This window comes from Paenibacillus sp. FSL M7-0134, from assembly GCF_038007865.1.
Lineage (GTDB): Bacteria > Bacillota > Bacilli > Paenibacillales > Paenibacillaceae > Paenibacillus > Paenibacillus polymyxa_B.
In genome coordinates this window covers 1,473,530-1,531,200 of sequence record NZ_JBBOXV010000001.1, presented here as the reverse complement: position 1 = coordinate 1,531,200, position 57,671 = coordinate 1,473,530, and the positions used below count along the sequence as shown (strand labels likewise).

The following is a 57,671-nucleotide window of genomic DNA, read 5'->3' as shown; positions in this document are numbered from 1 at the left end:
GGGACATTGTACAGCCTCTCCAGCTGCACCTATCAGCTCATGCTTGGCAAAAGCGGTAAAATCGATACCACTTGAGAATGCTTTCTCAGCATCATATGTATATTGCCCTGCTGTGAGTATACCGCTATGATCGCAGCGCACACCAATCACATTAGCAAAAGAGGCCGGATAAGTAATAAGTCCTCCGTTTTGTGCAGCACATACCATAACTAATCCTGCCATAGCTGCATCATTTACAGCTTCCCGCAGCATGCTTCGATCTCGATAATTTATACTCCCCAGGCTGATATTGGCTACCTGCACATCATGCTTTACACACCAATCCAGCGCGGCACAAAGCTGAGTTGCATTTCCTTTTCTATCGTTCATTATTTTCACACTGCTAATGATCGCATCTGGAAAATACGTTTGTACAATAGCAGCACATAGCGTACCGTGATTTAAGGTACGTCCATCTTCTACGTCTCCATGAGCTATTTCGACGTTATATAATAATTGGGTGTTTAAAAAGCCAGCATTAACCCCGTCGTCAATAATGGCTACATGGATCTTGCCATTCATTTTTTCTCCCCCTGTCTCTTCGGATTGTGAAATGAATCTCACGGCTCTGTTCCGTTCCATTAGAGTAAGCGGAGGGTGCCTCTGCGAACGATAGCGTTCGTCTGAAAGCACCCTCCTAATTTAGCGAACCATGTACATGATAGCCGGATCAGACTGCAATATTTACCTTCGTGCCTGCAGTCTTCGCCCCGTCTTTAGCCGAGTCTAGATAGGCATTGAGCTCTTGTTCAGTCCACACCCTGTCTGCCTCTGCATTCGCCTCCTGCTCATCCTTAGGTTCAACCCGATCTGTAATCATCGGTTCGTTATTCACCGCTTCGCTGATACGCTCATTAATATTCGCAGCGATTTCCATGATCTTTCCATTAAGTCCTTCTGCCTTTTCACGCAAAGCCGCTGATTTTGCAGGGTTAGCGTTTTCCCACCCCTTAGCCTCGCTTCCCAATGTGATTTGTGCCGTTTTGGCTATTTTGGCACTCTTCAACTCATTGTTTGCAGATACAACACTATGCATTGTATAGGTGATCAATCTTTGCTGCTGCTCCTCAGCAGTCTTAGGCGTATATTCTTCCTTTTTGCCTTTCTGAGCTTCTTTTTTACTTTCCTCATCCATGCCTAAAGCCTTTTTTTGCTCTTCCAGTGACTGCTTTTGAATGTTCTCGTCAATTTGCTGAATCTGCTTATCTATCTCTTCCATTTCAGCTTTTACAGCTTCCGGACCGAGACCACGCTTGAGAGCATTACTTAAATAGTCCGAACGCCTCTCCATCAAACTTTGCTTTTGCTCTGTCAATTGTTGAATAACCTTGTTTTGTGGCTTGCCTATACCCTTCCTTTCAGCCTGAGCGGAAAGGGAATGCCGTAGTTCAAGTCGGTTGTTATCTGCGGTGCGGAACGGCGATTGGTGAGATGATGTAAATGATACATTCATCCTAAAACCTCCAATTCTCTTCTAAATGAGGATTTTTCAAAAATCCTGAAATAAGTGATTCTAGAGGTATATCGGATTTTTTTGTATGTTTTTGTATGTTTTATCATCATTTTCACAAATCCTTCATCCCTTTTCCACTGTTAAGCAGTCCTTTATCGTCTCATACAAGCTGTTATATGTAAGCAACCCCCCTCCCACTATACGCTCTTCCGGAATTAGGATAGCAAAGCTTTTTTCCACTTCAAATAATAGATATACCAGATCTCTGGGGAACAACCCCATATCAGGACCCAGTAATGTAGCCTCTTTATTTATCTCACCCGCTTTTATTTTAAAAAGCTTCCAAAATATATTTTCCAGTTTCATTCCTGTTCCCGTTACATCCTGAGTAAAGTTCATGTTCTTCCCTCCATTACAACTGAACTACGTGATGATCAACCGAAAAATAATGTAAAATATCCTTCGTCAGCCTATTCATATCTTCATCGTTGGACAGATGGAGTACAGGCACGGAATAATTGGAAAACTCCTGCTTTTTCTCTTCCACGAAACGATGATCAACAGATGCATATTGCATATTGACTGTGGAAGAAGAGTAACTGTCGAATACATTGTTACATATGGCATATCCTAATAATGAAGAGGAAAAACGGTTTTCCATGTACTGTTTCACATGCTCCAAATATTTTATATTGTATTCATCATAGTGAAGACAACAGATTAGGCCATCCGCTCTAACAGCGCGGGATACCAAAAATGAGGTTACTCCAAAATAATTCGTGAACGTATTGTTAAAGGGAACAATCCCACCTGGAATGCCCACGAGTATTAGATCAGGCTTTTCGCTCTGCTCTATTTTTTTCAAATACCGATTAAACATGATAATCTTCTGGGTTTCCGTCATACCGCTCTCAAACATAAACTGTGGAAAAGAATGTGCACCAATCAGCTCCCCGCATCCATTAGATGTGATTTGCGACACCCGATATCCTTGTGCTTCAAGCTTCTGCCGAAGGTTAAGCTGCAAATTAAGCTTATGCGTTCGCTCGTTCAGCCCTAATACAAACAGAACCGGTGTAAAAAAATCATGAATAACAGAGCCCGGGTCAGGCGGTAAAATATCTTTCGTGCGTACATCAAATGTATTTTTTAAAATCAGCTTGTCATCTTGCTCCTCACAGGGTTCGATGAATTCCATACATGAGTCTGGCAAAGTGAAATTACACATGACTTTTTTGCCAAGTTGTCCAGCCTTCTTGATCACGGGAAGATACACCTCAGCTACATCCAGCTTGAAATTGGATTTCACCAGTAATATGGCATCACAACGCTCCATTTCTTGCTCCAAACAAGACTCTGGCTTCACTATGAAGCCTGTCACTTCCCCCTTGTCCGTTACACAGGCATCTTTCCCGATCATACCCGACCCTTGAAAAGAAATAAGTACAACTTCCTCATAACTTCCTAATAGATTCAAGTTCCTAACCAGGGCTATCGTTTCATAATCAAACGGAAAAATGATTAATTTATTGGTCATGGAGACACCCCTCATGCTTTTTCAAAATCGAGAATCGTATCCTCGGAGAAATCATAGCCCAGCTCATTCATCATGCAATAATCAAGTAAGGTGTGCCTAATATCATTTTTGACTACCGAACAATGACTCAGCTTCTTTTCTTTGGACAAGGTATGCAAATCATCTGCTACAGCAACACACAGCGTACAAAAACGGAAATTCCAACAGTTTTTACATGCATCCTCCGTGATTGTCCCTACATTCAAAATCTGGCTGATTTTATCCACTTCAAAGCCTGTGTCCACTTTTCCAATCTGCACCACCTCCGACTGCTCACTGACCCGTTCACATGGATACAGATTTCCATGCACATCCGCAAACAATCGCTGTACACCAGGCACACAGGGTCCACCATGATGCGCTTCTATCGGCATTCCCGCAGAAGGCTTTCTATAATGAAACATTCGGAAATACATCTGAATATAATAGTCCTTAATCAGCTTGGAGACATGATTTTCATCTACTCTTCCAAACTTGGAAAGCATCATTTTAACTACCTCATAGCCTCTCTGCTCAATAAATTCATTTCTGTACAAAATTTCATCCTTCACATAAGCATCGTTAATGTAGGACGACCGTACACTGTACAGACTTTCGAAGGTTTCATAATTCGTATAAAAATCATTGATACATCCAAAATCATTACGGGTATCCAGCACCACATTAAAATTAATCCATTCAAAGAGGTCCGGGTAATTTCTCTTAATTTTATCCACATTGGCAATAATCGTATCGAAGGTCCCCCGCCCGTTAACAGCAAATCGTCTGTTTCTGTCATGATTCTCTTGATCTCCGTCCAGACTGATCGTAAGCACAAAACGATGTTCATCCAGAAAGGCCAAAATATCGTCATTAAGCAGCGTACCATTGGTCGTCAAATGAAAGCCTACATCTCTATACGCTACCTGCTCCTTGATATATTCCACACACTTCTTGACCAACGGAAAATTAATAAGCGGCTCTCCCCCATAAAAACCAAAATCCAAACGGTCACTGTCTACTGACCTATCAATGACAAAATCAATACACTTGCGCGCCGTCTCAAAATCCATCATCAGACTCGTATGACCTCGATTGTCATATCCTCCTGAATAAACGCAGTAAGAGCATCTAAGATTGCAATTTTGAGTTACCTGTAAGGTGAGGGTCTTCAGCTGATGCTGAAGCATATGCTCCAGGTGCTTTGTCTTGGGATGATTCATAATCTGCGGACGCTGTGAAGATAAAAATCCGTTATCCAACAAGTCACGGATATACTGCTGCAATTCCGGTGTAGCCTCCATCTGATCCAGGTCGAAGCTGGAATGCGAATTCAGGAAATGGTAAGCCTCCTCTTTAATCCGCAAGATCAAGTTGGTATTTACATCATATGCATAATGGTGGAGTCTCGTCTGAAATGTGTATATAAAGGGTTGGCACATGTTCATGATTCACACCTACTCTGTTTTGATGTGGACAGAAGCCTGGAATGCCCAGGCTCCTCCATACAGATACAAGCTTAATAATTACCAATTCCAGTTCCGTTATCTCTGCGATAAGAACCGTCACTTTCACGCTGAGTATTGGAGCTTCGAGTCAAACTGCCTGCGCAATAACAGGAGCAAGGACAATAACAGGAACAACCACAGCCAAATGCCTCAATCGTGTCGCCTACATTCGTGCTTCTTTTCACAAGCTTACGCATGTTAAACTACTCCTCCCATTCATGATATGATTTAAAAAGGTGTTCACCTATACTAATTCCGTACATGGTGTTAAATCACACTATGAAAGCGTTTGTTTTTTTCATCATTTTATGGAGACCTCTTCTTCCCCTAATACCCATCCTCTGTATTCTGCATGACAGGTCATAAAATGGGAGTGTGATCCTATTTGGGCTGGTTCGCCGTTCTCCAACAAAATAACTCTATCGACATGCGCTAATATCTCGCTGCGATGTGTAACGATGATTACGGTCTTGTCACGCAACCGGGTCTTCAACAATTGCTGAACATTTAGCCTAGCTGCTGTGTCTAGATTGGAGGTCACCTCATCGAGAATAAACAAGGGCGCTTCCCTGATCAATGCCCGGGCCATAGCAATTTTCTGTCTTTGCCCACCCGACAATCTGGAGCCATTCGAGCCTATGGGGAAGTCATCTGCCGAGTTCCGAACCAATTCTTCCAGACCAACCTCCGCGATAATGGCCTCTATTGCATCATTAGTGACTTCTGTGCCTATGCGGATATTGCCAAAAATAGTAGTATCAAATAAATACACCTGCTGACTGACCAAAGCTATTTGACTTCGATACTCATCTATTTCATAGCTTTGAATGTCAATGCCGTCATAAGTGATTATCCCTTGATCAGGCTGGCTGAATCTCATAATCAGATCCAGCAACGTAGACTTCCCTGCCCCATTTGCTCCAATGATAGCTACTTTTTCCCCTCGGGCAATCCTAAAGCTCACGTGGGGCAGTACGGGTTCGTCCTTGGTATAGGAAAAAGAAACATTATGAAATGCAATGTGATCTTCGAATGGCGGCTCAGTTAGTAAAGACGCTGGAGTGAATGAATTAGATGTTTCTTCCTCTGCCCAATCCAAGAACTGATAATATCGAATGGCGGAGGGAACGACTTCAGCCAGCATATAGCCAATGTTTAAAATAGCGAATACAGGAGTGGTAACATAAGCACTGTAAGAAACAAAGGCAAAAATCCCACCTACAGTAAGCTGTAAACGAAAGATAAGATTAGCACCCACAACGTACAAAAGCATCATTAGAAGCTGAATTAGAATAGATTCCGAAGCGATATTCCAGGCGTCCAGAAGTGATAATTTTCGTTCTGATTCTACAATTCGACGCTGCTTGGATGAGAACTGCTGATGCTTATGTGGAATAAGACCAAACATTCGCTGCTCCTTCATGCCCCCGACAGATTCCCCAAACCACTGAGCAAAATCACTACTGCCTTCAATTAAATCCCCCACCAGTTTTTTTCTACGCTTCACAAAATACTTCACCACAACATATTTGATGGGTAAAAAGCACAGTACGATTACAGTCATTTTCCAGTTAATGAGCAGCAAACCACATAAACCACCAATCATGCTGAACGCCTGCATAATGACAAAAAATACTCCACTATCTGTGATCCTCGATACATTGCCTACATCCGTGCCAATTTGGTTCAGCAGCTCCGCTTCATTGGTTCGGTTAAAATAACTCATTCGTACTCTTGTCAGATGCAGATACGCCTTTTCAAATAATGAAAAGGTAACCTGTGCGCTTAAGCCTGCCCGAAAGGTTTCTTTACACACATTCAGCAGCTTATCCAAGCAAACGATTAAAAACGCAGCAGAAGTGTACAGGATTACAGCCTGCATATTCCCTTTCAGGAGACCTTGATCCACAATAATCTTGCTTGTTAAAGGCAATAATATATTCAAGCCCGCTGATAGGATGAGACATATCAAAATGATAGTGACCGTCTTCAGATAAGGTCTAAATGTTGCTGCCAAACGTTTATATACTATGGATTCTTTCATCCTTTCCCCCCTTTCACCAGGTGCACCCTCTCCCCCTATTAACTAATTCCGTATCAGAATCAAAATCACCCTAAAATATCTTTTAACTGTTCTAGTAATTCCACATTTACGAGATTAAATATGATTTATGTCATTCTTGAAAATTGGAATTAATGTATATGATTGGCACATACAAAAATCATTTATTTTTTTATCCGTCCAAAGGGGGCTTGAACAAATGCCGACTACGATGGTTATCGACTGTTGCAAAGAGGATCAGTGCAGAGGTAGTTCCAGATGCTTTTACAGAAAAATTTGTGAACTTTATCTGAGTGAGGTATATCGTTTCTGTATGCATTTAATCAAGAATCAGTCTTGCTTTACATTTATGGCAGAAGAATGTACACAAGATACTTTTGTAGCGGCAAGACAGCAATTGGTCAAGCTCAAACATCACCCCAATGTAAAGGGTTGGCTATACCTTACGGCTAAAAATCTTATATATAAATCATTTAGGTGCTACTATACACAAAAAAAGCATGAAACTACGCTTGAATGTGAGAAGATCTGTAGTTTTTCAAATTCGGTAGAGGAGGAGTGGGAAAATCGTAGATTGGGAGATGTGGATACGGTTATCGTTAATATTCTAATGCAGCTTTCCAACATTGAATATACACTCTATGAAGACTACTTTTGTCGACAACTGGCTGTGCCCCTGCTCGCTACCAAATATAATATTTCGGTTACGGCTACAACGACTCGAATCTACAGACTGAAAAGAAAACTTCGTACATTATCCCATCAATATTGTCTAACTCATATATAAATATATCTATGTAAAGTAAAAACAGCGGAGCCCCTCTCCCAAAGAGAAGCTCCGCTGTTCGTTCTTGTGACTATGACTTGTATTCATACTACACTATTACTTAATCCCCGAAATCGTGTAGTTCTCAATAATATACTTTTGGAAAACAATGAAGATAATCATGATCGGAACGACCATGAAGGTCGAGCCTGCCATTTGAAGAGCAAATTGACTTTCGTTCTGCCCCTTGAGCAGTGACAGCCCGACGGACAAGGTGTACAGCTTCTCATCGTTCGCAATAATGAGCGGCCACAGGAAGCTATTCCATCCACCAATAAAGGTTAAAATGGCCTGTACTGCCAGAATTGGTGTCGAGATAGGCAATACGATTTGCAGAAAAGTACGGAACTCCCCTGCTCCATCGAGACGTGTCGCCTCCAGCAGTTCTTCCGGGATATCGGACATGAACTGCCGGAACAGGAAGATCGCGAACGCACCTACCAATCCAGGAAGGACAATCCCTAGCATGGAATTGGTCAATCCCATCTGGTTCAGGATCAAGTAGACGGGAATCATCGTCACTTGACCTGGAATCATCATCGTTGCCAGTACCAGGTAGAATAGAAACCCTTTGCCTTTAAATTGGAATTTGGCAAAGCCATAACCTGCCATGGCATTCAGGAATAATCCGAAGAAGGAAGCTAAAACAATGATCAGCGTATTCGTCAGATAGGTTCCAAAAGCCATGCTATCGAATAGTAATTTAAAATTATCCAGTGTAAAATGCTGCGGCCAGATGGTCGGAGGAATTTTGGTTACCTCACTCTCTGTCTTAAAGGAGGATAAAATCATCCACGCAAAAGGCAGCACCATCAACAGACCTCCCACGGTCAGGAGAATCGCCACGAACCATTGAAATGTTTTTTCACCACTGCGCGTATTGGCGCGGGCTTGCTGAACAGCTGTTTTCACGTTCATCACCTCTCTCTATCAGGACTCCGCTTTATTTTGCAAACGGAACTGAATCAGCGTCACCGCGATGATCGCGAAGAACAGAATGAACGATCCCGCCGCGGCATACCCGAATTTACTAAATTGGAAGCCGTTATTGTAAATGAACAGGGATGCTGTCAGCGTGCCATCGAGCGGTTTCCCTTTAGTCATGACAAACGGTTCCTCGAAAAATTGCAGCCAGCCAATCATCGTCGTGATGGACACGAAGAAAATAGCGTAACGAAGCTGCGGAAGCGTAATATAACGAATTTGCTGCCATGTATTGGCACCGTCAAGCTGAGCCGCTTCATAATAAGAACCCGGAATCCCTTTAATAGCCGCAATAAAAATAATCATGTTTAAGCCGATGCCCCGCCAAACTGCCAACACAATCAACGAAACCTTCGCTACTGTTGGATCGGTCAGCCATGGGACGGGACCTAAATTCATCAGACCAAGTACGTAGTTGAATAATCCAAGCGTCGGATTATACAGATAACTCCAAACCACTGCGACCGCAACCACATTCGTTACGGACGGCAGATAGAACACGACGCGGAATACTTTGAAAGCACGTGATTTCCCCATGTTAATCAGAATCGCGATGCTAAGCGAAAATATCAGCACCAACGGAACACCGATGATGACGAAGAACAGGGTATTACCAAGGGACTTTATAAAGGAAGGGTCCATTAGTACGTTTGTATAATTTTCCAGACCTATAAAGCGAATACTATCATAATTAACGAGTCCTGACAGATCCATATCCGTGAAGCTGATTACGAGCGCCAGTAGAATCGGCAACAGCGAAAACAGCGTCAACAGGATGATGGAGGGACCGATAAACAAGTATGGCGCAAGCTTCTGCGAGCTTCCTTTCATGCCTTCACTCCCTTTGACAATGGCGGATATGGATCATTATTTTTTCATAATACTTGCAGCCTGCTGATTAAAGTCATCCATTTCCTTCTGTACGTCCGCTTGACCACGGTAAACACGCTCAAAGCTCTTGATGAATTGTTGAGAAACCTCTTCCCATGCTGCCAGTTGCGGCAATGCTGCGGAATGGTCCAGCTGTTTACGAATCGTTTGAAGCATCGGATCACTCTTAAGCTTGGCATCTTCCCACGATTTAGTAGCCGCAGGCAAGTTGCTGGACAGTTCCATCCATTTTAGCTGCGTTTCTGGTTTGCTCATGTAAGCCATGAATTTGGCCGACTCCTCTGGGTGCTTGCTGAATTGCATAATTGAAAGGTTCGCTCCACCCAAAACGGACAGGTTGTTTACTTTGCCAGGAAGCTCTGCTATATTCCATTTACCTTCCAGTTCTGGTGCCTTGCTCTTGATTTCTTTAATCATAAAAGGACCACTGATAAACATTGGAACGATACCATCACCTTGTAAACCTTGAACAGAGTCAATTCCAATATCCACTGCGTTAGAGCCGTTTTGGAAAAAAGTATTCAAATACTTCACAGCATCTACAAACGGTGGTTGGTTGAACAACGGATTGCCCTGCTCGTCAACCAGTTTGGAACCGTTCTGGAGAGCAAACATAAAGCCCATAGACTGCTCCTTTGCACTAAAGGAGATACCATATTTGCCTTTGCCCCGAGCCGCCAGCTTTTGGGCAGCATCGGAAAGCTCTTCCCACGTTTTAGGTGCTTCATTATATCCGACTTGTTTCAGTAGGTCGGAACGATAGAACAAAACTCTCGTTTCAGTGTACCAAGGCACACCGACCGGTTTCCCTTCAAATTTTGTCGTACCTACAGCACCCTCGAAGAAATTCTTCGATTCCAGTTCAGGATACTTGCTGATATAAGGGGTAATATCCGTCAATGCACCCGCAGACGCAAGTTCGGGAACCCATGATGTACCTAACTGAACCACGTCAGGACCGGATTTTGAAGCAACTGCTGTCAGCAGCTTATCGTGAGCGTTATCCCAAGGCAATGCCTGTACATCAACGTGAATATCTGGATTTTCTTTCTCAAAATCTTTTACAATTTCAGGAAGCAGTTTTCCTTCTGCTCCCATGCCCCACATGGTGATGGTCGTCTTGCCGTTCGCATCTTTGCCAGACGAATCATCCTTGGACGAGCAGCCTGCCAGCGCGCCCCCCAGTAATAAGGTACTTGCCAAAATGATCCCCAACGTTCTTTTCATCATACGAATTCCTCCCGAGATGATCGGTTTACCGATCATGCAATATGATAACGGATTCAAATACGAGGATTTTGCAAAAATACAATTAGCGACTTTCATTGAACAATATATAAAACGAAATGGTCTAGTTCATCTATATATTGCACTTTGGAGCGACTGGAATCGAATTTTGCAAAATCCTGATGCATGTAAATACATAGCGATTAAAGCATACCGCTATAACACTTATGTTCAAAGCACAAGGACCATACCCGTCAATAGAAACGTTTCGATAGTCATTATAGAACAAATTGAAACCGTATTCAATAGCAATATTATTTTTTATTTGCTCGGAATCCTGACTTTTTTTCGTTTTTATCATCTTTATTACGCTATTTAGCCTATAAGAACCCGCTGAATTGGATTTGACTCTCCATTTGAAAGCGTATATAATCCAACTGAGTTCAACAATAGAAACGTTTCGATTAATAATACGACAGAATATTATGCTTCTATACTAGCTATTAGCCTGTTCAGCACTTTTTTGAATCATCTTTATCCAAAAAATCTCATGAATCTGAAAAAGAGAGCTGTCCACCAACAATACAGCTTATGGAGGATTATGATGGAACAACACCTGAATTCCTATTTAGAAAACATGACGCTTGAAGAAAAAGTCGATCAACTGCTACAGCTTGTAGGTGCCTTCTTTGAAGAAGCGGGAACAGATAGTCAAATTACCGGTCCTATGGCTTCTCTCGGCATCACAGAAGAAAATGTCCATAACGTCGGTTCCGTGCTTGGCCTCGCAGGGGCTAAAGAAGCGATTCGTGTTCAGCAGGCTCATTTGAGTAAAAACCGTCTGGGTATTCCGCTTTTAATTATGGCAGATATTGTACACGGCTTCAAAACGATTTTCCCTATACCGCTGGCTATTGGTTGCTCATGGGATATGCAGCTGGCAGAAGAGAGCGCTACCATTGCCGCCCGAGAAGCGGCTGTATCCGGTGTTCACGTCACATTCGCCCCTATGGTCGATTTGGTGCGTGACCCGCGCTGGGGCCGTGTGATGGAATCTACAGGGGAAGACCCTTACCTCAACAGCGAATTTGCTCGTGCGTTTGTGCGCGGATTTCAGGGTAAAGATCTGACGAATGATACCGAGCGGGTAGCCGCATGCGTGAAGCACTTTGCTGCATATGGAGCCGGTGAAGGCGGACGTGATTACAATACCGTAGATGTATCCGCATGGCAGCTGCGAGAGTATTATCTCCCCTCCTACAAAGCTGCTTTAGATGAAGGCTGCGAAATGGTGATGACGTCCTTCAATACCGTAGAAGGCGTAGCCGCAACGGGCAATAAGCGCCTGATGCGTGATCTGCTTCGTGATGAATGGGGCTTTGATGGTGTACTCATCTCGGATTGGGCCGCCATCAAGGAGCTTATCCCTCACGGCATCGCCGAGGATGAGCGCGAGGCCGCGAAGAAAGCACTGCTGGCTGGCGTAGATATCGAAATGATGACCTCCTGCTATAACGGGCATCTGCCTGAGCTGGTTCGCAGCGGACAGCTGGATGAAGCGCTCATTGATGAAGCAGTGATGCGTATATTGAAACTCAAGCAAAAGCTGGGCTTGTTCGAAAATCCGCTACGCGGCGCAGACCCTGAGCGTGAACGTAAAGTTGTGTTCTGCGACGCTCATCGCACAGTTGCCAAAGAATTAGCTATTAAATCTTGCGTGTTGCTCAAAAATGATTCCGTTCTTCCATTGAATCGCAATCAGCATATTGCGTTGATCGGACCTTTTGCAGAGAGCGGTGATATCCTAGGCTCTTGGTCGTGGAGCGGTTCACAGGAGGAAGCTATTCGCGTTGTCGACGGGTTCCAATCGAAAATATCCTCCTCGCTGCTCACGGTTGCGGCAGGTTGCTCTATCGACGATATAACTGAGGAGCAATATGCGGAAGCTCTGCAAGCAGCCAGCCAAGCAGAGGTTATCGTGTTGGCGCTTGGTGAGCGCTCCGATATGAGTGGTGAAGCAGGCAGCCGTTCCAATATTCGCCTGCCACAAGCCCAGTTGGAACTGGTGAAGCGCCTGAAGACGCTGAACAAGCCTATGGTAGCCGTATTATTTAATGGTCGTCCGTTGGATCTGCACGGTGTTATTGAAGAAGCAGACGCCGTATTGGAAGCCTGGTTCCCTGGTGGTGAAGGCGGCGCGGCGATTGCCGATTTGTTGTACGGTGATGCCGAACCTACGGGTCGTCTGACCATGTCCTTCCCGCAATCGGTGGGACAGGTGCCCGTGTATTACAATCATTTTAATACGGGACGCCCGCAGTTAGATCCGAATACAAAAGAACGCTACGTGTCCCAATATCTAGACGTACCAAACGAACCTTTATTCCCGTTCGGCTATGGACTGAGCTACACCGATGTAGCCTATGACAGCGTACAGCTTTCCGGCGATACCCTTATACCTGGTCAGGAACTGACCATTAAAGTGCAGGTAACGAACACAGGAACACGTCCGGTCGAGGAAACCGTCCAGTTCTATGTTCGTGATATCAGCGGCGATACGGTTCGTCCAATGAAAGAACTGAAAGATTTCTGCAAAGTCCTTCTTGCCCCAGGCGAAAGCCGGGAGGTGGAATTTGCATTGACCGAGCCTCAGCTGCGCTATCATCATGCAGATTTGAGCTTCAGCAGTGATAGCGGTGAATTTGCCGTCTTTACAGGACCTAACAGCCGAGATACTAGTGAAATCCGTTTTCGGTTAGTGAAATAAACAGGAAAGTGAGGCGTTCCCTTTGATGAATACAAGTCTGGATCAAAATATTTTGCTGCGGGCCGGCGACCTGTCTTTTACCTTCTTAAGCAGTGGTGATGTGTATAAGATCGCCCACGGCTCAACGATGATCAACCAGCTGTTGACCAATTCAGTCGACGGTTCCTTGAACAATCTGTACTTAAGATTGTACCGTCCGTCCGGTGTAAGTATCACTCCCCTGCTTGGAGTTCGCTCACCGGGAGTCATCCGACAAACGGATCAGCAGATTATTTGGGAGGGTTTCACCGCTGGTGTAGGCTATCAGGTGACCTTCACGCTAAGCCGCCTGGGAGTATGGTTCTGGGATGTAACCCTACAGGGCGATGACGTGGAAGCAGATATCGTGTACGGTCAGGATATCGGCATTGCCGATACCGCCGCTGTGCGCAGTAATGAAGCTTATTTGTCTCAATATATTGACCACACCGTCTACCATGATGAACAAAGAGGCTACACCGTTTGCTCACGTCAAAACCAGCCTCAAAGTCAGGCGTTCCCATACATCCAACAAGGCTCGTTAACCCGCACTGTTGGTTACTCGACTGACGGATTTCAGTTCTTTGGACTTTCGTACAAAGAAACGAATGAGCCGGAAGCACTCCATCGTGACTCGCTCGCCAATGAAGTGTACCAATACGAATTCGCCTATACCGCGTTGCAATCTGAGCGGGTGAAACTTGCAGGGGAAGCTCGCTTTACTTTTTACGGTCTGTTCCAGCCCAATCATCCAGCCGCAGTGACAAAGCTGGAGTATCAGGAGCTGGTGACAAAGGCACGTGACGAAGTAGCTGCCGTTCTAGCGGACACTTCCGAGACCAGCATACCGGCACACGCGACAAGTGATCTTCAGGCAGGGCGTGTGGCTCCAGCTCAAACCATCGGTGAGCCGCTGCGCACGCTGGACTTAACCGCTGCCGAAGTGAATCAACTTTTCCCGAAACGGCAGGAAGAAGAACGGGATGGAGATGAACTACTTTCCTTTTTCACGGACAGCTATGAGCATGTCGTACTCAAATCCAAAGAGCTTCGTGTAGAGCGTCCCCATGGGCACATTTTAATGGGCGGGCATTACGCAGGAGGCAAGGAAGAAACCATTACAACCACCTCCTATATGTACGGGGTGTTCAACTCCCAGCTCGTGATCGGCAATACAAACTTCAACAAAATGATCACCAACGCGCGTAATGCGCTCAATATTCCCAAGACATCCGGCCAGCGTATCTATGTCGGAGTCCAAGGGAAATACCGCCTGCTCACGATGCCTTCCCTGTTCGAGATTGGCTTTAATTATGTGCGCTGGTACTACAAAACGGCTGACGATACATTCATTATTACAAACCATACAAATGCCGATAGCCCAGAAGTACGGCTTCATATGCGTGCGGTAAGCGGCAAAACCTATCCGTTCCTCATCACTCAGCAAATGTCTATGCATGTGAACGAATATGAGCTTCCGTTTCATATGGAACATGAAGGTGACGCCCTGCTCTTCCGGGCAGACTCTGCTTCCCTGAGTGCCGAAGCCTATCCAGACCTGCTGTACCGAATGCACGTCGAGGGCGCTCCATTACAGCAGGTGAGCGACGCTCACGTACTGCTACAGGGTACAGCTTCCGCTGATGCGTCCCTAGTCGTGCTGGAGCTGGGTGACAGCAGCGAATGGACCTGCACCGTGCAGGGTTGGCTGAATGGGCTTTCAGCCGGGCAAGAATCAGCGCACAAAGAGCGTCACGCTTCCTTTGAAGATGAGCGCGAGCGCTATCGGGAATATTTTGCCGAGCTTATGAACGGTTTCCATCTGTCGCTGGGTCAACATGAAACGAGTGAGCTATTCCGTGTGAACGCAGTGGCTTGGTGGTACACCCACAATATGCTCGTTCACTACTCTGTGCCTCACGGTCTGGAGCAATACGGCGGTGCAGCCTGGGGAACACGTGATGTGTGTCAGGGGCCTGTGGAATATTTCTCAGCTACGCAAAAGTTCGACGAGGTTCGTTCCATTCTGCTGACTGTTTTCAGCCATCAGTACGAGGACAGCGGAAACTGGCCGCAATGGTTTATGTTTGACAACTATACTCACGTGCAGCAAGAAGAAAGCCATGGGGATATTATCGTCTGGCCGCTCAAGGTACTGGGCGACTATTTGACCGCTACCCGTGATTACAGTATTCTGGGAGAAAATGTACCTTACACCCATCGGCATACTTTCGATTATACCAAGCAGACCGCGACTCTCATGGAACATGCCCTGAAGGAAATCGAATATATTCGGGAGAATTTCCTTCATGATACGTACTTGTCGGCCTATGGCGACGGCGATTGGGATGATACCCTCCAGCCAGCCAATGCTCAGCTGAAGCAATACATGGCGAGCAGCTGGACGGTTGCACTCACCTACCAAGTTATTAGTAACTTTGCTGCTGCTTTGGAGCAGGCCCCCGCGGGTGTAGTAAGCGAAGCCGACAAGATTGCACAAGATCTACATCAAATGGCCAATGGCATCCGTAAAGACTTTAACCGCTACATGCTGGAGAGCGGAATTATTCCGGGCTTCGTGTATATGGAAGAGCCCGGTCAACCTAAGCTGATGCTCCATCCGTCTGACACCGAGACAGGAATCCATTATCGGTTGCTGCCAATGACACGCAGCATGATCAGTCAGCTGCTCACGCCTGAGCAAGCATTGGCTCATGAGCAGCTCATCCGTGAGCAGTTCCTCTGCCCGGATGGTGTGCGTCTGATGAACCGCCCTGCACAGTATGATGGCGGTGTGAGCTCGCACTTCAAGCGTGCAGAGCAAGCGGCCAACTTTGGACGTGAGGTCGGGCTGCAATATGTGCATGCCCATATCCGCTTTGCGGAAGCGATGGCCAAGTTGGGACGCAAGGATGACGCTTGGCACAGCTTGAAGCTCATCAATCCGGTCGGCATCCGTGCGTCCGTACCGAATGCCGAATGGCGTCAAAGCAACGCCTATTTCAGTAGCTCGGACGGTAAATTTAACACCCGCTATGAAGCCCAGGAACGGTTTGGTGAACTGCGTGAAGGAGCCATACCCGTCAAAGGCGGCTGGAGAATCTATTCCAGCGGTCCGGGAATCTACATGAATCAGCTCATATCGAATGTCCTTGGTATTCGTCAATCGGGCGAAGACCTGATCCTGGACCCTGTGCTGCCGGATCATCTCGACGGATTGGAATTTGAATTTTCCTTTGCAGGAAAACCAATTACCTTCGTCTACCGCATGCTGCAAGAGCGTACTGGTAGTGAGCAAGGCCGTGCAGTATTGAACGGGACACCACTGGAAAGCGTGCCAGCCGATGATAATCGCTACCGCTCTGGTGCCTTGCGCATCAAACGTGAGATTTTCGAGCAGGCCTTAGCAGAACATGACGGTGTACACCGTCTGGAGATTATTTTATAAAGAGTTTTTGATGCTAAATCTGGTATAGGCAACAAAGGGATGGCGATCTTGCGGGATCGCCCTTTGCTGCTTATGTGTAGAACTACGACATTTGGAATAGATATGTGGTTAATAATGAATATACAATAGCAATTATAAGACGGACGACAAGGAGGTGACGATGTGGTCAGCATTAAAGATATCGCCAAACAGGCGGGCGTTTCCATATCTACCGTTTCATATGCCTTGAATGGTAGCGATAAGGTAACAGAAGAAACTTGCGCACGTATTTTAGCGATTGCCAAAGAGCTTAACTATGTGCCCAATGCCGCCGCACGTAATCTCAAGAAAAGGCAGACCAAAATTATTGGCGTTTTCCTGACTGATTTTCGTGGAGACGTTTATGGAGATTTACTGTACGGCATCAAGGAAATTTTGAACCGCAAGGGTTATGATCTCATCGTATGCAGCGGTAAGCAATCTCACCGAATGCTGCCGGAACGCATGATCGACGGCGCCATTGTGCTGGATCAGACGTTTGAAAGTCAGGAGCTACTGAACTATGCCGAGCGAGGACATAAAATTGTCGTATTGGACCGTGAACTGAATCATCCTAACATTAACCAGGTGCTGCTGGATAACAAAGCGGGCGCCGCTCTCGCAATCGAACATTTATTGGAATTGGGACACCGTAAGCTATATGTGGTTACCGGACCAGAAGGTTCTTACGATTCATGGCAACGGATGCAGGCGGTCAAGCAGACCATTGAGCGTAGCGGCGTCGCTGAAATGATCGAAATTGACGGCGATTTTGAGAAATCGGGTGGCGAACAGGCGGCTGAAATCATTTTGCGGCAACAAGATGGCCCGGGTTCGGAACCTGTAGCCGTATTTTGTCTCAATGATGAAATGGCAGTGGGCTTTTACAATCGAATGGCTCAATCAGAACTGACAATTGGCAAGGATATTCATATCGTCGGCTTTGATAATATCGAGCTGGCGCAATATATTCAGCCCCGTCTGACAACGATTGACTATTCCAAACGTAAATGGGGCGCTGTAGCTGCCGAACAAGTTCTCAAAATCATTGCGGGGGAAGACGTGGAGCATGAACGTTTATACGTTACGCTTGTCCAAAGAGAATCGGCAGGCGCAGCATTCATCACCCCAGATCAACAGAATCTGTGATGAACAACGCAGAAGTAACCCGCTCGCCAGCCTCAAAAAAAGAACTTCCATAGTCCCAGAACACGGGTTGGAAGTTCTTTTAGTTATACTTTTTTAACCTAACAAATCCTCAATTAAATTCGTCAACGACCGTAAGGGATTGTCAATCATTTCCCCCGTCTCCAGTTCCACCTGTAACGCAGCATCAACCATAGACAACTGTGCTACAGCCAGACCTCTGCTTGGATCAGCCTTCCTCAGCTCATACAGCGAACGGACCAGCAATTCCTTATACTCGTCTTCACGTCCCTGCATAATCAGTTGAAAAGCGTCCTCCACCACCTTAACCTCTATCCAAGAAGAGATATCTGGTTTGCCTAACAGAGCAGCCGTATGATAAAGACGCTTCATCGTTCCCTCTACAGTAGCCGGATTCGTGAATACCAAGGTCCGTGGCAGCAAATCATCGCATATCTCATGAAAAAAGGGCTCATCCAGCGCAATTACTGGTGTAGACATGGTCAATTGAGCCTTTTCTGCCAAAACGATATAATTCGTGCACGTTATCAAAATAACGTCTATGTCGCTTGGGGCAATCCAGCTTAGTTGCTCTTCTACCTTGCGACTGGCATCGTCCGCAGAAAAATGCGGGTCTGACGAGATCCGGCGCATAAGCCCAGGGTCCACAAAATGTATCAGCTCCACCTCATAAGAAGCAAAAGCTCGTTCCACATAGGCTATGTTCGAGTGATGTGCATGCAGGCAGCCCACACGCCGCTTCAAGCCTTCCATCGTTCAACCCCCTGTTATATGTTTGCATCATTTTAACAGGAACAGGACGGTTGGGAAAGCGTGCCAATCAGGCCATACCCCAAACTCACTTTTTTTAAAACTTGCCGTTTGTATTTTTCCACTCTGTTTTAGCTGGAACCTCCTGAACTACGTCCCAATGTTCTGCTACCTTACCGTTCTCTACCCGGAACAGATCATAGACAGCGGCTGAAGTTCCCTTAGATGATGTCAATTCACTCACAACCAGCACGAAGTTGCCTTCTCCAATAACCATGTGAACCTGACCATATCCAAAAGAAGCTCCTTGGCTTCCCGCTGCGGAAAATGCTTGCTTCAAATTGGATACACCGTCACCAAAAAGAGGATTATGCTGGATGTAATGATCACCGTTATAGTAGCTTTCCAATGCAGCACGATTTTTGCCAACCAGGACATCATCCACAAACTTGCGGATCAGTGTTTTGTTCGTCTCAGTTTGGTTGAGATCCGTGATCTGTGTTGTTCCGTCAATCATTGTACGTCCGCTTGGATTAGCTGGAGCCGAGTCCTGAATATTGTCCCAATGCTCAACGATTTTACCATTGCTATCGAAGCGGAAAATATCAAAGACAATGCTTGATTTACCTGCAATTGTCGTTTTATAATGAACAGCTACAAAATTCCCATCCTGAAGCACACGATGGATTTCAACCTTTGTACCAGCTTGCTTCAATTGGCTAATTCCTTGCAGCAAGGCATCTCTTCCGCTGGCAAAGCTCAGATTGTGCTGAATGTACTGATCCTTGCTGATCCAGGTCTCGGCCGCTTTCGTATCTCCGGTTTCAAAGCTTTTCACGATTTCAACGACCTTATCCTTATTACTCACCCCGATTTGCACCGTTTGGCTGGCCGGGTCCCAAATCACTTGCTTGCCCCATGCTTCTTTGACGACATCAACCGGTACATAAGTTACCCCTTGTTTGGTCAATAGGGTCGAGGTGGATAGCGGTACCTTAATCCCGTTGATTTGCGCTTCCGGACTGCCTGACACCAGTACAACCGTCGCCTGATCATATCGGATAGTCGTGCTTTGTCGCGCCGTATTGAACGTAATATGCTTGGCATCCATTGGAATTCCCAAACTGGAGGCCAATTGTCTCAAGGGAATTAAGACCTGCTTATTTCTCACGATAGGCGCAATTTTGTAAGCCTCCTTCTTGCCATCTACCCAAACCTGAATACCCGTAGTAGGTTTTACCTCGGCTGCTAAAGCCGGTACAGCAGAAGACAGAACAAGCAAACCAGCGAGTGCAGCAGTAACCGTATGTTTTTTCATGAATGTGAACCCCTCTCAACCTATAAAATAGAATATGGAAGACAATTTCCTTTTATGTAACTTATATAGTTACACCTAATCGCAAAAAGCAACTTTTCCCCGCCTATCTAACTTTAAACCCCATTTAAATCTTTTGAAACCTCAATAACCCTCCTTTCAAAAATTTATACTTATACTGCTACAATGCAAGCCACAAGCCTTAGAATAAAGGATATGGGGAGCAATAACAATGTGTGATAAATTGCTAATGCCGAAACTCAAAAAAAGCGGCTCCTATCGCCAAGCGAATGAACGCTTTTTGAATAGTAAGCCGCTGTTAACCCCATTGCTATTGTTATACGGATAACGTTCTCCGAAACTTGATAAAGCTTCCAATTCGCCAGATTGAGATATACACCAGCGCCATCGTAATCGCCAGCATACTAACTTCAGACGTACCCAGACTACTGAGGTACTGGGTCAAAACAACGCGAATCAAGATAATAGCGATAATAATATATTTAAAATATTGGTTTGGCTTCGGATAAATACGACCGTCATCCCGTCTTTCATACGCCGTATGCAGCAAAATAACATAGCCAAACAGAGCCCCTAATAGCCCGGCAACCAGCAGTTCCCAAAAGGCAGGGGGCGCATACGTTTGACCAGGAATATGCATTAATTGGTACACAGATATCATCATAAGCGGGAACGCGATAAACAAGGGGAGCAGAATCCGGATTCCGTTTCCTTTTACTGGCCCCCCTCGTCTTTTGGTTCTCAACCAGATCATCAGCCCCACCAAAACAGCCAACAATGCATATATAAATATCGTCGTCATGGTGAAACTCCTTCCTCATAGATCCTATAGATACGCTAGCCTAAATCGACAGTTTTTTCTCCAGTAGATAAGCGCTCAAGCGGATTAATACATATGCAGCAACCCAACTGATCAACACCGCAATCGGGAAATGCCAGGTAAAAGAAAACCATTGTCCTGTTTGAACATGGTCAAACTGCTCATAAAGCCCCTGATCGCCTGACCAATAAAAGACACTCCCGCCACCCATCAAAAGAATCCAGAGTATCGGGCTAATCGGCCGCAAGGTGCTGTATTTGGTACTGGCCGTCAGCAGACCCAGCGCAATAACCAACGGTGTGAAAGCGATAATCATCACAAACCAGTTCAATCCAGCTATAATAAAAGACGCTGCATCCGCAAACGTATAAGGCTGGATGGTTGATGAGATGAACAGCGCGTACAGAGAACCTACCACAAACAGGGACAAGGTCACGACCACGGCTTGTAAAATAGCAGCAATCCATTTGGCGCTAATCAGCCACATGCGCGGATAGGGCAGAGTCAGCCACCATCCGTAGGTGTCATTCTCCCATTCTCTTCTCAGACTTCCCACACCCATGAAAATGATCATGTAGGGCAAGCCCAAGGTGACATACCACAGCCTTGTCAATTCGAGTTGGTTGTGAAGCGCGAAATACAAGGAAATAACGAACGCCACAATTAGAAATAGTGAGAAATATACAAGTCTCCACGATCTGGGCAGTCGATTGCGGCTCTGCTTTCTCCAGCTTCCTTTATTTCGAAATTCATGGCGTATCAAATCTTTGAACAGCCCTGATGAATTCACGCCTTCCACTCCTTTTTGTACAAATTGCGGAACACCTGATTCAGCGAGCCATGCTCTGCACGCAGATCGTCCGAATCACCAGACCATATAACCCGTCCGCGGTCCATCATGACCGTGTAGTCAAACAAGCCTTCCACTTCCTGAATATCATGCGTGCTAATGAGTATAGACTGCTGGCGACCCTCCAAATAATCAATAATCCCAGCCACAATCGCCTCTCTGGAGAGGACATCAATGCCCGCAAACGGTTCATCCAGGATCATGAGCGGAACCTCACGCGCCAGACATAAAATCAGTAGCACACGTGCCTCCTGTCCGCGACTCAACCCGGCCATTTTCAACTCCAACTCCACGTCCATATGATCAGCAAGTTTATAAGCATCTTTTATATTGAAGCCAGGCAAAAAGGATTCCCCCCACTCCAGTGTCTGCTGCACCGTATGATTGGGGTACCAGCGAGCCCGGTCAGGCAGGTAGGATATACCACGATTGGTTTCCCAACCCGGCTTTTGCCCCAACACCTGAAGCTCGCCCCCATCTGGCCGAATTAATCCGGTGATTGCTCGAAAAAAGCTGGACTTCCCACAGCCATTGGGTCCAAGCACCCCTACAATGCGTCCCGCCGGAATGACGACATCCAAGTGGTCCAGCGCTTTTTTACTTTCATATTGCTTCGTCAGATGACTCGCAACCACAATAGATTCCGTCATGCCCCTTCGCCTCCTCCCTCGTCATTTCCGTCCTGTTTGCTTCGTATATACTGCTGTACATCTTCCCACGATAACCCCAGGCTGCTCATCTGTCCGAGAAACTGATCTATATACGTTATAGCCAATTGTTCCCTAAAGCTGGCAATCCGTTCACTGGACGAAGTAACATAAGTGCCTAACCCGCGCCGCTTCTCAGTCAATCCGTCCCGCTCCAGCTCCTGATACGCCCGCATCACAGTATTCGGATTCATGCGTAGTTCCTGCGCCAGATCACGAACAGATGGCATTTTGCTTCCCATTTCGATCTCCCCTTTAGCAATGGAGCTTCGTACTTGATTTAATATTTGCTCATATAATGGCTGGCTGAAGTCAATTAAAAATCGGAACGAGCCAACCCGTTGTTCTTCCATGGGTGTTTCCCCCTAATCGGCTGTATCTATCGTGCCTGTAGTGTATTATATCACTTAATACACATAATACAAGTACCATCTTACTAAAATGTTAGTCATGCTCTCCAAATTTCATTCAGTAAATGCTCAGCTTGCGCTCAGATAGCATTCAAGTTGATCCCTTATGATGTATCACGTACCAAACAAACCATAACCGAAAGGTGGAAAATGAAGATGAAGAGCACCAAGAAAGCAATTTTGGCCGGAACGATGGCCTTGGCATTTTTAGGAGGCGGGGCACTGTACTCCACAAGCGCAGCCCATGCTGCTTCAACTACACCTGAGAAGGCTCCCATTGCAGACAAAGCACAGGCACCTAAGGGTAACCCCGGAGATGCTAACGGCCCTAAAATCGCAGGAGGAAACTATGCTGAGAACAAAGCTCTCCTGAAATTATTGAAATTGTCCTCCAGTCAGTTGGATACACAATTGAAAGCAGGTAAATCCCTTGCTACAATCGCCAAAGCACAAGGTGTGAGCGTAAATTCCGTTATTGATGTGATGGTTTCAGATATGAAAGCGAAACTGGCTACGGAAAAACAAAACGGCAAGATTACGGCAACTGAATATAACCAACGTGTCTCTAATCTAAAAAAAATGATGACAGATATGGTGAATGGCGTAAAACCCTCCAAACCACCAGTAGATGGCGGTAAAGCGGATGCAGGTAAAGCTCCTGCTCAAGGTGATGCAGCCAAGGCTCCTGCTAAAACCAATGCAGCTAAAGCCTCTGCTAAGCAGAAATAGCTAAAGCCACCCATGTATAATAAATCTCTATCCGGCTTCCCTGTACGGATAGAGAAATCAATAAGCCTGTCCCCTGCTGCGATACAACATAAGGAGACAGGCTTATTTGTCATGTAAACAAGATAATATGTGGTAGACTAACATGATCCAGAGGTCATTTTTCACTAAAATTCATAATAAGGAGAATGTAATGAAAATAAATAAACAGGAATTTGATATACGAGGAATGAGCTATACGATCAGATCTGCCATGATTCAAGATGCGAAGAATTTGTCTGAAATCCGTTTGCTGATTGATGGAGAGACTGAAAATTTAGACAGAGAGAAGGGAGAAGCGTTTATAAGTACATCCGGTTTTGAACAGCTCATTGAATCAGATACAGAGAATAACAGAAACCTATTTTTAGTTGCGGTAGTTCATGATAAAATCGTCGGCTTTTCAAGATGTGAGGGCCATGTTCTGAGCAGATTCTCTCATAAAGTTGAATTTGGCGTATGCGTACTAAAGGATTTTTGGGGTTATGGGATCGGGACGAATCTTTTAAAAAAATCTATTTCTTGGGCTGACTCCAATGGCATCAAGAAAATAACTCTACAAGTTTTGGAAACGAATGATAAAGCCATTGAGCTCTATAAAAAACATGGATTTGAGATCGAAGGGTTATTAAAAAACGATAAGGTTCTTTCAGATGGCAAATACTACAACACCATAATCATGGGGAGATTTCATAAATAAAAAAAGACCCTGTTCAACAGGATCTTTCATCTTTGTATCGCCACACATCCCCTAGTAGCGATAATCATCATAAGGATTGCGATTACGATACTGATCACGCGGCTGCTGGGCTGCGGTAATCATCAAAAATATGCCTGAGATCAAATGCATCAACCAGCCCACAATCGGAATCCATCCAATAACCGAGGTCACGATCCCTAAAATAGATCCATAATAAGACTCTCTATTCGTCACCGATAGCACCAACGTAACAATGTGGAAAATCAGCATAAAGAACAATATAGTATACGCGGAATTTACGACGAGCAGCCCGCCCAAAACGGGAATAGCTAAAAACAGCTCCAATCCGCCTGTAATCCATTTTAATGTTTTTGATGGTGTCATTGTTCCACTCTCCCGATGCTGTTTCATTCCATAATTATATCCCATCCCTATCTAGGATGACATACATTTTTTAACATAATATATGCTTATATCGTGACAGTCTCATCCCTTTTTCGAATGAGCTAAGCCCTGGCTACATATATGTGAGAGAGAATGAAATTTCGTGATTTCTAAAGGGGTGAACACGATGGGATATTATATTGAGGTGGAACGCGGCGTGAAGCTGTATGTCGAGGATATTGGAGAAGGCATCCCTGTTCTGATGGTTCACGGCTGGCCGCTGGATCACCGAATGTACGAATATCAGGCCGCCTTGTTGCCTGCTTGCGGGTATCGCTGTATTCAGGTTGATCTTAGGGGGTTCGGCAAGTCTGATCGACCATGGCATGGATACAATTATGATCGATTGGCGGACGATCTGCTGGCTGTTATGCAGGCGCTTCAGTTAAACCAGGTACGGCTGATCGGTTTTTCGATGGGGGGAGCTGTGGTCACACGCTACATGAGCAGGCACCGGGGATTTGGCGTCAATCAGTTGATCTTGATCGGAGCAGCTACGCCCCGATTCACCCCAACCAGCGACTTCCCTTACGGTACTCCTGTCACAGAGGTAGATAAACTCATCAAACAAGCCTATACAGATCGTCCACAACTGGTAACTTCTTTTGGCGAGATGTTGTTTGCCAATCCCGTTAGCCAGAGCTTACGCGATTGGTTACGTGATCAGGGTTTCGCGGCTACAGTTCATAGCATGGCTTGTACTTTGTATTCACTGCGTGACTCTGATTTGCGCGCTGACCTACCATGTATACACGTGCCTACTTGGATTCTACACGGCAAGCTGGATCGGGTCTGTCCTTTCCCCCTGGCTGTCCAAACTCAAAAAGGAATTGCCGGATCAAAGCTTATTCCTTTCGAACGAAGCGGGCACGGTGTATTTTACGAAGCGCTACCCGAATTTAATTCTATCTTACTGAGCATACTAGCCCCATCCTCCACACCATAATTGAAAACCTGTTCATTCTTATGTATAATTCATATTTATAAAAAACAAAAAAGACGCCTCAGCGCCGTTAATGGCTATGGGGCATCTTTCACTACAAACATTTATCCGTTTAGGATTGTTTGGTATGATTAAAGCTCGTATTATTTAAAACAGCCAGCTTTTTCTCGCCCTTCACCATGGCAGAACCGCAAATGGGGCATGTCGGCTCGACAGAAAAAGCGAAGTTATCCCGCATCCAGCCGTTACATGTATCGCTGGCGCAATTCCAGACAGTTGTAATTTCCTCAGGAATCTCATCCATTGGCTTTTTCCGTGAATTGTACATAAACATCCCTCTTTCTTCATGATTTATAAAGCGATAAGATGTAATCAGTTCAAAAACGGTCTTGTGAACAGATAAAAACAAATGCCCCAAACGCTATGTTCGGGGCATCTGAAGTAGGCTGTAATTTTAAATTACAGTTTTACAACGTTCTCAGCTTGTGGTCCACGGTTTCCTTCAACTACGTTGAATTCTACGCGTTGGCCTTCGTCCAAAGATTTGAAACCTTCGCCTTGGATTGCGGAGAAATGTACGAATACGTCGCTTCCACCTTCAACCTCGATGAAACCGAAACCTTTTTCTGCGTTAAACCATTTAACTGTACCTGTTTGCATGGAATTACCTCCAAAATGTATTTATATGACCTTTATTTTTGACAAATAAAAATTCACATATTGCACAAGGTTATTTCAACCTAAAACAATAACCCTCTACAATATGTGAATCTCAGGTCACAATTTCAATATACTCATATTACCATAAGTGTATTGAAAACGCAAGCACTGGTGAATTTAATTTATGCAGAGTGCTTATGTTCTCTATTGCTGCTTCAAAGCTGTGTTCATTCGGCGGGAGTGAGTCATTAACGCCTACTTAAAACATTATATCCGCAGTTGCTTCCTATTATACCAGCAATCAAGAAATAAATATACAAAACATTGTGCAGGAGACGAACTTCTTACTAAAAGCTCATCTCCTGCGTTTATTTGCTCATTTTGAATTACAATTCTGCCAGTGCTTTAATTTCCTCTGCTGTCAGCGCTTTGTTATACAATTGAACTTCATCCAGGCTGCCATTGAAGTAAGCATCGGCGGCAAAACGGCTTTTGCCAAGATAAGCTTCGCTCGTCAGCAACTCATTGGGATTAAAGGTAATGCTGTCATTAACGGCTACTTCCTCACCATTTACATACAGCTTTCCTGTATTCCCTTCCAGTGTAACCGCTACATGCGTCCACTGGTTTAGAGGTAATGATGATTTGGAAAGCAAGCTTTGATCCGTACCCTCATGGATTGTAAACTGGAGCACACCGTTTCCTTGGGAAGGGGTAAGAAACATATGCCGGGCTTGGCCGTTGCCGAAGTCAAAAATCCGTTGCCAAGCTGCACCGCCCTTCCAGTTCACCCAAGCGGAAAAGGTAAAATCCTTCGCATCTGTTACTGTATTTGGTAGTTGCACGTAACCATCCTTACCGTTTAGGACAAGCGCACCGCCAAGCTTCCCGTCTTTATCCCATGCAGCACCACCATAGGTCTTACCATCGAATTGATTGTATGTGCTGTCGACAACCGAAGTTCCTTGATCTTCACTCCACGAATAGCGTGCGAGCTGAGGACCTCGGGCCTGCCCGGGAACAATGACTGTAAAGTTTTTCTTAGCTGTGGCTTTGTCCTTTTTGATGGTCGCTGTCAATGTAACTGTTACAGGCTGAGAGCCGGCTTCTGGACGGTATACTTCACCTGTCACAGAAATATTCTCCGGGTGGGTGGATTCCCATGAAATAGTGGTATCTTGTGCTGCTTGAGTAGGTAGCGTCAGATTATAAAGAACATTGCTCGTATCGCCCAGGCTCAGATCCTTCTGCACAGCAGCTACAATTTTGCTGGCCTTCAGGTCAGGCTTTAGCGAACCCCATACCGCAACACCCTTGGAGGACAACGCGGTAAAAGCAAGCGTCTTGGCACCTGTGTCTGGATCACGGTGCCGCAGGAATACACCTTTGTACTTCGTGCCCTCTGCTGTAATTTCCAGCTGATTGCCTGCCCCCAACTTCCATGTACCGTTCACTCCACCAGACAGCTTGCCGCCACTATCCAGACTGACGTTAACGGCTTGCTTAATATTTGCCGAAATTTCCTTCCCGTGATTTACATACGAATATTGACCGAGGACATCCTTTTCTGACAGCTTTTTCAGTGAATCTTCATCTCCCGAATAACGATAAGGAGCAACCACAGGCCAACCGTCAGCGTTCATGAACATTTCATGTACCCGCACTTCAAACTGTTCGCCTCTCCCCGGGAAACGGGAATGGAAAATGACAAAATGCTTTTTCATCTTGGGATCATAATAAGCCGAGTTGTGTCCGGGTGACACATAACCTGCACCCAGTCCAGTACCCGGATCACCAATTTCTCTTGGAATCAGGTAATTACCTATCAGTTTGACACCGTATGGTTCAATGGAAGCGTCATCAAAAAGTGGTTTATCAGGATTCGCCTTGACCTTGATCATATCATTGCCTTCAGCATCGTAGAAAGGACCATCCGGTGTTTTGGACCGAGCCACCCGCAGGTTGTATCCGCCATCCGCTGACAATCCACCATAGGACAGGAACAAGTAATAGTAGTCCGTTTGCGGACTGTATTGTATGTACGGCCCTTCCATACGAGCATGATTACCGCCTGTCAGCTTTTTACCGTAGCCTTGACCAGGGAGCGGCTTCCCTGTCTTTTCATCCATCTGCATAATGAAGATGCCTCCTGAGTAGGAGCCATATACCATCCACAGTTTGCCGTTCTTATCATAAAAGGTGTCCGGGTCTACGGCATTTGGATGCTTGGTTGCGTCATAGATCGTCCCATCCTCACTCGGTTGGTCCCACATGCCGGATTTTAGAAAAATGCCTTTATTCTTATAAGGCCCTTCAATTTTATCAGCAACTGCTAGGCCCATTGCTGAACGCGGTGAGTCACCCTTGCAAGCGTTATAATACATATAGAACTTGCCATCTGCCAGTTGAATGACATCAGCTGCCCACAGGGTGTCTGTCTGTGCCCAATCCAGTGCTTCCTTTAATTCTTCTTTGACGTTGGGAATCAATGTATTACCATTCGCCACTCCTGTAGCAATCGTATCCCAATTCATGAGGTCTTTGGACTTGGCAGCCGCCAGATGTGAGCCGAAAATGTAAAATGTGTCTTTCACTTTCAGGATGGATGGATCATGTACGGAAGTCTCCTTGAAAGAGACAGCCTTTTTACTTTGAATTGAAAAGTTTTCTAGGTCTTGAGCTTGAAGGGAAGTTTGCCCCACATTTTGAATTCCATCTGTATCTGAATTGAGTGTTTGCTCGGCGCCTACCAAAGAAGCAGGCAACAACAGCGCACCTGCCAGTGAAGCTGCCGTTACTTTACGAACAAATGATTGCTTCATAAATCAATCTCCTCTCGTTTTGAACATCCCTGATAACATAAAAAATATTGAGAAAGCGGTCAGGATTATGTTTGTATTAACTTCTTCAGCCTCGAATTTAATGTTGCTCATCCCTCCTTTTCATTATTAAAGCGCTTTCACTTGATTTGAAAATAAAAGCACCTTCTGTTAAGAAGGACGTTTCAAACCTGGCGGTTAACCGTACCTCTATATTATTCAATGGATATGGAAAATTCAATATGTAATTTTATATTTTTATAAATTATTCATCGAATTATTAACATTAATAAATGTATTGCGTAAATTTCTAGTTTAAAGTTATAATTTTACAAGTAAAATTTTATATGTTTCCTGCCGATATACCTAAAAGGACAATTTTACGGATACTGTAAAGAACCGTTTAGATTTTATAAGGAGGTGAAAAATATATGCAATGGTATTTAAATGCATTAAAAAACTATGTAGGATTTCAAGGTAGAGCAAGACGTACAGAGTATTGGATGTTTATCCTATTTAGTGTAATCGTTAGCTTTGTAATCAGTCTGATCGATAGTCTTGTTGGCTTATCACCGATATTGACTTACATTTATTCTTTGGCTGTCCTGCTGCCATCCTTGGCCGTCCTGGCCCGTAGACTGCATGATACAGGCAGAAGCGGATGGTGGATTCTAATCGCTCTGATTCCTCTGGTAGGGTCAATTATTTTGATTGTATTCACATGCCAAGACAGTCAGCCTGGCGACAATAAGTATGGGAAAAACCCTAAATTGTAATGGTTGTAGATGTCTAAAACCTCTTTCACTTTTGTGAAGGAGGTTTTTTTCATATCTGTATCTCCCCCATCGAAATTTCAGCAGTAAGTTTATCTGGAGACCCCTGCGTCCATACTGGATTAAAAAGTATCCTCAAAGAGAGGGAGAACGTTCATGCGTTTTCGGAAAAGAACCCCCCCTAACAAAGTTAAAAAGCCGCCAGTCCAGCACAGCGAAAGTAAGTCTGAGCATTCAGGAGAGCAGCTCAGTGCGAATATCGGAAGCAATCTTCAGCAAATCAGACAAGCACTCGGTAACAGCACTGACATCATCATAAGAGAAGTTCGTATCGGCAAAGATGGTGACCAGCTCATTGCAATTCTCTATACGGACGGTTTGGCGGACAAAAATATAGTCTCCGACTTCATTATGGAATCGATGATGCTGGATAGTAGCTTGTCCAGAGACGTAGAGTGCAGGCTCCAGAACTCCTCTAGTGTCATGCAAGTATTGAAAGATTATGCCCTAACCATTGGAAGCATCCGGGAGATTATCGACTTTGAAACCTTATATAACGCGCTGTTGTCCGGGGATGCTGTCATTTTGATTGACGGTGAGACACAGGGAATAGTAGCCAGCGCACGTGGATGGAAGGATCGCGGTGTCACCGAGCCTGCCTCGGAAAATGTCGTCCGTGGGCCGCGGGAAGGATTTTCTGAGACACTGCGCACGAATACGGCATTGATTCGGCGTAAGATTAAAGATCCGAATTTGTGGCTGGAAACCAAACAAATCGGTCGTGTAACCCAGACCGAAGTCGCTGTCATGTATATCAAAGGGATCGTGAACCCTAAATTGGTCGAGGAAGTGCATGAGCGATTGAATCGCATTGATGTAGACGGCATTCTCGAAAGCGGTTATATCGAAGAGTTAATCCAGGACGAAACTTTCACCCCTTTTCCAACAGTATATAACTCCGAACGTCCAGACGTCATCGCCGCCGAGCTGTTGGAAGGAAAAATCGCGATCCTGGTGGATGGGACCCCGTTTGTGCTTGTCGTACCTGCGCTGTTTGTTTCCTTCCTGCATGCGGCGGAGGATTATTATCAGCGTGCGGACATCAGCAGCTTCATCCGGGTTCTTCGTTACACCGGAGTTTTTATCTCCCTGTTAGGTCCGTCCCTATATATTGCCATCACTACGTTTCATCAGGAAATGCTGCCGACCTCACTGCTGATCGGTCTGGCAGCACAGCGGGAGGCCGTTCCCTTCCCCGCCTTTATCGAAGCACTCATGATGGAATTAACTTTTGAAATATTGCGGGAAGCTGGAGTTCGTATGCCGAAGTACATCGGGGCAGCCGTCTCTATCGTAGGCACACTCGTCATCGGGCAAGCTGCCGTCGAGGCGGGCATCATATCTGCAGCAATGGTTATTGTCGTATCGATTACGGCGATTTCAAGCTTTGTTCTCCCTGCCTATAATATGTCCATCGCTTTTCGTATGCTGCGGTTCCCCTTGATGGGACTTGCCGCTTCCTTTGGGCTGTTCGGGATTATCGTTGGAGGCATTGCCCTGGTCCTGCATATGTGCAGCCTTCGTTCGTTCGGTGTTCCCTATATGACTCCTTTTGCACCTCTAATACCGACGGACACCAAAGACACCATATTTCGGTTTCCTCACTGGATGATGACTTCACGTCCACGGTTAGTCGATCAGAAGAATGTCAAACGTCGAAACAGCGCTCCACCTCGCAAATCAAGGGAATAAAAGAAAAGAGAAACAGTCGGAAAGGAGTGGATAATCATGAAGCGGAAGATAGCGATTCTGTGCCTGATTCTTGCACTCGTTTTACTTCTGACGGGCTGTTGGAATCGCAGGGAGTTGAATGAACTTGCCATCGCCGTTGGTATGGGGATTGATAAACAAGGAGATCAATTCCGGGTCTCTCTCCAAGTGGTGGACCCTGGAAAAGCATCGGCCAAAAAAGGAGCAGGCGGTGGTGCTCCAGCCACCTTGTATACAGAAGAAGCGGATACCATATTTGAAGCGATCCGAAAAATAACAACGATTAGCCCCCGGAGAATGTATTTTTCTCATCTGCGTATATGTGTAATCGGTGAATCGATGGCCACCGAAGGAATGGCGAAATCTTTAGATTTACTCTCCAGATATCATCAGTTCCGAACCGATTTTTATATTGTAGTGTCCAAGGGCACTAGTGCGGAGGATACGTTAAAAATTATGACACCTTTAGATCCGATTCCCGCAAACGACCTTTTCTCCTCTCTGGAAACATCACAAAAAAACTGGTCACCCAGTACGACAGTAACTTTGGATGAATTGGTATCAGCACTCACCAGTGAAGGAATGCAGCCTGTCTTGACAGGACTCCGAATCGTTGGCAATAAAGAAACGGGAGAAACAAGCGGCAATGTGCAAGAGATCGCCCCATCCGCCCGATTACAGTATTCCGGACTTGCTGTATTTAGAAAAGATCGATTAATCGGGTGGTTAAATGAAACTGAAAGTAGAGGCTACAATTTCATCCGCGGCAAAGTGCAGAGCTCTGTCGGCTTTGTAGCTTGCCCCAGAGGCGGCAAAGTCGTTTCGGAAATCATTCGTACCCAAACAACTATAAAAGGGAACGTTTATAGGGGGGAGCCCCAGGTCAATATAAAAATGCAGGTTGAGGCCAACGTGGGAGAAGTCGAGTGTAATGACCTGGATCTGACCCAGGTGGGGACGATTTATGACATTGAGAAGAAAGAGGAAGAAAAGATAGAAGAGATTATGAAAATGGCTGTCAGAAAAGCTCAAAAATCATACAAAGCTGACATTTTCGGATTCGGTGAAGCCATTCACCGCGCTGACCCGAGAACCTGGAAATCCATTAAAAAAAATTGGGATTATGAGCACTTTGCAGAATTACCCGTAAATATCAAGGTCAATTTCAAGATTCGGCGCTTGGGCACGATTGGCAGCTCATTTTTGAATGATATTAAGGAGTAAATCCCTTGTCAGATACGGCGGGGGATCTGGCTCCTGTATAGAACCTTACCCTACAAAAGAAGGTGTTTCCCAAGATGCTATCTCATATGGTGAAAGTTCTGGGCATATTACTAACCGCTGCTGCAATCAGCTTGATCGAGGTCCCCTACATGTGGAAAAAGGGGTTAAAAAAAGAGCTTTGGTTATTCTCCATCCTTCTCCTTTTTGCCGTCGGAATTTGCTGCGCCAAGGCATTAAACTGGCTTATTCCAACTCCTCTGGATTGGATAACAGCGGTATATAGACCTTTCAGTGATTTCCTGACCCATATCGGTCTAATAAAATAAGACGAGGTGAAATAGGTGCCCGCACAGATCAAAATCTCAGCACGCCAAATTATGATATTAACGGCTCTATTTACGATCGGGAGTGCAATCCTCATCATTCCTTCAGGCATGGCGTTGGTAGCCAAACAAGATGCGTGGATTGCCGCGCTCGTCGGGGTCGGGGCCGGGCTCCTTGTCTTGTATTTGTACAGCAAGATTGCAGCTCTGTATCCAGAGATGACTCTGATTGGGATTATGGAAACCCTGCTCGGAAAATGGTTAGGCAAAGCCGTCGGTCTTCTGTTTTTCACCACACTTTTCATCAATGCTCCCGCTCCCGTTTTATTTTATTTAGGGAATTTTATGACTACTCAAATGATACCAGAAACACCAATTCTAGCGGTAAATATCCTTTTTGCGCTTATTATATTGTTGGCTGTTCGGCTGGGCCTGGAAGTGCTGGTCCGTTCTGCCGAACTGATGTTTCCGTTATTTACTCTTCTTTATATTTCTTTTACAGGTTTAGTGGTGTCCAATATTAAATTAGAAAACATTCAACCTGTATTAGAGGCGGGATTGGGACCTATTTGGCCTGCTGCCCTGTCCTTTGTTAGCACTGTGTTTATACCTCATATTATTCTGCTCATGATCTTCCCGGCTTCTGTAAATCGTTCCGATCAAACCCGTAAAGCTTTTTTCATAGGCAGCCTAATTGGCGGATTAATGTTGGTCGTGGTGGTTGCACTGGCAGTTTTTGTATTAGGTCCTGATTTAACGGCAAGAAATATTTATCCTAGCTATGCGTTAGCCAAAAAAATTAACATCGGCAATTTTTTACAGCGTATCGAAGCAATTATGGCTACCATGTGGTTTATTTCACTCTTTTTCAGAATCACGCTGTACATGCACACTACTGTGACAGCAATAGCCCAAATCTTTCGTTTGAAAAACGACCGGCAACTGGTGCTTCCTCTCGGGATGATTTTAGTCATCATGTCCGTCATCGTGTATCCCAATGTCCCATATCAACAAATCTATGATACAAAGACGTGGGTTCCTTATTCACTATCAATCGGGTTGTTTCTTCCCTTACTGCTGCTCAGTATACATGCCCTGAAAAGGTTGGGGACAAAGAAGAATAACAAGCCGGATGATAAACGTGAAGATAGAGGTGAAGATGGTGCCTAAGCAAGTTAAAATCTCCACACGGCAATTGTTGATCTTAACGATATTATTTACAATCGGCACTGCAATCCTCGTCATCCCTTCCGTTATGGCCGCCACTGCTAAACAGGATGCATGGATCGCAGCACTCGTCGGAGTGGGCTCCGGGCTGCTGTTGATATGGCTGTACAACACGATTACCATCCTGTATCCACAGATGACCCTGATTGAAATCATGGAGACCCTTTTGGGCAAGTGGTTGGGGAAGTCTGTTGCTCTGCTGTTTATGGTTATGTTTTTTCTGGGGGGTCCTGCTGCGGTGTTGTATGATTCGGGGAATTTTTTGACTACTCAAATGATGCCGGAAACGCCGATGCAAGCGGTCAACATCCTCTTTGCGCTCATTGTATTGATGGGCGTGCGCCTGGGACTGGAAACGGTAGCCCGTTCTGCTGAACTATTGTTTCCCTTGTTCATTTTGCTGTATACAGCTTTTGTCATTTTAGTCGTATCCAATATCAAACTGGAGAACGCCCAACCGATGCTGGAGAAGGGAGGCGGACCCGTTTGGTCTGCCGCCTTGTCCTTTATTAGTATTGCGTTTCTGACCCATATTGTTTTTCTAATGATTTTTCCGTTTGTCGATCAGCCCGATCAAGCGCGCAGGGCTTTTTTAACAGGGGGACTGATTGGCGGGTTGATTCTGGTTGTGGTCATTGTATTGGCCGTTTTGGTTTTCGGCCATGAATTAACAGCAAGAAGTATGTATCCGAGCTATTCATTAGCCCAAAAAATAAACATTGGAAATTTTCTTCAGCGTATTGAAGCGATCATGGCCGCTATGTGGTTTATTTCGCTCTTTTTCAGGCTGGCTCTGTATATGCAATCGATTATGATAGCCATTAGCCAAATCTTTAATCTAAAAGATGATCGTCCGCTGATCTTCCCTATCGGAATGATCCTGATCGTCATGTCGGTGATCATATACCCAAATGTCCCATACCAGCAATCCTGGGATGCAAAAATATGGACACCTTTTTCCTTATCTATGGGCCTTTTTCTGCCTCTGCTGCTGCTCTGTATGCATGGGATACGAAAAATCTGGTCAAAGAAAAAAATAGGGACCGAAGGATAGATCACATCCATCGTACGAGCCCTCCTACGAGCATCGATGAAATTTTTTTGCTGTTACCTGTTTACATCCTCCTCTTTTAGTTTATTTTAAACGAGTATTAAGCTGGCGCTAAGATTGGGTGTGTATGATGTATATTAGAATCTGGTAATTACATAAAGCCGGATCGGCTAAAGGCATAAACATTACTCCCGTTGGATATCCATATAAGGCTCCACCCTGGCAGAAATTGAATGAAACACAAAGGAGATTTACACTTATGAATCGAAAACGAATTATGGTCATTTGTACACTGTTGCTGGCGTTATCTATTGGGCAGTCTTCTACTTGGGGAAGTCGGGCTAATGCTGCTACACTGGCTCCAGAGAGAGCCCCTCAGGTACAGGATAATGAAGCTTCCAAGGATGATGAACTTTTGAAAACACTGGGCGCATCCTCGGATGAGCAATTGTATGATGCGTTATATAACGGTCAAACCTTGGCAGATATTGCACAATCCAATAAACAGGACGCACAGGCTGTTGTTGATTTACAGGTAGCTCAGTTAACGGAGCAGTTGGATCAACGACTGGCCAATAAGAGCATTACGCCTGAGCAATACGAAGCCCATAAGGCAGAATTGACACAGGTCGTTGCTAAAAGTGTGTTCGGGCTGTAAGCAGTGACACACTTGGCCCGCTTTACGCCGTAGTCCATGACCCCTCAGAGGTGCTTCCGAATTCATGTCAAAAAGGCGCTCCCCGATGGGATGAGCGCCTTTTGGCTTGTCTATATTTTGTTTTAACTTACACTTGATATACTCGGATCAAGTTCGTAGTACCTGCCTCAGCGACTGGAACACCTGCCGACAGAACTACAGTATCCCCTTTATGGATATAACCTGCATTCAGCGCGTTACGGATGGAGGATTCGAACATTTCATCCGTTGTAGCTACTTTATCCCCTTTGATCGGGAACACACCGGATAACAGGCAAATTTTAGCGAATACCGTGTTATTCGGAGTAACCGCAATAATAGGTGCCTTCGGACGATATTTGGATACCATACGTGCCGTGAATCCGCTGGCAGTCGACGTAATAATCGCTTTCGCATCCAGTTCCAGGGACGAACTCACCGCTCCCTGACTAATCACTTCCGTAATGTTGGTGCTTTGACGTGCTCTGCGCTTATCGAACTGCTCCTGATAATCGAATTGTGATTCTGCTCTGGCAGCTACAGCGGCCATGGTCCGTACAGACTCGACAGGATATTTACCTGCAGCAGATTCGCCCGACAGCATAACAACATCGGCTCCTTGCATAACAGCATTAAACACGTCACTAACTTCGGCTCTCGTCGGACGTGGGTTCACCTGCATGGATTCCAGCATGTGGGTAGCTACGATAACGGGCTTGCCGACCAGATTACACTTGTCTATCATTTCTTTTTGCATCACAGGCACATCTTGAATCGGCACTTCGACGCCCAGATCGCCACGGGCTACCATAATGCCATCGGAAGCTTCGATAATATCATCCAGGTTTTCCATGCCTTCAGCATTTTCGATTTTGGAATAAATTTGTACATGCTCAGCATGATGTCCCTTCAAAATCTCACGGATTTCACGGATATCGTCGCCTTTACGCACAAAAGAAGCCGCAATAAGCTCAACGCGCTGCTCCACCCCAAATTGGATGTGCCTCACATCTCGCTCCGTCACGCCTGGAAGGGTTGTATGAATCCCTGGCAGGTTTACACCTTTTCTCGGCTTCAAAATACCGCCGCTTACAATATTACAAATCATTTCCGTACCCTCGATGGAGGTTACAGTCAGATCAACCAAACCGTCGTCAATGAGAATGCGGTCGCCTGGTTTGATGTCCTTCGGCATATCCGGGTAATTCACTGAAATACGATGCTCGTCCCCTAGAATCTCTTCTGTGGTCAGAATGAGCTGGCTACCTGGTTTCAACAGACAAGATGCCTCTCTCAGCTTGCCAATCCGTATTTCTGGTCCTTTAATATCCATCATGACAGGTATAAAGGTATTCATTTCCTTCGCAGCCTGCCGCACATTTTCGATACGTTTAACGTGATCTTCCAGTTCACCGTGAGCCATATTCAAGCGGGCTACAGTCATACCAGCCTGAATCATTTCTTTTAACAAATGAATGGAGTCACAGGCAGGTCCCATAGTACAAATAATTTTCGTTTTAAGCATAGTAATGTCATCCTCCTGAATGTCTTTACTGTATGGTTTTCTATTCCACTTTGCTTCTCTATCTACATTAAACTTATATGGCTCTATTCTACCTGTACCCGTGCACCAAGACTATGAACTATAGTATGATGAATGTACTACAGTATAATGAATATTGAAGACATCGGGGAGTGAGTTTCGTGATTACATTGGTGGATATACGGCAGGACAACGGTGTGGACTGGTATGAAAAGGCTAGTGCAAATAGCGACAACGATGACTTACTGTTCATTTTGGTCACCTTTGGCAAATGTGTATATTGGGTGAACGATTGCAAATTCATTCTCGGTAAGGGTGAAACACTGCTTTTACCCGGTCATCTGGATTACTATGGCAAGAGCATTCCTACGCTTTTTCATACCAAGTATGTGATACATTGCCGCAAAACATGTACGAACAGCACACTTCCTATACTGAATACTGACAAGCCGTTGTTGATCAAACCTGGATGCTACGATATGCTGCATGAACGGATCAAGTCGATGTACTATCAATGGACTGAACACCCAAGCTACTACACCATGATGGCTGACTGTCTGCTGACCGAGGCCATGATATATATGAATCAGGAATGGGACAAAGGCGCCATTTCTTGCGATCGAGAGCGACATGTAGAACATATGAAACAGTATATCCAGAACCATTACCGGGAAAAGGTAACCAAGGAGGAGCTTGGCGACGCCATCCGTAAAACCCCCAATTATGCCGCGACGCTGCTGCGTGAGGTAACACGCCAAACGATCAGTGAGCATGTACATACACAACGTATTAAAACCGCCATCTACATGCTGACCGAGTCCCGGCTAACGATTCGTGAAATTTCGGAGTATGTGGGATATAGTGATGTTTCCTATTTTCATCGAATCTTCAAACGGTTGACAGGCTGCTCGCCGTCCGAATTTCTGGATGAACGTTCCTCAATCGTTTAGAACTACAGAAATAGGATTATGGGAAGATGATACGAAGCAATTTTAAATTTGAAGCTAGAAAAAAGAACGCTCATTTTTTCGAGCGTTCTCTGGGAAAATTAGTTTTCTTCCTCTTTTTTTTCGTAGGTGAAATTTCTTAAAATGACCTGCTTTGTTTTAGTAGTTATTTCTTCCCCCTTATTATCCAAATTTGCAACCTGATCGCTTTGAAACTTGTTTGGGACCTTAACGGGATAAAAATCTCCGTGCTCAGTTAACAGGACATGGGGGTGTTTAGATTGAGCTAGATGCGTTAGTTCTTTCTTTCTCTCTGGTGAGAGCCAGTTAGAATCATCGGTTGCCTTAGTCTCAGTTTTGGTTACACTGGTTTTAGAATCGCCGGTTACTTTAACCTCAGTTTTGGTTACACTGGTTTTAGAATCGCCGGTTACTTTAACCTCAGTTTTAATTTCATTAGCAAAAGTTTGGCTTTGAATGACGGTTATAACCCCTCCGATAAGAACAGTTAGACCTAAGACAACAACACTTGTTCTTAGTCGCTTGTTCACACGCACACACCTCCCTTCCCAAAAGATGTATTACGTATTTTAAAAAATATTAGTATTACAACGAGTTCATAAAAAAACATAATAATCGTTAAATAAAATAGTATTAAAACGTAACGTATCCATTTCCTGAAATCGTATAATCATTGAGGTTAAGTACCATTACCTGATATTGTCCAAAACCTGGAGCTTTAATTTGAAAATCCCTATTTTCATCTGTATATCTTCCATAAACGGCAAAAACCTCTCCCAGATAATTTTTGTTCACGAGCAGGTAACCTACTTCAGGGCTAGACCAAGAACTACCATCTGCCCATTGTACTACATGGAAATTCAGGATAGCTGCGTTATTAACCGAAAACTTATTAGAGTAAATAGCCCCATCGTCTCGAGAATGGTGACTAAATGACCATGCTCCCAATGACATAGGAGAAATCTTTTGATCGAGTTGAGTCTTTTCTTTTTCAACAGCAATTGATTCTATGGGTTTCGCATTTTTGATAACTTCATTATATTCTTCAAGCGTCAAACCGCTCAATAGTGAATCCGAATTAGCAATTGAAGAATATGCTGGAAAAAAAGACTGTGGGGAAGATTCTTTAGCCGATGAAGAGGAATCTGCATAGGAGCTTGCTGGGGTCAATCCGATGGCTACCAGCATGACAACTAATCATAGTTACAAGAAATTTTTTTCACGAATAATTGAATCCCAAATACTAAATTTTAACAACATTTATATAATAACACGCAAAATACTCATAGTGTGCATACTATTTGTAATTTTTACCTCATTGACACAATATTTTGTCTCCTTCCAGAAGTCTGACAGATAAAAATGGACAACCATTCAGCATAAGGGAACATTTTCAGTCTATTGAGCGTTTGAAAACGGACTAACGTCCAAAGTCCATTTCATTGAGATGCTCTGAAACTCATTGCGTTATGAGCCGACTGTTGGCCAAAGTCAAATTACGTAACCGGATACGTAATGATAAAGTCTATAAAAAACGGTCTCCCCACCTGGAAGCTTCTCTAGCATCCCTTTTCAACAAGGGCCAAGAGCGCTCCAAAGTAGGGCGACCGTTATAGTTCATTCATATGCGTATCCGTGCTTATTTTGAAATGATATTAAGTTGAAGAACCCGCTGTTTTGACCTCTTCCAACATTTTATCGTTATAGCCAAACATCCAGGTCAGGACAAACGCTACAACCATAGCAGCCAAGTTCGCCAAAATGTAAAGCGGAAGCTGATGATTCATGTAGAGCAACGTGCCCGGAATGACCGTAACTGCCATACCTGTAGCCGCCAAATGGAAGACTGAAGCGATAAAACCGCCAACCGCACCACCGATGAGGCCCATGACAAAAGGCTTCATGTATCTCAGGTTGACCCCGAAAATAGCCGGCTCCGTAATCCCTAGAAAAGCAGACAACGAGGAAGGAAGTGCTAACGCTTTCAGCTTGCTATTCTTCGTTTTCAGTCCAACCGCCAGACAGGCAGCACCTTGAGCAGCCATAGCGCAGGTAATGATGGCGTTAAAGGCGTTTACGCCGTTCTTTTCAAGCAGTTGAATCTCCAAGAAATTAAATATATGATGCACACCTGTAACGACGATAATCTGATGCAAGAAACCGATGACAATCCCTGCAATACCGAAAGGCAAATCCAGCACAAACGTTGTTCCGTGCAGCACCCATTCTTCGAGTGAATGGAAAATCGGACCGATGGCAAACAATCCCAAAGTGATCATGATTAACAGTGTTAAAAACGGTGTAAGAATCAGATCTAGCGCTTCAGGCACCCGTTTGCGCAGCGCCCGCTCCAGCTTGGCTCCGATCAAGCCCACGAAGAAAGCTGGCAATACTGAGCCTTGATAGCCCACCACAGGAATGAATCCGAACATCGTCAACGGGTGAGCTGAGCCGTCCGCAACACTATAAGCGTTGGGCAAGGCCGGGTTTACCAGCATCAGACCAAGAACGATACCCAGTACTGGACTGCCACCAAATACTCTAAAGGCTGACCATGCGACTAACGCTGGCAGAAAAGCAAAGGCCGTATCCGTTAATACTTGTGTGTATAATAGAAAATTGGGTGAAATGTCCTGTGGCGTCATGCCGAGTAGAGCGAGAATTTGCGGCTGAGTGAGCAAGCCACGTAGCCCCATGAACAGCCCCGTAGCAACCAGTACAGGAATAATCGGTACAAACACATCGCCAAAGGTACGAATGGAGCGTTGGAAGACGTTTCCTTCTTTTTTCGCCTGACTCTTCACCTCTTCTTTAGATGAACCGGTTACGCCAAGCTTTTCGACCTCTTCAAAAATTCGATTTACCGTACCCGTACCAAAAATAATCTGATATTGCCCGGAATTGAAAAAAGCACCCTTGACCTTGTCGATCTCCTCAACTTTTTTCTGATCAATCTTCTCCTTGTCATGCACCATAATTCGCAAGCGCGTCGCACAATGAGCAAAAGATGCAATATTTTCTTGCCCCCCGATTGCCTGGATCACTTCTTTAGCTATTTCTCTGTTTTCCGCCATGATGTTCATCCTCTCGTTCATTCCGTTATGTTTGATGATTAACGAACCACTTGATGTTTTAGCCTACTCATGTAAAATCCCATTTTACCGCCTGGAAGAGAGCCTCTCCCTTGTCGGCAAAAAAGCGTATTTCGTCACTCTCTGGATGCGGAAAAATACGACTGGTGAACACCTCTTCCCCATCATTGACGAAAATCTCAACTGAAGACGTATCTACAAACAAATGTAGTTTGATATGATCTTTATCCCATGAACACTGCCGTACCTCACCATACGAAGTGGCTACAGGCTCACCTGATTGCGAACGGTCCAATATTAGTTTGCGGCTGACGGCATTATATTTAATCACCGTTTTCTCAGTCTCACTCGCACGGAATTCAATACCAAACACCTTAGCGCTCAAAAGATCTACCTCACAGATCAGCTCATAGGCCGTACCTGTAAATCCTTCATAGGTTTTGCTCTCTGAGAATAACGTGTCAGCTACCCGATCCTCACGATTTCTACGTAGCGTAGTTAGCTCAGGGATCGGCCGCTGCAAGAGTTTGCCCTCATGAAGCGTAAGCTCCCTTGGTAATGTCAGACAATGAGCCCATCCGTTCGGATCTGTGGGATATTCGATATCCGGCAGGCCCATCCATGCCACCATAATACGCCGCCCCTGTGGGTCAATCATCGTCTGTGGCGCATAGAAGTCAAAGCCTCTATCGAGCTCGTGGAATGCGCCGTGCTCCAGTCTTCTTGTTCCGGTATCTAACGGCTTGCCGATTACGTAGCCCGATTGATAAATATTGTGATTTTCATCCCCAGAAGGCTCCAAGCCCTGAGGAGAAAAGACCAAGACCCCCGCTTCGTTCAGTTCAAAATAATCTGGACATTCCCACATGTAGCCAAACGATTCCAGGCCTGTGCACAATTCTCCCTCAAACTGCCACGTACGAAGGTCGGTTGATCGGTAGAGGACGGCGCAGCCTGTTAAATTCGTTCTCTGGGCACCAATCACACAGTAAAAGCTATCGCCGTCTTTCCATAGCTTGGGATCACGAAAATGGTCTGTATACCCTTCTGGCACATTGGAAATAACGGGGTGCTCCCATTTAGTAATGTGACCTTTATCGTCCATAACAGCCATGCATTGATAAGGATGTCTGATCCAATCTTCATCTCGTGCATTTCCCGTATACAGCATATATAACTTGCCCTCATGCTCCAGTGCGCTGCCCGAATAAGCCCCATGCGAATCAAAATAATCCCCAGGTGCGATGCCAATGCCCGCACTATTCCATGTGACCAAATCTTTGGATTTCAGGTGATACCAATATTTCATCCCATGATCCGTTCCGAGCGGAAACCACTGATAAAATAAGTGGTATTCACCTTGGTAATATGAAAAGCCATTGGGGTCATTGAGCAAACCTGTCGGTGGCTGGATATGAAACACCTGCCGCCAGTGACATTGCTCCACTTTCTCCTCCAAGCTGGCTATTTCACCGGGCTCTGCCTGCTCGATCATTCGATACTTTTGTTCTCTTGTCATTTTCATAGGTGTACCTCATTTTTATTAAAACTTTCGCCTCAGGAACCGGTTCCAAACCAATGAAAAAAATATTCTATCGGAACCGGTTCCCTTGCGATTAAAAATATATACTCATCCATGGATTTGCAACCGATTCCATTTGTGCCCGAATGCTATGGAACCGGTTTCGAAGAAATTATAATCCACTTGTTCAGCGTTTGTCAACGCTTTCTCTTTCGATAAGGGAATAATTCATGACCGTCACTTTTTCTACCGATTTATGCTCTACCAACCGCATAATATTTTGCGCTGCTACACGTCCAGCCTCCATATACGGATATTGAACGGTTGTCAGGGCAGGGTGAATGACCTCCGTAATATCGTATCCCCCAAAGCCAGTTACCGACAAATCCGACGGGATGACAATCCCTCTGGAATAAGCCGCATTGATTACGCCCAGCGCGATATTATCCGTAGCACACACCATTAACGATGGCTTGAAATGGTCCAAAATGGCGGATGCAGCAATCCGTGCATCGGACATTTTAAATCCGGTCTCATAGTATCTGATATCATACCCTGCTGCTCGCATCGCATCGTCCGTATGAGACTCAGCAGGCAATGCATCGCGAACAGCCTGCCTAAAGCCCTCCTTGCGCTGCACACCGACGGCAACATCCTTTTCAGTAACACCAACGTAGGCAATTTCGCGGTGTCCCTGTGACAAAACGTACGTGCCGATATCATATCCTGCACGATAGTCATCATGGATAAGGCTATGAAGCTGCTCGTGCTGCTGGCCCACCAGCAACACCGGAATACCGATGTCACGAATCGCGGTCAGATGGTCGTCTGTGATTTGAGCAGCCAGCAAAATGATACCCGAAATCTTTTGTCGGCCCAGCTCATAAATAGCTTCAATTTCACGCTGTACATCCTGGCTCGTATTGGAGATTAGCATCTGATAATGCTGAGAACGCAGCTCCTCATCAATCCCCATCAACGTATGGGATGTCGCAAAAGAATCCAGACGCGGCACAACGGTGCCGATAATGTTGGTCCGCTTCGCCTTAAGACTCTGGGCAAAGGCATTGGGCACATACCCCGTGGCTTTAACCACTTTTTCAATTTTACGTTTCGTATCCACGCTGACAGACCCGCCGTTCAAAAAACGGGATACCGTGCTCTTGGATACACCAGCCATTTGGGCTATATCTGCAATCGTCTTATTCATGAAGTCCCCCGGAGATTTTTCATATTCATATGCTTCCAAAACGTCTCTTTTCACATAACCCTATAATACCATATGGCGGGATTGGATTGCTGTGGCTCCAGACCCATCATGCACAAAACGCCGTCCCTTCTAAAGAAGGAAACGGCGTATCATAATGAACGTAATTTTAAAAATCAAAGTTATCCGGATCTGGACCTACTCGAAGATCGGCATTTAACGCCTGAATTCGATCCATATCCTCGCGCGTCAGTTCGAAGTCAAAAATGTCGGCATTTTCGACGATCCGATGCGCCTTGGTAGACTTGGGAATGGTGACAACTCCCTGCTGCACATCCCAGCGTAAAATCACTTGCGCCACCGATTTGCCGTACTTGGTCGCTATGTCTTGCAGTACCGGATGATCGAGCAATTGGCCTTGCATTAACGGAGACCAGGCTTCCATTTGAATGTCGTTCTTTTGACAGAATTGCAACAGCTCGGCTTGGGTTAATTGTGGATGGAACTCCACCTGATTGATCATTGGCTTAATTTCAGCATCCTTCATGAGATCTTCCAAATGATGAATCTGGAAGTTGCTGACTCCAATCGCCTTAATCCGTCCTTCTTTATACAAGGATTCCAAAGCTCTCCAAGCTTCTTTATACTTTCCTTGAACTGGCCAATGAATCAGATATAGATCCAGATATTCCAGACCCAGCTTGTCCAGACTGGCTTCATAAGCTGCTCGTGACTCTTCATAGCCTAAATCTGCATTCCACACTTTGGACGTGACGAACAGTTCTTCTCTGGACAGATTATTTTCCTGAAGGGCTTCCTGAATAGCCTGCCCTACACTGCTTTCATTCGCATAGATTGCAGCTGTATCTATACTGCGGTAGCCATGCTTTACAGCAGCCTTTATAGCATCGACCAGCTCCGAACCTTCTTCCACTTTAAATACCCCAATGCCAAACCAAGGCATGTGAACTCCATTGTTTAACAATGTTGTGCTTTGTAAGTTTTGTGTCATTTTGTATCTTCCTCTCTATTTTTTAAAAGCTTTAACCTGTAATGGTGGTTGTATCCCTTTTTTCGAGCATACGACTCCAGCCTGTGAGCAAAACCGCAACGAAAACCATAATGCTCCCGATCCAGGCCGTATGAATGAGACCGAGTGAATCCGTTACAATCCCGCCTACATAAGCTCCGATGGCTATCCCTGCGTTGAAAGCTGCAATATTAACAGCAGAGGCAACATCGACAGCTTTGGGTGCAAACCTTTCGGCCAACATGACTACATATACCTGTAACCCGGGCACGTTCATAAACGCAAGCAATCCCATAAAGAAGATCGTAATCAGTCCTGCCGTTTTAAAAGGTGCCGTGAACAACAGGAGAAAAAGGATCACTGCTTGAATCAAAAACATGTAAAACAAAGCTGAAAGCGGCTTGCGGTTGGCTGCTTTTCCGCCAATGACATTCCCGATGGCAATCGCAATTCCATACAGCAAAAGTATAAACGTTACCGTACTTTGTTGAAATCCGGTTATGTCGTGAAGTAATGGAGATAAATAAGTAAACACCACAAATGTGCCTCCATACCCCAAAGCTGTAATGATAAATGCGAGTAGCAAGCGACCATTGGTAACCAGTTTGACCTGCTCGCGGAAAGGAGTCTTGTTCCCTTTGCGCAGCGTAGATGGCAGCAGAATCAGATTGGCGATGAGTGCCACTACACCGACGACCACAATCGCCATAAATGCAGCCCGCCAACCCCATTGCTGCCCAATGTAGGTACCCAAAGGTACACCTGTGACTGTGGCTACGGTCAACCCGGAGAACATAATGGAAATAGCACTCGCTCGCCGATCATCCGGCACAAGATCGGCCGCGATGGTGGAACCGATAGACATGAACACCCCATGGGCGAACGCTGAGATCACACGCGCAATCAGCAGCAAGGCTATTCCGCTAGAGACCGCAGCGAGGCTATTACCTGCAATAAATATAATCATGATCCACAGCAGCAACGTTTTACGGGGAACACTTGATGTTAATGAGGTCAAGACAGGTGCCCCGATGGTAACCCCTAATGCATATAGCGTTACAGTTAGTGCAGACATCGTTACAGATATATGCAAGTCTTCAGCAATCAGGGGAAGTAGTCCCACGCTGATGAACTCGGTTGTTCCAATCGCAAAGGCGCTTACGGCTAGAGCCAGTAATGGCCAGATACTTCGTTTTGATTCTGGCGACATGTTTTTCACTCCTATCTATAGAAATCTTCGACCAGCAGATGTTATTATGAGTTATTCAAGCAAATATGAACAGTACGTACTTTTTAGTGATATAGGTACTAAAAAGTACCCTAGATAAAGTTCTTTTTGATTAAAACAGGCTGTTAAGGTATGTATAACAGAAGCGATACACATGGGGGGATCTGCATTGGGGAAGAAAAAATACAACATCTCTGTTGAGGCGACGTTAGAGGTGATCGGGGGAAAATGGAAATGCGTGATTCTGTGTCATTTGACACATGGAAAGATGCGGACAAGCGAATTAAAACGGATGATGCCTTCCATAACACAAAAAATGCTGACTCAGCAGCTTCGTGAATTAGAGGAAGACGGCATTGTCAATCGGATTAGCTATAATCAGGTTCCACCCAAAGTGGAGTACGAGCTTAGTGAATATGGATGTAGTCTGAAAGGCATTTTAGATTCTCTTTGTGCTTGGGGAGAAAGACATATTATTAAAGAATACGGGGATAAGTCTGCGGTTTTGGAAGATAACATTCTGAATAAGCTGTAAAGCCAAAAAGAGCGCCTGCAATACATCAGCAGGCGCTTCTCTCTCCGAATTCCAAGGGTTACGAATTGGACATCATTTTAATTTGTGAAATCGATGACCATGCGTCCTTGGATTTTGCCCTGCTCCATCTCCTCGAAGATCTCATTAATGTCTTCGATCGGACGTTTTTGTACAAGAGGGACGACTTTACCTTCTGCAGCGAACTGGAACGCTTCTTTAAGGTCTTCACGAGTGCCGACCAAGGAGCCAATAACTTGAATGCCGTCCAGAACCAGACGTGGAATGTCCAGATCCATCTTATCAGTTGGAAGACCTACAGCTACAACACGCGCGCCAGCCTTTACAACGTCGATGGCCTGGTTGAAAGGTGTTTTGGCAACAGCAGTAACCACGGTTGCATCCAGACCAGCACCGTTTGTTAGCTCCTTAGCTCGGGCGACCGGATCTTCTTTCATGCTGTTAACGATATAGTCAGCACCAATTTGTTTAGCCAGTTCTAGTTTTTCATCACTGATGTCAAAGGCTACAACTTTAGCATTGAATACATTTTTGGCGTATTGCACAGCCAGGTTACCCAAGCCGCCAATGCCGAAGATACCGATCCATTGTCCTGGTTTGATTTCACTTACTTTAACTGCTTTATATGTTGTAACCCCTGCGCAAGTTACACTACTTGCAGCAGCAGGGTCAAGACTATCTGGTACTTTGACTGCGTAGTCAGCTGTGACAATACATTGCTCTGCCATTGCACCGTCTACCGTATATCCGGCATTTTTAACTTCACGACACAGCGTTTCCCGCCCGGTTAGGCAATATTCGCAGTGACCGCAGCTTTCGAACATCCAGGCAATACTTACGCGATCACCAATCTTAAGACTGGTTACTCCTTCGCCTAATTCAATGACTTTTCCAATACCTTCATGCCCCAGAACTCTGCCTGTGACATCACCGAAATCTGCATTTTTCACATGTAAATCTGTGTGGCAAACTCCACAGTATTCGACTTGGACTAACGCTTCCCCATGCTTCAGGGAGCGTAAAGGTTTCTCTTCTACACTGACTTTCTTGTCTTTTGTAACAATTGCTGCTTTCATGTAGATCTCTCCTTTAATTAGATATGGAATTATTTTGTAATGCACACTTCATTATTATAGTAATTTTTGCCCAAAAAGGACAAATATAAATCTAACTTAAAACTATTTAATCGAAAAACGCTTCTTTCTAAGTCCTTGGACCCTTGTAGGAACTTTGTATAATAATTTACAATGTAAAAAGTTTCACATACTCTATTTGGAAGAAGGATAAAGAAACATGAAAAAAAACTGGAAAGGTTGCCTGTTCAGCATATTTGCCATTATCTTGGTCGTGTCGGTAACAGGATGCAATTCACAGCCCGCCATTTCTAGTACCACCAGCACTTCATCCTCATCGGCTAACAACGCTCATGCAGTTGTTCAGAAAGGCCCACACTGGTCCTATGCAGGAGAAGAGGGACCCGAGCATTGGGGAGAGCTGGAAAAAGATTTTGTTGCTTGTGGTAACGGCCACGAACAATCTCCTGTCAATATAGAGCATACCCATCTTGAAGCATCGCAAACGCAGCAACCTCTGCAAGTTCATTACACCAATACGAAAGCATCCATTTTAAATAATGGGCACACTGTGCAAATCAGTGTTGCCGATGCCAACAATAACATCGTGCTGGACGGTACTAAATTCACTTTAAAGCAGTTTCATTTTCATCACCCGAGCGAACACCAAATAGATGGTAAAAATGCTGAAATGGAGCTTCATTTTGTCCATCAAAGCGACAACGGAAGCACAGCAGTCTTAGGGGTCCTTATCCAAAGTGGCAAAGAAAACAAGGCTTTCAACCGCATCTGGTCCAAACTGCCGAAAGATATTTCCCAAGAAGCAGCTCTGGATGAAGAAATAAATCTCGCTACGCTGCTGCCAAAAGACCTGCACTCCGTTCGTTACAACGGATCGCTGACTACCCCGCCATGCACAGAACATGTCAATTGGACAGTGCTGGAGCAGCCTATTGAAATGTCCGCAGACCAAATCAACCAGTTTGCTGCCATTTTCCCCGATAACCATCGTCCTGTACAACAGCTGGGAACCCGGGAACTGACTGCCGATAAATAATAAAATAAAGTGCCGTAAGATGTAAGGTGCATTCTATATATAAATACAACCCAAAAGCCCCCTCTATTCATCTAGTTAGAGGGGGCTTTTCGGTATTAAATTTACTGCTCATTACAAGCGCACCAGTTCCTCCACCTTCACCGGCTGACCTGTACGCATAGAACGGTTGGCGGCGATGCCTGTTAAAATGGACCATGCACCGTCGATATGTGAGGCCGCACGATGAAACCGATCCTCTGCCGGCTTATCAAAAATATCACGCAGCATAACTGGATCTCCTCCGCCATGCCCCCCCTGGCCTTCCTCCACTTCGACCTCATAAGGTGCTGCAAAGTGGGGATAGATGGTGATGGTCTTCTCTTTTAGTGCACCCTCATCTGCCTTGCTGCCGCCGGAATTAACATAGGATTGCTCGGATACCCGAACCTCCATCCGTCCCTTTGTGCCGTTAAATACGATGATAAAGCCCTCCCAAGGCATGTAAGCATTCAGTGAATAGTTCATCACCGTCTTGTTCTGATACTTCACCATGACACTCAGCGTATCTTCAATGCTGATATTGTCGCCAAATACGCTTTGATCCCGCACATAGCCATCCTCATGCTCAGCATCCAGATACATGCTTTTTAGATGTTCGTTACGGTCCAGATGTAGCGCAAAGGGGTCATTTTCCGCTGCCTTGCTGCCGTAAGCCCGTTGATAAAACTCCGTCACGCCACGCTGCTCCGCATTTTCCCGTCCGTAAAATTTCAGATCCCCCATCGCATACACCGTCTCCGGTTTTGAGCCAAGCCAGAAGTTCATCAGATCAAAATGATGCGTCGACTTGTGCACCAGCAAACCGCCGCTATTGCGCTTGTCCCGGTGCCACCGACGGAAATAATCGGCGCCATGCTGTGTATTCAGCAGCCATTCGAAATTGACCGACAGCACCTCTCCGAGCGTCCCGTCCATGATCAGCTCACGGATTTTCGTATTATGTGGCGCATAGCGGTAGTTAAAGGTGACGCGCAGTTTCCGTCCCGTGCGGTCTATGGCATCCAAAATGTCTTGGCATTTATCTTCATCCACCGTCATCGGCTTCTCGGAAATGACATCACAGCCCAGCTCCATCGCCCGGATAATATACCGATGATGCACCCGGTCAATGGTCGTGACAATGACGATATCTGGCTTCGTCTCCGCGATCATCCGATCAAACTCGTGAGCTTTATAGGTCGGAATCGGCTCATGCTCGTATTTCTCCTGCAACAGCCGATTGGCATAATCCATTCTCGTCTGATTGACGTCACAGAACGCGATCAGCTCCGAGGTATCTTTGAAAACGGTAACAACTTCACCGTAAAAAAATTCGGCTCTTCCTCCGGTACCCACAAGTGCATATTTGATTTTAGGCAATTGGTTCACACCCTTTACATGAATTGCTTTTATTTTATAGTATAAGAAAGAGCAAAATCTTCGCTTTTATTATGATTTTTCCCGTAAAGTGTACATATATTATCCTTATGCATTTTTTATTAAAGGAGACTATCGATATGATCGCTACACCCCGTTTTGCCATCGAGCAAGCACTGCGGAAGGTGCCATTCAGCATGTCTGCCGACCATGTCCACCAAGCGCACGAAATCTATTATTTGCTGGCAGGAGAGCGCTACTACTACATTAATCAGCGGGTATACGCGCTCCAGAAGGGCGATCTGATTTGGATCAGCAAACATGATTTTCACCGTACGAGTAACAAGGGTAGTGGTAGCCATGAACGGATTTTGATTAACTTTGATGAAGAATTTGCAGCCTCGTCAATGAATGTCTCTCCCTCCAGCGATCAGAACCAGCTTCTTCTGCCAGAAAAAAGCTTTCTGCTTCGCCCCTCCGCGGAAGAACAATGCGAGCTGGAGCATCTATTCCGGCAAATGCTAGATGAATACCACCAAGAACATGCCTACCGCCAACTATATCTCCAAAGCTTGCTACTCCAGCTCCTTATCCGCATCCGGCGCATACAATCGGCCACTGCCGATACCATTGCACCGGAACGTAGCGAAAAGCAGCAGCGCGTGTACTCGGTCATTGCATACCTGCATGCTCATTATGACGAGAGCCTGTCGCTAGATCAGCTGGCTGAGCATTTTTATATTAGCAGCACATATTTGTGCCGTATTTTCAAGCAGACAACAGGTTTTACTTTAGTAGAATATCTTCAGGATGTGCGGGTGCAGCAGGCTCGTGCGTATTTGAGAGAAACGAGCTGGAAAGTAACCTCCATTGCTGAAAAAACGGGCTTTGACAGCATTGCTCACTTTGGTCGTGTATTCAAGCATCTTACCGGGCACACCCCGCTACAGTACCGAAAAAAATACAAAAAGGAGTAGAGGAATGCCCCTACTCCTTAACTCCCATCAAGGTGATGCCTTCAATAATTTGCTTTTGGACAATGATGAAGATTTCGATTTAAGATATTTTTTGTAGCTTGGTAAGCGAATAGGTGCGGCCACCATCTGAAGTATAAAAATAATTGAATGGACTTAAGAACTCGCAAACCTGGAATGTGTCCAAATTAATAACGATGTAATTAGGACCATACGAAAAATCGGCTTCCCCTGTTCCAAAGGTTCTCGGAGTTTGAAGACCCGAAGGATCGGTGTAATCCATAATATGGGTTACATCTCCTTTTACATTACGATAATAGCTGTTACTATACAGCCATGACCCCTTATTGATTTCAATCAGTAATGCATTTGGAGCAGAATAGGGTGCACTACTGGAGAACGACCCCAAATATACGCCCTTTACTTCAGCTACTGAAATGCTCATATCTCTAGCGGAATACCCATTTGGGGTATACCAGGTTTCGTGGTTTTCCCAATTGAGTCCCGTTAAGATATTATCTCCGTTGCTGCGGATCGTTGAAAGATCATAATACAATACGACTCTGGAAAGGTCAGCTGTACAATTGATAATGGCAGAGGCACCCGATGGATTGGAAGCATTCCACATCAATTTATAGCTGCCTTTTTCTTCACCTGTCGCAGAACCAATTACAATCGCATATTTACCTGCCGGGATATTAATGTATGCTTGACCTCCGTTTGCTTTAACACCCCATCCAGTAGAACTGCCTAACGAGCCGTTGGCATTGACATTGTACAGAATAGCCAACAGATTTGGATTGCTGGAATCCAGCTTTAGGAATGATAGCTGCTTTGCAGTGAGAGAAACCGCGTAGCTATCAAATGAATCACTGAGAGTGCCATCTCCTACAAATACAGGTTCAGAGATACCCCATGCGCTTTGCGGTTTAACGGTTCTGCTCTGGGTTGAATCTGTGGAAATCTTTTTCGCTTCGTCCGGAGATATTTCATCTAGATTTTCAAATTTTTGAGTATCCATTGCAGAATACGGTATCGAGGACATGGATTGAATTTCTGCCTTCTTCGTCTCTTCCTTAGCCGCTTGCGACGTTGTTTCACTTGCCGCGAAAGAGGGAACTACTGAAACACTGTACATGAGCAGTATTGCCAAAATAAAACTAACACTTTTTCTGACAAATTTCATAATGTACTCCTTTCACGATTGAGATACTTATTTTCAAAAAATTAGTAAGCTTCGTTCTAGGAAGTCATCTACATGATCATCTCTAAGATGCATAACGTAAAAGTCTATATCACTCGCATTCTCCTTTCGTAGTTTTGAATATGAGTCAATCGTTTCTTCTGTTGTGTCTAGATTATTAAATAGTACAGAAGAAATTTCAATGGACTGGCGTAGATAGTATGTTGATGTCGTAAACAGCATGAAATACGAGTAAATTTCCGTCCGGACAACTAAAAGAGGGTGTCGCAAACCAGCTGTAAATTAGCTGTTTCGCGGCACCCTTCATTAATTTGGGCATGCCTTTCTGATGATAGGACTGATTACGCCAAGGGTATCAGTACGACGCTACATTTCGTTCAAAAGACTTCAAGGAAGCATACTGTATTTATAATATTCACTGCAATACATCATCTGAATATACCTCAAGCAGGTTAGTAATATAATTCCTGCTCACAGGGAGATTGGTAATCTCATGACCATTAAAAATATCGACGGAATATGGATAAGTTATTTTTACTCTGTAGATTTTAGATTTTGCAATTACATACGACCTATGTATCTGGATAAAATTTTCACAGCCTAATAACTGCATCACTTTGTTTAAGGTTCCTCTAAGATAGATTTCCTCTTTTGTTGTATGATAGATTATCGTATGATTATTCACTTCCACAAAAACTATATCACTTTGACGAACACTATTTATGGTGGACTCTGCTATGATAGTGAACACTCGCTCCGGTTTTTTTTGCTTCACTACTCTATCCAAAAATAGCGAAAGTCGCTTCTCGTCAATAGGTTTTTTCAAGAAGCCCATTGCTTCCACTAAATATCCGTCAATAGCACGAGCAGAATCAACGGTAACAAAAATGATAGGTACCCGATTGCCCATTTTTCGGATATGCTTTGCTGTAGTCATCCCATCAATATCTTCTTCACTACTTAGCGAAATATCGAGCAAAACTACGTCTATATCTATGTGAGCATTAAGATATTGAATTAATTTCTGGGACGAATAAAAATCAGCACATTGCAGCTCTATATTTTTATTTAAAGCCCACCGAGATATAGACGCTTTTAACGCATCGCGCCAATAACATTCGTCTTCACAAATTACGACCTTCACGGCATACCACTTCCTTCATTTGTACAGTTAAGATACAAGTGTTGAAAATTTATGGTCGGTGGCTACAGCCTGCGGCGCTTTACCGAATTGCTTGATATGTGATTCTATGACGGGGACGGGCAATTCATCTTCAGACGGGTTTCCTTCATAATACGGCGTAGCACGAGACGACTTATTTGGAATCTTTTTTCCCTCGACAACAACAACTTCTACATGGGCGACTCGAATTCCTTGCTTGTTTTTAAGGCGAAACTCTGACTTTTTAAGGGGTAACTAATCAGAACCTGGAAAACAATTTTTAACAAAAGCTTAACAGACCCAGAAGCTGGGGGCCAATGAAAAGGCAGCCCCACAGCGCTTGATGCTTTTTCTGCATCTTGTCACCTTCCTCCCCGGTCACAGCCCATCCCGTGCCTACTTGACCGCCTTGGATATGATCTGATTCAACTTTTCAATGGTTGCCGCAGCATCCTGCTTGCCCAGGAACATCCGGTCGATGGTTTCCGTGATATCCGAGTTCAACCCCGGCACCTGAGCATCATAGGCCAGTGCAGATCCATGAGCATGCCCTATGTTACGTCCCTCAGTCAAATAGCTTGAATGCTCAATTGTCGCCTTTTTCATAATGCTCTCATCGGCCGCAGCAAGTGTACCCATGGCATTTCCGCCTTCAACTAGCCGCGCCTCCTGCCCCTTCACAGAGACGTAGAATGCTGCCAGCTTCATGGCCTCTTGCACATGCGGACTATTTTTGTTTACAGCTACATAGGCAACCGGAATGGCGACGGGCTCATTCTTACCGGTATTGGATGGCCAGTAGATATAATCGAAGTTGAGGCTTTTATTTTGACTAAACAAGGGCTCCAGCCATCTTCCCGCCGCCAGCATGCCGACTTGATTGGACATGAACATCGCGTCAGCCCCTTGCCCTTTGGGAAGCGAGCCGAGATATACCGCATTTCCCTTTTTCACCATATCGTACATAAAACTGAAGGCTTCCTTGCCCTTTTCATTGTGGTCCAGCACATATTTGCCTTGTTCATCAAAGATCTGACCGCCATTCGACCACACCCATGAATACCAGTGAGCCCACCAGTTTTCCGCAATATAACCCTGCTTTCCAGCTGCCTTCAGCTTGGATGTAACCTCCTCAAAAGCATCCCAGTTCCACCTGCCTTCGTCATAGTATTCTTGCGGCGTCTTCACGCCTGCTTCCTTAAATACCTTTTTGTTGTAATACATGACCATCGGGTTGGAGTCGGGAGTGACCCCATAGATTTCCCCGTCACGCTTTGCCGGTCCCCACAATCCTTTTGGAAAATCCTCAGCCTTCACATCACTCGCATCACTATTTAAAAACTCACCCAAAGGCTGCACCTGCTTCGCCCCGATCAAACGCGCAATCGTTGGTTCATACGCATAAAACACATCCGGTCCGCGACTTTCCTGAAGCTGTGTCAGCAGCTTTTGCTCATATTGGTCTCCCGGCACAGGCACCAGCTTAACCTCGATATATGGGTTTTCCTTTTCAAATGCATCCAGCGCCCGCTGATACACCTTCACCTCCGCAGGATTACCCCAAGCCAGCATCGTAAGCCGCACTTTTTGCCCGTCTGTGTTCTTTATTTTGGGAGAGGTACTGCATGCCGCTGCAAGCAAAAACAGAACGCTGAGGAAAAATCCAATCTTTATCCAGCTCATGTAATTGTCCACCTTAACCGCCTCCTGTAGCTTCACTTGGTTGTATGTCTTCTTTTTTTGAAACGCTTACAAAACTTTCCCTATCATCATATGTAGGAGGGCGAGACACGATATCCCCATTTTCATTTCTATATAAAATTTATTGTTCTCGACGAGATCTGCATATCAATGTTGCTGTAAAACGAACAAGGCAGCCTTTGAAGCAAGGCTGCCTTGAATATGCTAATAAGCTACAAAGCGGACAACGATCCCTCAGGTTGCTCCGCTCTGACAAGCAAAGCTGCTTGGGCAGCGGCAATGCGGGCAAATGGCACCCGGTACGGTGAGCAACTGACATAGTCCAGTCCGCTGCGGTGACAAAAGAGAATAGACTCACTATCCCCGCCATGCTCGCCGCAGATACCTGTCTCCAGAAAAGGCTTTTTTGCCCTGCCTTTGACAACAGCCCATTCGATCAGCTTGCCTACGCCATCCTGATCCAACACCTGAAAAGGGTTCGTTTCCAGTATGTTTTTTTCCATATAGGAGCCGAGGAATTTACCTTCAGCATCATCTCGACTGTAACCAAAGGTCATTTGCGTCAGATCATTGGTTCCAAAGGAGAAAAAGTCCGCGTACTGGGCCACGCTATCTGCCAGCAGGGCTGCTCTTGGAACCTCAATCATGGTGCCCACCCGATACTTGAACCACTTAAATTCCTCGCTAAGCACCTGAACGGCTACCTTATCAACCAGTTCCCTCATTTGCTTGAGTTCATTGGAGTGACCGACCAGCGGAATCATAATCCCCGGTCTCACATCCACGCCCCTGCGTAGTGCCGCTTCCGCGGCCTTAAAGATCGCTTCAATCTGCATGTCGTATATCTCTGGAAACAGAATGCCCAGCCGAACACCGCGCAGACCCAGCATAGGGTTAATTTCCCGTAGTTCATGAACCTTGGAGATAGTGCTTTTAAGACGCTGGAGCTCCTCTGCATGGCCGCCGGAAAGCACAAGCTCCCGATGTCGCTCCTGAAGCTGTTCCAGATTCGGCAGGAACTCATGTAACGGCGGGTCCAGCAGGCGAATCGTCATCGGTAAACCGTCCATCGCACTGAACATAGCCTCAAAGTCAAATTGTTGCATTTGGAGCAGACGATTCAAATGAAGAATCCGCTCCTCCTGATCATCGGCCAAAATCATCGCCTGAACGATAGGTAGACGATTGCCAGAGAAAAACATATGCTCCGTCCGACATAGCCCGATGCCTTCGGCTCCAAATTCACGGGCTTTGACTGCGTCGAGTGGCGTATCCGCATTAGTGTAGACCTTCAACGTCCGAATGCCGTCCGCAATCTCCAGCAGCTTCAGTAACTCCGGTGTAATAATCGGCTCATTGAGCGACAGACTGCCTTGGTACACCTGTCCGGTGGTCGAATCGAGTGAAATATCCTCCCCTTCCTGAAAGGTCAGGGTACCGATACTGACGCTCCGACTGCTCAGATCAATGCTCAGCGCGTCACAGCCGCAAATGCAGGGTTTACCCATGCCCCTTGCAACCACAGCAGCATGGCTGGTCATCCCACCTCGACTCGTCAGCACCCCTTCGGCGGCAATGATTCCGTGAACATCATCGGGTGAGGTCTCCACACTGACCAGGATGACTTTTTGCCCATCCTTCGTCCAGTTCACTGCCGTATCCGCGTCGAATACAATACGCCCACTCGCTGCGCCAGGCGAGGCTGGCAAACCTTGGGTAATTGCCTCCAGCGGTGTGGAAGTATCAATGGA

At 45.3% G+C, this 57,671-nt stretch carries 52 protein-coding genes (2 of these 52 running past the window's edge); 18 read left to right on the top strand and 34 right to left on the bottom strand.

The window, feature by feature from the left end; all coding sequences use genetic code 11:
• The 7 genes from NSQ58_RS06725 to NSQ58_RS06695 all read right to left on the bottom strand — a co-directional run.
• A protein-coding gene (locus NSQ58_RS06725; RefSeq protein ID WP_341057075.1) for a S8 family serine peptidase crosses the window boundary here: on the bottom strand, positions 1-561 show its beginning. Its footprint begins 999 nt before the window's first position; the window shows 561 of its 1,560 coding nt (coding positions 1-561); it begins with the start codon at positions 559-561; its stop codon lies beyond the left edge, outside the window.
• A 148-nt stretch (positions 562-709) separates the two neighbouring features.
• Positions 710-1,492, bottom strand: coding sequence for a hypothetical protein (locus NSQ58_RS06720; RefSeq protein ID WP_028541963.1), 783 nt, complete (start codon positions 1,490-1,492; stop codon positions 710-712).
• 123 nt (positions 1,493-1,615) lie between these two features.
• On the bottom strand, positions 1,616-1,891 hold the full coding sequence (locus tag NSQ58_RS06715; protein ID WP_076295745.1) for a peptide maturation system acyl carrier-related protein: 276 nt from the start codon (positions 1,889-1,891) through the stop codon (positions 1,616-1,618).
• 13 nt (positions 1,892-1,904) lie between these two features.
• Positions 1,905-3,029 carry a TIGR04066 family peptide maturation system protein gene (locus NSQ58_RS06710; RefSeq protein ID WP_023986626.1) on the bottom strand — a complete coding sequence of 375 codons (1,125 nt, stop codon included), beginning with the start codon at positions 3,027-3,029 and terminating at the stop codon, positions 1,905-1,907.
• Positions 3,030-3,040: 11 nt separating this feature from the next.
• Entirely contained in the window at positions 3,041-4,495 is a 1,455-nt protein-coding gene (gene ccpM / locus NSQ58_RS06705; protein ID WP_237448956.1) for a Cys-rich peptide radical SAM maturase CcpM, read from the bottom strand.
• A 71-nt stretch (positions 4,496-4,566) separates the two neighbouring features.
• Complete coding sequence (locus NSQ58_RS06700) at positions 4,567-4,752, bottom strand: CLI_3235 family bacteriocin precursor (RefSeq protein ID WP_071559456.1); 186 nt, start codon at positions 4,750-4,752, stop codon at positions 4,567-4,569.
• 104 nt (positions 4,753-4,856) lie between these two features.
• Positions 4,857-6,599: an ABC transporter ATP-binding protein gene (locus NSQ58_RS06695; protein ID WP_338533128.1), complete on the bottom strand. Its 1,743-nt coding sequence runs from the start codon at positions 6,597-6,599 to the stop codon at positions 4,857-4,859.
• A 127-nt stretch (positions 6,600-6,726) separates the two neighbouring features.
• On the opposite strand from NSQ58_RS06695, the gene NSQ58_RS06690 reads away from it, so the two are divergent.
• Entirely contained in the window at positions 6,727-7,404 is a 678-nt protein-coding gene (locus NSQ58_RS06690; RefSeq protein WP_336297608.1) for an RNA polymerase sigma factor, read from the top strand.
• 96 nt (positions 7,405-7,500) lie between these two features.
• On the opposite strand, the gene NSQ58_RS06685 is transcribed toward NSQ58_RS06690, so the two are convergent.
• The 3 genes from NSQ58_RS06685 to NSQ58_RS06675 are packed head-to-tail and all read right to left on the bottom strand — an operon-like array spanning position 7,501 to position 10,548.
• Complete coding sequence (locus NSQ58_RS06685) at positions 7,501-8,355, bottom strand: carbohydrate ABC transporter permease (RefSeq protein ID WP_071559705.1); 855 nt, start codon at positions 8,353-8,355, stop codon at positions 7,501-7,503.
• A gap of 18 nt (positions 8,356-8,373) precedes the next feature.
• On the bottom strand, positions 8,374-9,258 hold the full coding sequence (locus NSQ58_RS06680; protein WP_028541958.1) for a carbohydrate ABC transporter permease: 885 nt from the start codon (positions 9,256-9,258) through the stop codon (positions 8,374-8,376).
• A 36-nt stretch (positions 9,259-9,294) separates the two neighbouring features.
• Positions 9,295-10,548 (bottom strand): extracellular solute-binding protein, encoded by a 1,254-nt coding sequence (locus NSQ58_RS06675; RefSeq protein WP_028541957.1) that lies wholly within the window; start codon positions 10,546-10,548, stop codon positions 9,295-9,297.
• 601 nt (positions 10,549-11,149) lie between these two features.
• Between NSQ58_RS06675 and NSQ58_RS06670 the strand changes: the two genes are divergently transcribed.
• The 3 genes from NSQ58_RS06670 to NSQ58_RS06660 all read left to right on the top strand — a co-directional run bounded on the left by NSQ58_RS06670 (position 11,150) and on the right by NSQ58_RS06660 (position 17,945).
• The gene (locus NSQ58_RS06670; RefSeq protein WP_341057752.1) at positions 11,150-13,312 is read left to right on the top strand and encodes a glycoside hydrolase family 3 N-terminal domain-containing protein; all 2,163 of its coding nucleotides are present in this window, start codon (positions 11,150-11,152) and stop codon (positions 13,310-13,312) included.
• Positions 13,313-13,337: 25 nt separating this feature from the next.
• Positions 13,338-16,778 (top strand): GH36-type glycosyl hydrolase domain-containing protein, encoded by a 3,441-nt coding sequence (locus tag NSQ58_RS06665; protein WP_341057750.1) that lies wholly within the window; start codon positions 13,338-13,340, stop codon positions 16,776-16,778.
• 162 nt (positions 16,779-16,940) lie between these two features.
• Positions 16,941-17,945: a LacI family DNA-binding transcriptional regulator gene (locus tag NSQ58_RS06660; protein WP_023986616.1), complete on the top strand. Its 1,005-nt coding sequence runs from the start codon at positions 16,941-16,943 to the stop codon at positions 17,943-17,945.
• 93 nt (positions 17,946-18,038) lie between these two features.
• Here NSQ58_RS06660 and NSQ58_RS06655 read toward each other — a convergent pair whose 3' ends face one another.
• The 6 genes from NSQ58_RS06655 to NSQ58_RS06630 all read right to left on the bottom strand — a co-directional run bounded on the left by NSQ58_RS06655 (position 18,039) and on the right by NSQ58_RS06630 (position 22,779).
• Positions 18,039-18,716, bottom strand: a complete 678-nt coding sequence (locus NSQ58_RS06655; RefSeq protein ID WP_341057071.1) for a hypothetical protein — start codon at positions 18,714-18,716, stop codon at positions 18,039-18,041.
• 94 nt (positions 18,717-18,810) lie between these two features.
• Positions 18,811-20,031 (bottom strand): stalk domain-containing protein, encoded by a 1,221-nt coding sequence (locus NSQ58_RS06650; RefSeq protein ID WP_028541953.1) that lies wholly within the window; start codon positions 20,029-20,031, stop codon positions 18,811-18,813.
• A gap of 334 nt (positions 20,032-20,365) precedes the next feature.
• Complete coding sequence (locus NSQ58_RS06645; protein ID WP_075153573.1) at positions 20,366-20,851, bottom strand: CcdC protein domain-containing protein; 486 nt, start codon at positions 20,849-20,851, stop codon at positions 20,366-20,368.
• Positions 20,852-20,891: 40 nt separating this feature from the next.
• Complete coding sequence (locus NSQ58_RS06640) at positions 20,892-21,659, bottom strand: ABC-2 transporter permease (RefSeq protein ID WP_075153572.1); 768 nt, start codon at positions 21,657-21,659, stop codon at positions 20,892-20,894.
• Positions 21,656-22,369 (bottom strand): ABC transporter ATP-binding protein, encoded by a 714-nt coding sequence (locus NSQ58_RS06635; RefSeq protein ID WP_023986611.1) that lies wholly within the window; start codon positions 22,367-22,369, stop codon positions 21,656-21,658. The genes NSQ58_RS06640 and NSQ58_RS06635 overlap by 4 nt, the downstream gene beginning before the upstream one ends.
• Positions 22,366-22,779: a GntR family transcriptional regulator gene (locus NSQ58_RS06630; protein WP_023986610.1), complete on the bottom strand. Its 414-nt coding sequence runs from the start codon at positions 22,777-22,779 to the stop codon at positions 22,366-22,368. The genes NSQ58_RS06635 and NSQ58_RS06630 overlap by 4 nt, the downstream gene beginning before the upstream one ends.
• A gap of 213 nt (positions 22,780-22,992) precedes the next feature.
• On the opposite strand from NSQ58_RS06630, the gene NSQ58_RS06625 reads away from it, so the two are divergent.
• Positions 22,993-23,565, top strand: a complete 573-nt coding sequence (locus tag NSQ58_RS06625; RefSeq protein ID WP_341057068.1) for a hypothetical protein — start codon at positions 22,993-22,995, stop codon at positions 23,563-23,565.
• Between the two features lie 190 nt (positions 23,566-23,755).
• On the top strand, positions 23,756-24,301 hold the full coding sequence (locus NSQ58_RS06620) for a GNAT family N-acetyltransferase (protein ID WP_071559460.1): 546 nt from the start codon (positions 23,756-23,758) through the stop codon (positions 24,299-24,301).
• Between the two features lie 51 nt (positions 24,302-24,352).
• Here NSQ58_RS06620 and NSQ58_RS06615 read toward each other — a convergent pair whose 3' ends face one another.
• A complete protein-coding gene (locus NSQ58_RS06615) occupies positions 24,353-24,685 on the bottom strand; it encodes a hypothetical protein (protein WP_013308359.1) in 333 nt (110 codons plus the stop codon).
• A gap of 187 nt (positions 24,686-24,872) precedes the next feature.
• Here NSQ58_RS06615 and NSQ58_RS06610 point away from each other — a divergent pair, with 187 nt between their 5' ends.
• Positions 24,873-25,691, top strand: coding sequence for an alpha/beta fold hydrolase (locus NSQ58_RS06610; RefSeq protein ID WP_068938337.1), 819 nt, complete (start codon positions 24,873-24,875; stop codon positions 25,689-25,691).
• A gap of 109 nt (positions 25,692-25,800) precedes the next feature.
• Here NSQ58_RS06610 and NSQ58_RS06605 read toward each other — a convergent pair whose 3' ends face one another.
• The 3 genes from NSQ58_RS06605 to NSQ58_RS06595 form a co-directional block, all read right to left on the bottom strand.
• The gene (locus NSQ58_RS06605; RefSeq protein ID WP_013308357.1) at positions 25,801-26,016 is read right to left on the bottom strand and encodes a cold-shock protein; all 216 of its coding nucleotides are present in this window, start codon (positions 26,014-26,016) and stop codon (positions 25,801-25,803) included.
• Positions 26,017-26,147: 131 nt separating this feature from the next.
• Entirely contained in the window at positions 26,148-26,348 is a 201-nt protein-coding gene (locus NSQ58_RS06600) for a cold-shock protein (RefSeq protein WP_007428290.1), read from the bottom strand.
• Between the two features lie 386 nt (positions 26,349-26,734).
• Positions 26,735-29,170 carry a LamG-like jellyroll fold domain-containing protein gene (locus NSQ58_RS06595; protein WP_341057067.1) on the bottom strand — a complete coding sequence of 812 codons (2,436 nt, stop codon included), beginning with the start codon at positions 29,168-29,170 and terminating at the stop codon, positions 26,735-26,737.
• A gap of 428 nt (positions 29,171-29,598) precedes the next feature.
• On the opposite strand from NSQ58_RS06595, the gene NSQ58_RS06590 reads away from it, so the two are divergent.
• The 7 genes from NSQ58_RS06590 (at position 29,599) to NSQ58_RS06560 (ending at position 36,193) form a co-directional block, all read left to right on the top strand.
• Complete coding sequence (locus tag NSQ58_RS06590) at positions 29,599-29,943, top strand: DUF805 domain-containing protein (protein WP_023986605.1); 345 nt, start codon at positions 29,599-29,601, stop codon at positions 29,941-29,943.
• A gap of 153 nt (positions 29,944-30,096) precedes the next feature.
• Entirely contained in the window at positions 30,097-31,692 is a 1,596-nt protein-coding gene (locus tag NSQ58_RS06585; RefSeq protein WP_076295736.1) for a spore germination protein, read from the top strand.
• A gap of 36 nt (positions 31,693-31,728) precedes the next feature.
• Positions 31,729-32,934, top strand: a complete 1,206-nt coding sequence (locus NSQ58_RS06580; protein ID WP_023986603.1) for a Ger(x)C family spore germination protein — start codon at positions 31,729-31,731, stop codon at positions 32,932-32,934.
• 74 nt (positions 32,935-33,008) lie between these two features.
• Positions 33,009-33,260 (top strand): hypothetical protein, encoded by a 252-nt coding sequence (locus tag NSQ58_RS06575; RefSeq protein ID WP_023986602.1) that lies wholly within the window; start codon positions 33,009-33,011, stop codon positions 33,258-33,260.
• Between the two features lie 15 nt (positions 33,261-33,275).
• Positions 33,276-34,427: a GerAB/ArcD/ProY family transporter gene (locus NSQ58_RS06570; protein WP_023986601.1), complete on the top strand. Its 1,152-nt coding sequence runs from the start codon at positions 33,276-33,278 to the stop codon at positions 34,425-34,427.
• Positions 34,399-35,538, top strand: coding sequence for a GerAB/ArcD/ProY family transporter (locus NSQ58_RS06565; RefSeq protein WP_308457640.1), 1,140 nt, complete (start codon positions 34,399-34,401; stop codon positions 35,536-35,538). The genes NSQ58_RS06570 and NSQ58_RS06565 overlap by 29 nt, the downstream gene beginning before the upstream one ends.
• Before the next feature lie 256 nt (positions 35,539-35,794).
• Positions 35,795-36,193: a hypothetical protein gene (locus NSQ58_RS06560; RefSeq protein ID WP_023986599.1), complete on the top strand. Its 399-nt coding sequence runs from the start codon at positions 35,795-35,797 to the stop codon at positions 36,191-36,193.
• A 127-nt stretch (positions 36,194-36,320) separates the two neighbouring features.
• Here the strand turns inward: NSQ58_RS06560 and pyk are convergent, their stop codons facing one another.
• Entirely contained in the window at positions 36,321-37,736 is a 1,416-nt protein-coding gene (pyk, locus tag NSQ58_RS06555; protein WP_023986598.1) for a pyruvate kinase, read from the bottom strand.
• A 179-nt stretch (positions 37,737-37,915) separates the two neighbouring features.
• Here pyk and NSQ58_RS06550 point away from each other — a divergent pair, with 179 nt between their 5' ends.
• Complete coding sequence (locus NSQ58_RS06550; RefSeq protein WP_028541943.1) at positions 37,916-38,704, top strand: helix-turn-helix domain-containing protein; 789 nt, start codon at positions 37,916-37,918, stop codon at positions 38,702-38,704.
• Between the two features lie 98 nt (positions 38,705-38,802).
• Here NSQ58_RS06550 and NSQ58_RS06545 read toward each other — a convergent pair whose 3' ends face one another.
• The 7 genes from NSQ58_RS06545 to NSQ58_RS06515 form a co-directional block, all read right to left on the bottom strand.
• Entirely contained in the window at positions 38,803-39,252 is a 450-nt protein-coding gene (locus NSQ58_RS06545; RefSeq protein WP_341057064.1) for a hypothetical protein, read from the bottom strand.
• 103 nt (positions 39,253-39,355) lie between these two features.
• Positions 39,356-39,910 (bottom strand): hypothetical protein, encoded by a 555-nt coding sequence (locus tag NSQ58_RS06540; protein ID WP_081391277.1) that lies wholly within the window; start codon positions 39,908-39,910, stop codon positions 39,356-39,358.
• 467 nt (positions 39,911-40,377) lie between these two features.
• Positions 40,378-41,796 carry a sucrose-specific PTS transporter subunit IIBC gene (locus tag NSQ58_RS06535; protein ID WP_081326318.1) on the bottom strand — a complete coding sequence of 473 codons (1,419 nt, stop codon included), beginning with the start codon at positions 41,794-41,796 and terminating at the stop codon, positions 40,378-40,380.
• Positions 41,797-41,863: 67 nt separating this feature from the next.
• Positions 41,864-43,339: a glycoside hydrolase family 32 protein gene (locus NSQ58_RS06530; protein WP_341057062.1), complete on the bottom strand. Its 1,476-nt coding sequence runs from the start codon at positions 43,337-43,339 to the stop codon at positions 41,864-41,866.
• 184 nt (positions 43,340-43,523) lie between these two features.
• Positions 43,524-44,546: a LacI family DNA-binding transcriptional regulator gene (locus NSQ58_RS06525; RefSeq protein WP_023986592.1), complete on the bottom strand. Its 1,023-nt coding sequence runs from the start codon at positions 44,544-44,546 to the stop codon at positions 43,524-43,526.
• Positions 44,547-44,712: 166 nt separating this feature from the next.
• Positions 44,713-45,555: an aldo/keto reductase gene (locus NSQ58_RS06520; protein WP_341057061.1), complete on the bottom strand. Its 843-nt coding sequence runs from the start codon at positions 45,553-45,555 to the stop codon at positions 44,713-44,715.
• A 31-nt stretch (positions 45,556-45,586) separates the two neighbouring features.
• Positions 45,587-46,783: an MFS transporter gene (locus NSQ58_RS06515; protein WP_023986590.1), complete on the bottom strand. Its 1,197-nt coding sequence runs from the start codon at positions 46,781-46,783 to the stop codon at positions 45,587-45,589.
• A gap of 187 nt (positions 46,784-46,970) precedes the next feature.
• Here NSQ58_RS06515 and NSQ58_RS06510 point away from each other — a divergent pair, with 187 nt between their 5' ends.
• Positions 46,971-47,336 (top strand): winged helix-turn-helix transcriptional regulator, encoded by a 366-nt coding sequence (locus NSQ58_RS06510; RefSeq protein WP_013308345.1) that lies wholly within the window; start codon positions 46,971-46,973, stop codon positions 47,334-47,336.
• 77 nt (positions 47,337-47,413) lie between these two features.
• On the opposite strand, the gene adhP is transcribed toward NSQ58_RS06510, so the two are convergent.
• Positions 47,414-48,430 (bottom strand): alcohol dehydrogenase AdhP, encoded by a 1,017-nt coding sequence (gene adhP / locus NSQ58_RS06505; protein ID WP_023986589.1) that lies wholly within the window; start codon positions 48,428-48,430, stop codon positions 47,414-47,416.
• A 217-nt stretch (positions 48,431-48,647) separates the two neighbouring features.
• Between adhP and NSQ58_RS06500 the strand changes: the two genes are divergently transcribed.
• A complete protein-coding gene (locus tag NSQ58_RS06500; protein ID WP_023986588.1) occupies positions 48,648-49,484 on the top strand; it encodes a carbonic anhydrase in 837 nt (278 codons plus the stop codon).
• Positions 49,485-49,595: 111 nt separating this feature from the next.
• Here the strand turns inward: NSQ58_RS06500 and NSQ58_RS06495 are convergent, their stop codons facing one another.
• The gene (locus NSQ58_RS06495) at positions 49,596-50,882 is read right to left on the bottom strand and encodes a Gfo/Idh/MocA family protein (RefSeq protein ID WP_075153566.1); all 1,287 of its coding nucleotides are present in this window, start codon (positions 50,880-50,882) and stop codon (positions 49,596-49,598) included.
• A 137-nt stretch (positions 50,883-51,019) separates the two neighbouring features.
• Here NSQ58_RS06495 and NSQ58_RS06490 point away from each other — a divergent pair, with 137 nt between their 5' ends.
• Complete coding sequence (locus NSQ58_RS06490; protein WP_068938343.1) at positions 51,020-51,856, top strand: helix-turn-helix transcriptional regulator; 837 nt, start codon at positions 51,020-51,022, stop codon at positions 51,854-51,856.
• A gap of 79 nt (positions 51,857-51,935) precedes the next feature.
• Here NSQ58_RS06490 and NSQ58_RS06485 read toward each other — a convergent pair whose 3' ends face one another.
• The 4 genes from NSQ58_RS06485 to ppdK all read right to left on the bottom strand — a co-directional run.
• The gene (locus NSQ58_RS06485) at positions 51,936-53,039 is read right to left on the bottom strand and encodes a hypothetical protein (protein WP_023986585.1); all 1,104 of its coding nucleotides are present in this window, start codon (positions 53,037-53,039) and stop codon (positions 51,936-51,938) included.
• 433 nt (positions 53,040-53,472) lie between these two features.
• Positions 53,473-54,201, bottom strand: coding sequence for a LytR/AlgR family response regulator transcription factor (locus tag NSQ58_RS06480; protein ID WP_023986584.1), 729 nt, complete (start codon positions 54,199-54,201; stop codon positions 53,473-53,475).
• 414 nt (positions 54,202-54,615) lie between these two features.
• A complete protein-coding gene (locus NSQ58_RS06475) occupies positions 54,616-55,914 on the bottom strand; it encodes an ABC transporter substrate-binding protein (protein WP_338533117.1) in 1,299 nt (432 codons plus the stop codon).
• 218 nt (positions 55,915-56,132) lie between these two features.
• Positions 56,133-57,671: the 3' portion of a pyruvate, phosphate dikinase gene (gene ppdK / locus NSQ58_RS06470; protein ID WP_338533116.1), read on the bottom strand. The gene runs 1,134 nt beyond the window's last position; the window shows 1,539 of its 2,673 coding nt (coding positions 1,135-2,673); the start codon falls outside the window, past its right edge — the gene reads right to left on this strand; the stop codon is at positions 56,133-56,135.

Bases quoted from the DNA above. Each gene is read 5' to 3' on its own strand.
- NSQ58_RS06720 (WP_028541963.1), bottom strand. From the start codon at position 1,492: ATGAATGTATCATTTACATCATCTCACCAATCGCCGTTCCGCACCGCA.
- NSQ58_RS06715 (WP_076295745.1), bottom strand. From the start codon at position 1,891: ATGAACTTTACTCAGGATGTAACGGGAACAGGAATGAAACTGGAAAAT.
- NSQ58_RS06710 (WP_023986626.1), bottom strand. From the start codon at position 3,029: ATGACCAATAAATTAATCATTTTTCCGTTTGATTATGAAACGATAGCC.
- ccpM (WP_237448956.1), bottom strand. From the start codon at position 4,495: ATGAACATGTGCCAACCCTTTATATACACATTTCAGACGAGACTCCAC.
- NSQ58_RS06700 (WP_071559456.1), bottom strand. From the start codon at position 4,752: ATGCGTAAGCTTGTGAAAAGAAGCACGAATGTAGGCGACACGATTGAG.
- NSQ58_RS06695 (WP_338533128.1), bottom strand. From the start codon at position 6,599: ATGAAAGAATCCATAGTATATAAACGTTTGGCAGCAACATTTAGACCT.
- NSQ58_RS06690 (WP_336297608.1), top strand. From the start codon at position 6,727: ATGTCATTCTTGAAAATTGGAATTAATGTATATGATTGGCACATACAA.
- NSQ58_RS06680 (WP_028541958.1), bottom strand. From the start codon at position 9,258: ATGAAAGGAAGCTCGCAGAAGCTTGCGCCATACTTGTTTATCGGTCCC.
- NSQ58_RS06675 (WP_028541957.1), bottom strand. From the start codon at position 10,548: ATGATGAAAAGAACGTTGGGGATCATTTTGGCAAGTACCTTATTACTG.
- NSQ58_RS06670 (WP_341057752.1), top strand. From the start codon at position 11,150: ATGGAACAACACCTGAATTCCTATTTAGAAAACATGACGCTTGAAGAA.
- NSQ58_RS06665 (WP_341057750.1), top strand. From the start codon at position 13,338: ATGAATACAAGTCTGGATCAAAATATTTTGCTGCGGGCCGGCGACCTG.
- NSQ58_RS06655 (WP_341057071.1), bottom strand. From the start codon at position 18,716: ATGGAAGGCTTGAAGCGGCGTGTGGGCTGCCTGCATGCACATCACTCG.
- NSQ58_RS06650 (WP_028541953.1), bottom strand. From the start codon at position 20,031: ATGAAAAAACATACGGTTACTGCTGCACTCGCTGGTTTGCTTGTTCTG.
- NSQ58_RS06645 (WP_075153573.1), bottom strand. From the start codon at position 20,851: ATGACGACGATATTTATATATGCATTGTTGGCTGTTTTGGTGGGGCTG.
- NSQ58_RS06635 (WP_023986611.1), bottom strand. From the start codon at position 22,369: ATGACGGAATCTATTGTGGTTGCGAGTCATCTGACGAAGCAATATGAA.
- NSQ58_RS06630 (WP_023986610.1), bottom strand. From the start codon at position 22,779: ATGGAAGAACAACGGGTTGGCTCGTTCCGATTTTTAATTGACTTCAGC.
- NSQ58_RS06625 (WP_341057068.1), top strand. From the start codon at position 22,993: ATGAAGAGCACCAAGAAAGCAATTTTGGCCGGAACGATGGCCTTGGCA.
- NSQ58_RS06620 (WP_071559460.1), top strand. From the start codon at position 23,756: ATGAAAATAAATAAACAGGAATTTGATATACGAGGAATGAGCTATACG.
- NSQ58_RS06615 (WP_013308359.1), bottom strand. From the start codon at position 24,685: ATGACACCATCAAAAACATTAAAATGGATTACAGGCGGATTGGAGCTG.
- NSQ58_RS06610 (WP_068938337.1), top strand. From the start codon at position 24,873: ATGGGATATTATATTGAGGTGGAACGCGGCGTGAAGCTGTATGTCGAG.
- NSQ58_RS06605 (WP_013308357.1), bottom strand. From the start codon at position 26,016: ATGTACAATTCACGGAAAAAGCCAATGGATGAGATTCCTGAGGAAATT.
- NSQ58_RS06600 (WP_007428290.1), bottom strand. From the start codon at position 26,348: ATGCAAACAGGTACAGTTAAATGGTTTAACGCAGAAAAAGGTTTCGGT.
- NSQ58_RS06595 (WP_341057067.1), bottom strand. From the start codon at position 29,170: ATGAAGCAATCATTTGTTCGTAAAGTAACGGCAGCTTCACTGGCAGGT.
- NSQ58_RS06590 (WP_023986605.1), top strand. From the start codon at position 29,599: ATGCAATGGTATTTAAATGCATTAAAAAACTATGTAGGATTTCAAGGT.
- NSQ58_RS06585 (WP_076295736.1), top strand. From the start codon at position 30,097: ATGCGTTTTCGGAAAAGAACCCCCCCTAACAAAGTTAAAAAGCCGCCA.
- NSQ58_RS06580 (WP_023986603.1), top strand. From the start codon at position 31,729: ATGAAGCGGAAGATAGCGATTCTGTGCCTGATTCTTGCACTCGTTTTA.
- NSQ58_RS06575 (WP_023986602.1), top strand. From the start codon at position 33,009: ATGCTATCTCATATGGTGAAAGTTCTGGGCATATTACTAACCGCTGCT.
- NSQ58_RS06560 (WP_023986599.1), top strand. From the start codon at position 35,795: ATGAATCGAAAACGAATTATGGTCATTTGTACACTGTTGCTGGCGTTA.
- pyk (WP_023986598.1), bottom strand. From the start codon at position 37,736: ATGCTTAAAACGAAAATTATTTGTACTATGGGACCTGCCTGTGACTCC.
- NSQ58_RS06540 (WP_081391277.1), bottom strand. From the start codon at position 39,910: ATGCTGGTAGCCATCGGATTGACCCCAGCAAGCTCCTATGCAGATTCC.
- NSQ58_RS06535 (WP_081326318.1), bottom strand. From the start codon at position 41,796: ATGGCGGAAAACAGAGAAATAGCTAAAGAAGTGATCCAGGCAATCGGG.
- NSQ58_RS06530 (WP_341057062.1), bottom strand. From the start codon at position 43,339: ATGAAAATGACAAGAGAACAAAAGTATCGAATGATCGAGCAGGCAGAG.
- NSQ58_RS06525 (WP_023986592.1), bottom strand. From the start codon at position 44,546: ATGAATAAGACGATTGCAGATATAGCCCAAATGGCTGGTGTATCCAAG.
- NSQ58_RS06520 (WP_341057061.1), bottom strand. From the start codon at position 45,555: ATGACACAAAACTTACAAAGCACAACATTGTTAAACAATGGAGTTCAC.
- NSQ58_RS06515 (WP_023986590.1), bottom strand. From the start codon at position 46,783: ATGTCGCCAGAATCAAAACGAAGTATCTGGCCATTACTGGCTCTAGCC.
- adhP (WP_023986589.1), bottom strand. From the start codon at position 48,430: ATGAAAGCAGCAATTGTTACAAAAGACAAGAAAGTCAGTGTAGAAGAG.
- NSQ58_RS06500 (WP_023986588.1), top strand. From the start codon at position 48,648: ATGAAAAAAAACTGGAAAGGTTGCCTGTTCAGCATATTTGCCATTATC.
- NSQ58_RS06490 (WP_068938343.1), top strand. From the start codon at position 51,020: ATGATCGCTACACCCCGTTTTGCCATCGAGCAAGCACTGCGGAAGGTG.
- NSQ58_RS06485 (WP_023986585.1), bottom strand. From the start codon at position 53,039: ATGAAATTTGTCAGAAAAAGTGTTAGTTTTATTTTGGCAATACTGCTC.